The organism is Streptomyces sp. NPDC054794 (genome assembly GCF_053611585.1).
This window is the reverse complement of sequence record NZ_JBSHAQ010000003.1, coordinates 1-57,671: the sequence shown is the minus strand read 5'-3', so window position 1 is coordinate 57,671 and position 57,671 is coordinate 1. Positions and strand designations below refer to the sequence as shown.

Genomic DNA, 57,671 nt, shown 5'->3' with positions numbered 1-57,671 from the left:
CCAGGCGCAGCGAATGCTCGGCGTGCGGCTCAACCCGACCATCACCCGCTCCGACACGCACCTGCAGGCGGTCGCAGAGACTATGGGTGTGGGTGACAGCTTCCACATGACGCCGGTCGGCGTCTTCTTCGGCGACGGCAACGACGCGGACGGCTGCCGCCGGGCTCAGCCGGGCGACGAGGCCCAGGACCCCTACTTCGGCGGTGCGGGGCCCGCCCGCCGGGCCTGCATCGAGTGCGGCGAGTGCATGACCGGCTGCCGCCACGGGGCCAAGAACATGCTCACCGAGAACTACCTGCACCTCGCCGAACGCAACGGCGTGGAGATCCACCCGCTCACCACCGTCACCCGCATCAGCGAACAGGACGCCGGCCACCTCATCGAGACCCGCCGCTCCGGCTCCCGCAGACGGGGCAAGCGCAGCCTCACCGCCCGCCACGTGGTCGTCGCCGCCGGCACCTACGGCACCCAGAGGCTCCTGCACACCCTCAAGGCCCGGGGAGACCTGCCGCACCTCTCCGACCGGCTGGGCCACCTCACCCGCACCAACTCCGAGGCCGTGGTCACCGCACAGACCACCGACCGCCGCTACGGGCAGCGTGCCGACTTCACCAAGGGGGTGGCGATCACTTCGTCCATCCACCCGGACGAGCACACCCACATCGAGCCGGTCCGCTACGGCAAGGGCTCCAACGCCATGGGCCTGCTGGCAGTGCTACAGGCGCCCGGGGGCGGCCGCGGCCCGCGCTGGCTGCGCTTCCTCACCACCTGCACCCGGCACCCCGTTCTCCTCGCCCGCTCGCTGAGCAAGCGCCGCTGGTCGGAGCGGACCATCATCGCCCTGGTCATGCAGTCCCTGGACAACTCCCTCACCGTCTCCCCGAAGAAGATGCGCCGGGGCACGGCCAAGCTGACCTCCCGCCAGGGACACGGGGCCCCCAACCCGAACTGGATCCCCGCCGCCGAAGAGGCGGCCCGCCTGCTCGCCCGCGAGATCAACGGCTTCCCGGGCAGCTCGGTCGGCGAGATCTTCGACGTCCCGCTGACCGCGCACTTCATCGGCGGCTGCCCCATTGGTGGCAGTCCCGACACCGGCGTCATCGACCCCTACCAGCGTCTCTACGGGCACCCCGGCATCAGCGTCGTCGACGGCTCTGCCATCTCCGCCAACCTGGGGGTCAACCCCTCCCTGACGATCACCGCCCAGGCCGAACGGGCCATGTCCCTGTGGCCCAACAAGGGCGAGGCCGACCCGCGTCCCGCCCAGGGCGAGCCGTACCGGCCCACCCCGCCGGTCAAACCGATTCGTCCCGCCGTGCCCGAGTCCGCCTTCGCGGCCCTGCGCCTTCCGTTCCTGCCTGTTCCCACCGTCCGGCCGAAGGCGGCAAAGGCCCGGGGCGCGGAGGAGGCCACGCGGTGACTCGGCGGTGTGGACAACGTCCTGAGGTGACCCGGTGCCGAGGTTGTCCCGGAGGCGATGTGGTGACTCATCGGGGCTCAGTCTCAGGCTTCCCGGTTCCGATCCGCAGGCCCGTCGGACGGGCGAGGACCGGGGGACCGTATCCTCGATCCGTGGTCGGCATGCAGGCGCGGAAGGCTGGGCGCGGGCCGGGACGGCCGCGCGACGAGCGGGTGACGGGCGCTGCCCTGGGGGCGGTGATCGAGCTGGTGACGGAGCAGGGCATCGCGGCCGTCACGATGGACGCCGTCGCCGCGCGTGCCGGGGTGAGCAAGCCGGCCATCTACCGGCGCTGGCCGACGAAGCAGGCGCTGATCATCGCCGCTGCCGAGATGCGCATAGGTGAGCTGTCGGTGGCGGATCTGGGGGATGTGCGGGCGGAGTTGCGAGAGGTGCTCACCGCACGGCTGGCGGCCTACCGGCAGCCGGGTACCGATCGGTTGCTGGCGGAGTTGATCGGTGCGGCCGCGGAGGCCGGCGGTGCGCGGGGGGCGTACGCCGAGTTCGTCGACCGGATGATGGGCGAGACGCGCAAGATCCTGGAGCGCGGGATCGTCCGTGGCGAGGTCAGCCCCGACATTGACGTTCGCTCCGCGGCCACGCTGGTGGCGGCGCCGCTGGTCTACCGCCTCCTTGCGGAGCGCGAACTGCCCGATGAGCACCTGGTGGACGACCTGGTCGACCTCGTCGTCCGTGCTGTGGGCCGCCCGGCCTGATTCCGGGCCCCTTCGAAAAAGTTGCCGACAGGCCCTTGTTCACCCACACCCCAATATCGATACTGCCCGTAACGATTTTTCGATGCGCCCGCCATGGAGGCCCGCATGTCTGCCCCTGCCACACCCCGACCCACCGTCGACAAGCCGCTGATGCACTACGGCCCGCGCACGCTCGAGCGCACCGCGCCGGGCATGCCCGCACGCGCATACCAGCGGCTGCGGATCTCCCCGCTCACCCCGCACATCGGCGCGGAGATCGGCGGTGTCGACCTGTCGCAGCCGATCGGCGAGGAGCTCGCAGAGGAGCTCAAGCAGGCCCTGCTGGAATGGAAGGTGATCTTCTTCCGCGACCAGCACGCCTTCGACCCGGACGCGCAGCACGCCCTCGCCGGGATCTGGGGCGAGCCGGAGCCGAACCCGTTCTTCCCGAAGGGCGACACCGTCGGCGTATCCCGTCTGGCCAAGGACGCCATGACCGTCGGCGGCGAGAACATCTGGCACAGCGACCACTCCTTCATGGCCGCCCCTGCGCTCGGCTCCGTCCTGCGAGGGGTGGAGATCCCGCCTGCCGGCGGCGACACGATGTGGGCGGACATGGGAGCCGCGTACGACAACCTCAGCGACGCCATGAAGGAGCGCATCGAGGGCCTCACCGCGGTGCACGACTGGGTGCCCAGCTGGGGTGCGCTGATGACGCCGGATCAGGTGGAGGCGCTGCGTGTCTCTCTGCCGCCGGTCGAGCACCCGGTGGTCGTCCGGCACCCGCGCACGGGACGCCGACTGCTGTACGTCAACGAGCCGTTCACCGTGCGGATCGTAGGTCTGTCCGAGGAGGAGAGCCGCGAGCTGCTCGACGAGCTGGTGCTGCAGGCCCGCGTTCCCGAGTACCAGGTCCGCTTCCGCTGGCAGGCCGACTCGGTCGCGATCTGGGACAACATCGCCACCCAACACTACGCGATCAACGACTACTTCCCGCAGCGCCGGGTGATGGAGCGCATCGCGATCGCCGGCGTCCCGCTCTCCTGACCTCCCATCAACGACCCTCCCTGCTCTCCAGCAGCATTCACCGCGGAGCCAGCATGACCGACACCGATGTCGCACCCGTCCAGCCCGTCCGGAAGAGACCGGGTGAGTCCAAGCGCCGTGCGTGGACTGTCACCTTGCTCCTCGTGGTCTTCATGATGGTCAATTTCGCCGACAAGTCCGTCCTCGGACTGGCGGCCGACCCGATCCGTCACGACCTCGGACTGTCGGCCACCGACTTCGGGCTGGCGAACAGCGCCTTCTTCCTGCTGTTCTCCATCTCTGGCGCAGCGGTGGGGCTGTTGGCCGACCACGTCCCGCCCCGATGGCTCCTGCTGATCATGGCCCTCCTGTGGTCGGTCGCGCAGACGCCGATGGCGCTGGGAGGCGGCATGGCCATGCTGGTCGCTTCACGGATCGTCCTGGGAGCAGCGGAGGGACCGGCCTTCCCGGTCGCCCAACACAGTGCCCTGGCCTGGTTCCCCGACCATCGCCGCAACCTCCCCGGTGCCCTGATCACCGTCGGCACCGCTTCGGGTGTCGTGATCGCGGCACCGGGACTGACGTGGGTGATCCATCACCACGGCTGGCGTTCGGCCTTCGGTGTGGTTGCGGCGGTCGGCGTGCTGTGGGCAGTGGTGTGGGCCTTCGTCGGCCGGGAAGGCAACCACGCGAGCCACGGCCCGGGCAGTACTGCGGGCGTCCTTCCCTGCTCCGGCGCCGTCGTCCCCTACCGCCGCATCCTGCGTACCCGTACCTGGATCGGTACAACGGTGGCCTACTTCGGGACCTACTGGTGCCTGGCCCTGCTGCTGGTGTGGGTGCCCTCGTACCTGCACGACAGCCTGGGGTACCCCACCACTACCGCGGCCAGCTTGATCGCCATGCTCTGGGCGGTCGGCGCGGCCGCTGTCCTCGGGCAGGCCGGGCTGACCGGCTGGCTGCTGCGGCGCGGTGTGAGCAGCCGGTGGGCCCGCGCCCGCGTCGGCGGTATCACCCTGATCGGCGGGGCGCTGAGCTGCCTGGCCCTGCCGGTGGCCCAGCCCGGGCCCGTCACCGTACTGCTGCTGGTCATCACCTTCGGCCTGTGCGGCGTGATGACGAACATCGCGGTCACCTCAATCGCCGAGCTTGCCCCGGAACAGCGTCGCGGCGGCGCCCTGGGAGTGATGAACGCCGTGGTGACCACGGCAGGTCTCATCGCTCCCGTCCTGACCGGCCACCTGGTCGACACCCAGGGGGCGGACGGCTACCGGCATGCCTTGCTGCTGTCGGGTGTCCTGCTCCTGCTTAGTGGCGTGGCCGCCGTGGCCCTCGTCGACCCCGTTCGGGACGCGCGCCGACTGGCCGCATGACCCCGTTCCCCCATCCGTCCGCCCGCCAAGGAGTCACGTGAAGAGCACCGCCCTCGACACCACCGCCCTCGATCGAGCCGTCAGTGAACTGCGCCGTAACGCCGCATCCTGGTCCGCCACCCCGCTCACCGAGCGCATAGGCCTGCTGGAACGGCTCATGCCGCTGATCCGGGACGTCGCCGCCGACATGGTCGAGGCCGCCGCCCGGGCCAAGGGGTACGCTCCCGACTCCCCCTGGGCGGCGGAGGACTGGGCCGGCGGACCCTGGGCCCTGGCCCAGAACACCAGCGCCCAGTTGCATGTCCTTCGCCGGATCGCCGCAGGCAAGGACCCGGTCCCGGCACGGGCCGTACGGCAGGGGGGCGGCCGTACCGTGGTCGGCGTCTTCCCCGCCACCGGGTGGGACCGGGTGCTGCTCAGCGGATACTGCGCCGAGGTGTGGATGCGTGACGGCATCACGCCCGAGCAGGCCCTGACCCAGGCGGCAGGGGAGTACCGGGGCGCAACGCGCCGGCCCGGTGTCGCGCTGGTGCTCGGGGCCGGGAACGTTGCCTCCATCACCGCGCTCGACATCCTGCACAAGCTGTACGCCGAGGGCCAGGTCGTCGTCGCCAAGATGAACCCGGTCAACGCCTATCTGCGCCCCTGCTTCGAGCAGGTCTTCGCCGAGTTCGTCGCACGCGGCTGGGTCCGTTTCGTCGACGGCGGCGCCGCCGAGGGCGCCTACCTCACCGGCCACGACGGCGTGGACTCCCTGCATGTGACCGGCAGTGACCGCACCCACGACGCCATCGTGTGGGGCACCGACGAACACGCCGAGCAGCGCCGCCGTGACGACAGGCCGCTCGTCGACAAGCCGTTCACCAGCGAACTGGGCGGCGTCAGCCCGTGCATCGTGGTCCCCGGACCGTGGAGCGACGCGGACTTCCGCTTCCAGGCGGAGCACATCGTCACCAGCAAGATGAACAACTCGGGCCACAACTGCATCGCCAGCCAGGTCCTGGTGCTGCCGCGCGACTGGGCCGGCGCCGAACGGCTGCTGGACGAGATCCGCACCGTGCTGCGCGCCCTGCCCTCGCGCACCGACTACTACCCCGGAGCCGAGCAGCGCCTTGCGGCCGTCCGCACCGCACATCCCGCCGCAGAGGTCCTCGGGGACGACAGCCGGATCCTGGTGCCGGACATCACCCGCTACGACGGCACGCTCGTCACCGACGAGGTGTTCGCCAGCGCCCTCGGCGTGGTCCGGTTGCCCGGCGACACCCCGGCCGAATTCCTCCGCGAGGCGGTCGACTTCGCCAACGACCGCCTTCCCGGCACGCTAGGCGCCACCCTCCTCGTCCACCCCGCGACCGAGCGGTCGGCGGCGGTCGCGGTACGGGCAGCTGTCGCGGCGTTGCGCTACGGGACCCTGGGCGTCAACTGCTGGTCCGGGGTGGGCTTCCTGCTCGGCTACACGCCCTGGGGTGCGTTCCCCGGACACACCCGCCAGGACATCGGCAGCGGCACCGGCTTCGTCCACAACGCCTTCATGCTCGAGGGCGTCGAGAAGACCGTGGTACGCGCACCGTTCGCCCCCGCCCCGCGTGGTCTGCTCACCGGCTCCCCGTCGCTGTCCCCGCGTCCGCCCTACTTCGTCACGAACCGTACCGGCCGCACCACGCTCGAGCGCGTCACCGGCTTCACCACCGCCCCCCGCATCGCCCAGCTGCCCGCCATCTTCGCCTCCGCGCTCCGCGGCTGATCAGGAACGAATGCCCTCATGAACCTCAATGACTTCCTTGCCCGTGCCGCCGACGACCACGGCGACCGCCTCGCGGTCGAGCTCGGCGACCGGGGGCTCACCTACGCAGAGCTCAACGCCCTCGCCGGCCGTACCGCCGCATTCCTCGTCGCCCACGGTGTCGCCCCCGGTGACCGGGTGGGGCTGATGCTGCCCAACCTGCCGGAGTTTCCCGTCCTCTACTACGGGATCGTGCGCGCCGGTGGGGTCGTCGTGCCGATGAACCCGTTGCTCAAGCCGCGCGAGATCGCGCACTACGTACGCGACTCCGGCATGGCGCTGTTCCTCGCCTGGGACAGCGTGGCGGACCAGGCCCGGGCCGGCGCCGAGGGCACCGGGACCCCGGTCGTGCCGATCGTGCCCAGCGCACTGGAGGACCTGATCGAGGCGCATCCGGACCCGGCCCCGTCCACACCCAGGCAGGACGACGACCTCGCCGTCATCCTCTACACCTCCGGCACCACAGGTGTGCCCAAGGGCGCGATGCTCACCCACGCCAACCTGGCACGCAACGCCGAGATCACCGCGCGCACCCTGGCCCGTTTCACCCCCGACGACGTCGTGATGGGCTGCCTGCCGCTGTTCCACGCCTTCGGCCAGGCGTGCGCCATGAACGCCGCCGTGGTGGCGGGCGCCAGGCTCACCCTGCTCGCCCGCTTCGACGCCGCCGAGGCACTGCGCACCATCGAGGAGCAAGGGGTCACGGTCTTCGAGGGCGTACCGACCATGTACTCCGCCATGCTCGCCGAGCGCCTGACCGACCCCCACGAGCACGACATGAGCTCACTGCGCCTGTGCGTCTCCGGCGGCGCTTCCCTCCCGGTCGAGGTCCTGCACGTCTTCGAGACCGTCTTCGCATGCACCGTCCTGGAGGGCTTCGGCATGTCCGAGACCTCCCCGGTGGCCTCGTTCAACCACCCGGACCGGCCCCGCAAGCCCGGCTCCGTCGGCACCCCCATCGAGGGCGTCGAGATGTGCGTCCTCAACCCGCAGGACGGCGTCGGCGAACTGTGCGTACGCGGCCACAACGTGATGGCCGGCTACTGGGGGCGCCCCGACGCGACCGCGGAGACCGTCGTGGACGGCTGGCTGCGCACGGGAGACCTGGCCCGCGTCGACGACGACGGCTACTACTACATCGTCGACCGCAAGAAGGACCTGATCATCCGCGGTGGCTTCAACGTCTACCCGCGCGAGATCGAGGAGGTCCTCTACGAGCACCCAGGCGTGGCCGAAGCCGCCGTGATCGGCGTCCCGCACGCCACCCTCGGCGAGGAGGTCGCCGCGGTGGTCGCCCTGCGACCCGGCACCGAGTCGTGCGGCAACGAACTGCGGGAGTTCGTCCGCCAGCGCGTCGCGCCGTACAAGTACCCCCGCGAGATCAGGGTCGTCGACGCCCTGCCCAAGGGACCCACCGGCAAGATCCTCAAGAGGCAGATCACCCTCCCGGAAACCCACTGATCCCCAGCCGCACCGCCACGTCCTCTCGCATGTGATCCCCCACGCCCGACCTTCCTGCGCCGCCCAACACCGTACGGAGATCGCCATGACCCACCTGCACTCCGCCCGCCTTCATCATCGTCGACGGCCTTACCGCCCAGGTGTGTCCTTCGCCCTGGTCAACGGATCGGCGTTCGCCGTGCACGTGCTGCTGGCCTGCTCCGCAGCCGAGTTGTTGGGCACCCGCGTCTGGCGAGAGACCAGCATCGGCGAGCTGGCCCTGCTCCTCCAGGGCTCCCTGCTGGTGTGGACGGCGGCGCGGTACGACCGCCGCGCGGACCGAGGCCCGGCCCCCCACGCGGACGGGGAGGAAAGCAGATGAGTCCGCAGATCCTGCTCGCCGCGCCCGGCGCCCTGGACAGTCACACGCAGAGGTTCGTCCTGGTGGGCTTTCTGACGTTCATCGTCCCCATCCTGCTGATCTGCACCCTCAGCGGCCCCGAGAGGGACCGGATCAACGACTTCTACACAGGAGGACGCGGGCTGAAGCCCCTGCGCGGGGCCCTCGTCCTTACCGGCGTCTATCTGCCCACCGCCGCGGTGCTCGGCACCACGGGAAGCGTCGCCCTGTTCGGCTACGACGGTCTCTTCATCACCCTGTGCACCGTACTGTCGCTCGGCGTGCTCCTCCTGCTGGCACGCCCCCTGCGCGAGCACGCCGGCTACACCCTGGGCGACACGTTCGCCCTGCGGGCTCCAGGGCCGGGGGCGAGGATCGCAACCGCCGTCGTGACCTTGAGCGTGTGCGTCCCCGTTCTGGTGGTGCAGCTCTCCGGCGCGGGCGTGACCACCACGGCGCTGCTGGGAATGACCGGGCCCGGCGCCGAGAAGACCGCCATCGTCATGATCGGCGCACTGGTCGTCTGCGCCACGGCGTTCAGCGGCATGCGGGGCACGATCGTCATTCAGGTGATCAAAACGGTGGTGCTGCTCGGCGCGGCCCTGACGGTGCAGAGAGCTCCGTGAATGATCAACGTCGTTCCCCTCCCCGAGCTGGCGACCAGCGTCGCATCGCGGCCTCCTGAAGAATCCGGGTGCGGCCACTTCAGCCAGCCCCGCACCGTCTCACGACCCGAAGATCACTTGCAGAACGATGCCGACGAGGGCCAGCCCGGGGAGCGCGGCGATTGCCAGACACAAGCAGGATGCCGCCTTCGCAAGCCGCGTTCCGTGCTCCCGCAAGACCGCGAAAGCTGTCAACGCGACGCCCACCACGACAGCGGAATAGAAAAGCGCGGCCATGGCTCACCTCCCCAATCCGCGAGCGAGACTCTATCCCGTCTATTACTCCTCCGCGCCAGCCCCTGCTCTCCGTCGGCCAGGCGGTGTCTGCGCGTGGACATCGGCCGAACACCCGCGACAGCATGCCCGTTCGGGAGGCACGCCACGGGAAGCGCCGGCAGCGCTCAGCAAACACGCGATCTAAGATCAGGCCACCGGTACGAAGGGGGCGGCGATGAACAGCCGAGCATGGAAGTGGGCGCTCATTTCGGCCCCTATGGCGCTGTCGGTCTCCGCGTGCATGGGATGGGGCGGGTATCCGCACGCGAAGGACGTCCACGGCTCTCAGCTCATAGGCACCTGGCGCGCCCGGAAATGCGACACCACGTTGACCTTGAGGCCGGACGGATCGGCCTCCGCCACCGGCATCCCTACCGACATGGACCTGAACGGCAAGATCACGCAGCGGCACAGCGGGGATGGCACCTGGGGGATCTACGAGTCCGGTGCTGAGCAAGAACTCGATGTGACCATAGGGGACGAAGAAACCCCGTTCGATCTCTACCAGGACAAGAGGCGCTTGGTGGTGGGGCTGACCGTAGGGGACCCCGACAATATGAACTGGTGCATCCTGACCAGGCACTCACAAAAGGCAGCCGATACCCCAACCGCTGTACAGCAATGAGGTACAGCAACCAGCACAACTTGGTGACCGTTACCGGCCCCTGCTCCTCGGCTGGCCAGGCGGGCAGACCTCGGCAATCGTGCCACCTTTGGTTCTCATCGAGGGGCGAGCAACGTGCCGGACTTCAGGTCGTCCCTGAGCCGCGCGAGGACACTCGTTCAGCATGATGGGCAGTGGTGGTCAGCCCGGCACCCTGGGAGCCGCCTTTGGGCCACGTTTCTCGTCCAGCAGTGGCCTCTTGGCTGCATCAGTGCGCCCGCTATGTCCTCAAGCACCGATGACCACAGAGCTACGGATCAGAAGGTGCCCGTGCCCCTGCCGTGCCCAATCGACCGGTATCTGACGGGGAACCACGGTGGTTGACGGACAGTGCACACGAGAACGGCCCCCGACCGATTTACCTGGTCAGGGGCCGTTCACCTGCGGTGGGTGTGGGATTTGAACCCACGGTGACTCGCGCCACGACGGTTTTCAAGACCGCCTACCGGGTTGACTCGCCCATTGAAACTCACGCCCAAAGCCGTTACGCCGACCTACGTTGTTGCCCTGTCCCTTTTCACCTTCCAAAACGGCTTCGTCGCAGGCGTGTGCCAGTCGTCGGGATCGAGCAGCCGCAACCCGTTGACGCCGTCGGGGGTTCCGATGCCGGTGGGGGCGTCGTAGCCCGGGCCTGCGGAGAAGGAACCCGCACTGCCGGTGGTGATGTCATGGAAGTCCTGCGGGTGGGCGTAGGGGTAGCTGTTGGGGAATGTGCCGGGTGTGGGGTTGCCGGCCAGGGCGTACATGCCGGCGACCAGGGGGGCGGCGATGCTGGTGCCGTCGGCGACGAGCCAGCCGGTGGAGCCGTCAAGGGGGACTGTGTCGTACACAGCGAAGCCTGCGGCGACTGCGGAGACGTCGGCGATGGTGCGGCTGTTGGGGCAGATGGTGTCGTGCTGGAAGGGCGGCTTGGGCTCGTACAGAGAGCATCCGCACCCGGTACCTGGCCAGGCACTCTCCGTCCAGCCGCGCTGGTTGTTCGCTCGGGTCAGCGTGGTACCGCCCACGGCGGTGACATAGGGGGATGCGGGCGGATACTGCGTGACGCCTCCGTTGTCGCCCGAGCCGAAGGTGAAGGCAATGCCGGGGTGGTTGAAGTGGAAGTCGAAGTTCGTCTCGAACGAGGCTTCGGGGAAGACCCAGCTGTTGGAGATGAACTTCGCGCCCTGTGCGACGGCCTGGTCGACCCCCGCGAACATGTCGGAGGCGAAGGCGCTGTCGTTCTCGACGACCAGGATGCGGCAGTTCGGGCACGCGGCGCTCACCGCGTCCACGTCGATGGACTCCTCGAACGCCCAGCCGGGGTCGGTGGTGGATGGCGGGGTGGTTCCGCCGCTCTGGTTGATCACACGGAGGCAGCCGTTGGTCTTGGTGCACACCGGCAGGTGGAACTGGCGGCGGTAGACGCCCAGGTCGCTCTCCAGATTGGGATCATGGTGGGCGATGGTGATCGCCACGGTACGTTGCTGACCGCGTAGGCCGAGCAGCTCGTAGGCGCTGCGGATGTCATCGGCGCCGAGGCCGGGTGGCTTGGCGCCTGGTGGGAGGGACGGGAGAAATTGCAGCCCTGTGCGGAGCCTCGCCAGGCAGGCTGCCTGACTGAAAGTAGAAGTCTGAGGGCAGACGCGCTGGGAAGCCGGCTGGGGATCCCTGGCCGACGGACGGGCGTGTGCGGTCGCCGGCGCGGCCGCTAGGCCCGTCAGAGTCAGCACCGCGGCCGCCAGCGCCCGGATCGCACGGACACCGTGCATGGCACTCCTCCGGGGCGGACGGAACCCCTTCCTGTGGCAGCGTGTCGCCGCCGGACATTCGAGGCCGCGGCGCTACCCGTCCCGTCGCGGTGTCACCACCGGTCCGCGTATCCCGTCACGGCTTCTGCCGCGGGATCCACTGTCGTGGGGCGGGCACCGCAAAGGGTTCGAACGACACTTGACGGCCCGGCGAATGACGCATTGATCCACCCGTACGGCAGATGGCGATACACGCACGTCCGGCAGGCGTCTGCGGCGGCGGGAGGTGAAGGTCGAAGGCCACGACCCGGCAGCTTCCGGGGCCGTCTCTGGGCCGTACGCGGGCAGCCAACGACGACAGACGATGACAGATGGCGACGGCTTTCGCCCTGACCGGAGGCGGCGCGTCGGGCACCAGCTCAGGCGTTCATCCCCGAAGCCATGTTGAGGAACATCAGTTGATACCCGTGCCACACCCGTGCCAGATCCAGCGGGGAGCCACGGGGAACGGCGGTGGCCGACGGATGGCTGGCCGTTGGTCCGCCCAGGTGGACAGTTCGCAGGTCAGAGCGGCACTCGCCTCACCACGCTCCTAAAGCGGGTGTCGCAGGTTCGAATCCTGCCGGGGGCACCATGCCTGACCAGGCACGATGCGCCAGAAAGGGCCCTCGGGAGTGATCTCCGAGGGGCTTTTTGGCCTTGCATGGGAACGAATAGGAACGCGCCGTCAGGCAAGAGCCTCCCTGGGCGCTGGGCGTCTCGCCCGGTTTCGTCCCCCCTCGGCCGCCGCTGGCACACCCCGTCCACGACGCGCCATCGAGCCCGACAAGAACCCCCGCGGTCGCGAGCTCCGACTTGGGGTTTCCCTACCGCTCGCGACTGCCCCCTCCGGCGCCCCTCACAGCCCGCTCAGCCGAAGCGCCCGTTGACATAGTCCGCAGTGCGCTGGTCCTGCGGGTTGTGGAACATCGCGTCGGTGGGGCCGTGTTCGACGATGCCGCCCGGGACTCCCTGCTCGGCGAGGAAGAACGCGCACTCGTCGGAGACGCGCGCGGCCTGCTGCATGTTGTGGGTCACGATGACGACGGTGACCTCCTGCGACAGGCTCCGGATCGTCTCCTCCACGCGCCGCGTGGATGTCGGGTCCAGTGCAGAGCAGGGCTCGTCCATCAGCAGCACGCGCGGGCGTACGGCGAGGGCGCGTGCGATGCACAGGCGCTGCTGCTGGCCGCCCGAGAGCGCGCCACCGGGCCGGCGGAGGCGGTCGCGGACCTCCTTCCACAGGCCCGCGCGGGTCAGGGACTCCTCGACCAGGGCGTCTTTGGCCGAGCGGCCGGCCTTGAGGCCCGTCAGTCTGAGTCCCGCCAGCACGTTGTCGTAGATCGACATCGCCGGGAAGGGGTTGGGTTTCTGGAACACCATGCCGATGTCCCGGCGGGCCGCGGTGAGTCTGCGCCCAGGGGCGTAGATGTCGGTGCCGTCCAGGAGCACCTCGCCGGCGAAGGCGGCGCCGCTCACCAGCTCGTGCATCCGGTTGAGGGTGCGCAGGAAGGTGGACTTGCCGCAGCCGGACGGGCCGATCAGGGCCGTGACCTGGCCGGCCCGCATGGTCAGGGAGACCCGGTCGAGCACCTTGTGGCTGCCGAACCAGGCGGACACGTGGCGGGCGTCCAGTTCGGCCGGGCCCGCGCCGGGCGTCGGGCCGTGGGTCTGGACGGTGGGCAACTCGGCGGCGGCGTCCTCGGCGGCGGCGTCCTCGACGGTGGTGCCCTCGCTCGTGACGACGGGCAGGGGCCTGGTCTTCTCGGCCTCTTCGGTGGTGGCGGTAGTGGCGGTAGTGGTGTCGGTCATGTTCCAAACCTCGGTCCTGGAGGGGTCAGAGCAGATTGGGGAGGAGCCGGGTGACCTGTTCCGCCACCTCGAGGCCGATGGCGCCGACCGGTCCGGTGAACGCGATCCAGGTATGGCGGCGACCCCAGCGGAACCAGGCCCAGACCGCTGCCAGGGAGGAGGAGGCCAGCGCCTGGAGCCAGAGCACCAACTGCCACCAGATGACGGAGCCGCCGCGGAGCGGGAGTTCACTCGGCGGCAGGGACTCCGGGGCGATCTTCAGGGCCGGGGTGTCGGCCGCCTTGCCGACCAGGTCGGCGTCCAGCCGCAACACGCCCGTGGGGAGGTAGGGCGTGCCGGTCGCGGTCATCAGCACGACACGGCCCTTCCCCGCGGCCGGCCAGGCGGGGGCGCGGTCGCCCGCACGCCGAATGCCGAGGACCCGGAAGGTGAAGCGGCCCTGGCCCGTGGTGATGCGGAAGGTGTCGCCGGGGGCCAGTTCGTCCAGGTGCCCGAACGGTCCACCGTAGGCGGCTGCCCGGCCCATGAGCACGGCGGTGCCGGCCTGGCCGGGCAGCGGGGTGTCCCGGCGGTGGCCGGGGCCCTTGGCCAGTACGTCGGAGTCGGTGCCCTCGAAGACCACCTCGTGGACGTGCAACCCGGGGATCTCCAGCAGCATCAGCGGTGTGCCGGGGGCGAGCAACCGCCCGCTCTGGTCGGTCTGCGACACGGCCACCGTGCCGGCGGCCAGCTCGCCGCGCAGCCGGTCGAAGCCGGCCGACTGGGCCGCGCGGTGCTGCAGTGGGCTGAGCAGGACCAGCTGCGCGCAGATGCCGAGCAGCAGCACGCTCAGCGTGAGCAACGCACCGGCGGTCACATGGGACAGCGCCGGGCGGCGCTTCCCAGCCTTGGTGCCAGTGCTGCCGGTGCTGGTGTTACCGGTGCCTTTGCTGCCCTTGCCTGCGGAGGCCGGACGCGTGCCGGAGGCCGGACGGGCCGTCCCGTTGTCGATCGTGGCGGTCACCTGCGGAACCTCCCGCCCAGTCGGCGAGTCGTACGTCGCACGAAGGCCGGCGCCGCGGAGAGTGCGGTGGCCGCGCCCCGGGGACGCCAGCCCGCCGCGAACGGCGCGATCAGCCCGGTGAGCGCACCGGCTCCCGCGCCGATGGGAAGAGCGAGGCGCAGCGGGACCGGCGGGTCGGCCGGGGTGCGGCCACCGGCGGTGGCGATCAGGTCGGGCGCGGTGGAGCCGTGCCCGGCGGTGGAGCCGCGCTTGGAGGACGCATTGGTGCCCGTCGCGGTCCCAGTGGTGGAACCCGTGCCGCTGCCCGCTTCGCCGGAACCCGCTCCACCCGTACCACCCGTGCCGCCTGCCCCACCGCCGGTCCTGGACGTGGGCGAACCGTCGTCCGCCGGGCCGCCCTTGTAGGTCTCCAGCCGCTTCGCCGCCGCGAGCGTCCTGCCCCGCATCGCGCTGTTCAACGGCGCGTAGCCGAGCGGCAGGTCGCCGGGCTCGATGCCGGGCCGCTGGCCCTTGTCCGCGGCGTAGCGCAGCAGCGCGGCGTAGCTCTTTCGCTCGGCCGCCTCGAGCTGACCAGGCCGGGCCACGGCGTTGACCAGCATGGACAGGGGGTACGCGGTCGCCCCGGACGCGGTGACCGGGGCGACGGCAGGGCTGCCGGTGGCGGAGGCAGCCGCGGCAGTCAGTGAGTCAGAGGTCGGTGCGACGTACCTGCCCGCGGAGTTGAGCAGGGCAGCGGTCTGCAGGCCGTAACGGGCCGCCGCTGCCGTGTCGGTGACGACGAGCTGGAAGCGCTGGCCGACGTTCTGCGGGCCGGGGGACTTCCACAGCGGGGGGTTGGCGGTCGCGTCCCAGCTGGACTTCCACAGCCGGTCGCCGCGGCGCGCATGCACGGCAGCCAGGAGCATGTCGTCCACGTAGGGGTGGAAGTCGTTCATGCCCTGCTGGATGGTGGCCTGGGCGGAACCTGGCGGAATGGTGGTCCACGGGTCGGACTTGGGGTAGTCGTCCCGCGTGGCGTCGAAGGCGGTGCCGACGGGGTTCAGGTCGGCGTTGGTGCCGTAGTACGGGTTGACCCGCATGCCGTCCTCGTCGGGCACGCCCGCCAGGAACCGCCGGGCGTCCTTGTCGGCGAGCACGTAGTTCCACAGCTGCCGGGCCGCGTCGGTGTGGCCGAGCGCGACCTCGAGGTCCGTATCGGTGCTCGGGTTCTCGGCGATGGCCTGGTTCGCGTAGCCCGGGTTGAGCGCCAGGAACTCCGGGTCGGACAGCAGGCCGGGCGGGTTGTGCAGGGCCCAGCCGTAGCCCTTGGCGGCGGTCAGTGTCTCGGTGCCGTTCGAGTAGACGGTCTTGACCGCGCCCCAGGGGGAGTTGCGGTAGGACTCGGTGAGCAGCTTGGCGATCAGTCGGGGGTTGAGCCTCATCGAGGTGAACCTGGTTCCGGCCAGCGCCTGCTGGGCGTCGGTGGCCTTGGAGCTCGGTTGCCGTTCGATGTTGAAGCCGATGGCCACGCCGGAGAGCGCGACCGGGGCGTACGTCACCGTGCCCGGGGGCGCGGTGGTGCCGTCGTCCGAGCCGAGGGGCTGGGTGACGAAGCCGAGGGTGCGCGCGCCGGAGGTGATCCGGGCGCGGGTGTCGGCGTCACCGAGCTGGGTGAAGCCGTAGACGGTGCCGTTGCCGTTGCCGCAGAGCGTGGCCTGCCAGCTGGTCATCGCCTCGGCGACGAGCTCGCTGCCGGTGGTGTCCTGCTCCTTGGCGCCGATCGTGCAGGAGGCGCCGACGGGGTTGAAGTCGAGCTTGACGGCGATGCGGTTCTTCCAGTTGGTCGAGGACACCGGGGAGCCGGCGTTGACCTGGGTCTGGTCCTCGTAGGGCCTGCCGTCGAGGTCGAGGTGGCCCTGCGGGACGATCACCAGCCAGCAGGGGCGGCCGGTGACGGTGCCGTCGGCGTGGGTGATGGGGGCCCCGCAGCCCAGCTGCGGCGCCTCGTTCACGGTCTGGGTCTCGAAGATCTCCGAGCCGGTGCCGTCCGCCCCGGTGCGGGCGAAGTCGATCTCGTTGGTGGTGTTGTGGTTGAAGAACCTGTTGTTCTGCGTGCCGCTGGTGACGACGGTGCCGTCGACCGCCTTGAACGGCACCTCGCCGAGGCCGTACGGCATCGTGGAGCCGAAGGTGTCGTCCTGCCCGTAGTTGCCGGGCTTGGCGCGGTAGACGACGGCGCGGGTGTCGTCGTAGCCGTTGCCGGGCCAGTTGGCGCGTTCGGTGGTGGGCGAGGCCCCGAACTCGCACTGGGTGCGCGGGGGGCCTGGGTTCTCCGAAACGACGTTGTCGGCGTCGCCCCAGCACTGCATGATCTGGACGAAGTCGGTCTTGAAGTCGGTGCCCGCGAACGTGGTGGGCGTGCCCCTGGTCCAGGAGACGGTGACGGCCCGGTCGGTCAGTCCCTCGGTCTGGCTCACGGTGAACTTCATGTCCGCGAACTCGCCGCGCCCGGAGACGGTCACGGCGGAGCCGGTGGCCGCGGACGGGTCGGACGGGGCCGCGGCGCCCGCGGCAGGCGCCACCGCCACGGAGAGCAGCGCGCCCGCGAGGGCGCCCGCGGTCGCGCCCACGGCCGCGCGGATGAGCTGACGTGTCCTCACTTCCGCTCCCCCCTGGTGTTGCGGGCCGAGAGCACGTGCGCGGTCACGGCGGGGACCAGGACCACGACGAGGAGGGTGAGAGCGGCCAGCGTCATCAGGGTCTGTCTGCCGCTCCAGCCGTCGTCGGCGGCCAGGGAGACGGGTGAGGCCAGCACCGTGGTGCCGGTGCCGCCCGTGGCGGCGGAGCCGACGACCTGACCGGTGTCGGGGTCGATGGTGGTGCCCGCCTTTCCGGCGGTGCCGGCGCCCCCGGCAGTGCCGGCACCGCCTGCGGTGTCCGCTCCCCCGCTGGTGCCTGCTCCCCCGGTGGCTCCGCCGGAGCCGCCGACGGACTGGCCGGTCGAGTCCGTGGAGCCGGCGCCCCCGGACCGCTTCCTGGCACCGCCGGAGCCGGTGGCGCACTGCCGGCTCGCGCCCTTTTTGTCGCAGGCCGGCGGCATGGGGGCGGTGGTGGCCAGACGGTTGGTGCCGTCCGGGCTGAAGGTCGGGTTGTGGCAGCCATTGATGTTGATGCTCTTGGTGACCACGCCGGGAATCTTGCGGATCTGGTCGAACCCGGCCTTCACCAGGTTGATCGGCAGCGGGGAGTAGCCCAGGTCGGGCGCCTGCTGCTGGCCCTGGCACATGAAGTAGTACGAGTACGCGCCGAGCGTCGTCCCCTTGGCCTTGGTGAAGGTCCCCTGCACCTTGAGCGGCAGGATCATGTAGGCGTAGCTGGAGAGCACGTAGGAGCGCGGATCGGTGTCGGTGTAGACGCCGTCCAGGTTCTGGGTGAGGTAGTCCGCGGAGCTCTTGTTCGTGTTGATCTTCGCCTTGAGCAGGGACACCGCGACGTTCGGCGCCGTCGGCTCCGTGTAGTACCCGGCCCTGTTCAGCAACTTGGCGACGGGGAAATGCGCGTTGAGGGCGTAGGAGTAGTTGACGTACCCGATGGAGCCCTCGCCGTAGCCCTGGGAGACGTAGCCGGCCACGCCGAGGTCGCCGGACTGGGCGATCATGCCGGTGACGGTCGGATAGTACGAGGTCTCCCCGCAGGCGTTGCTGCGGCCGACCCTGGCGCAATACGCCTTCCACAGCGCGCTCTGCCGTTTCGACAGCCAGAGCGTGAACTGCGCCGAGGCGCCCGAGCCGTCCGAGCGGACGACGGGCACGATGGCCCGGTGCGGCAGCTTCAGATTCGGGTTGTCCGCCTTGATCGAAGGGTCGTCCCAGTACCGCACGGTCGCGGTGAAGATCTTGGCCAGGGTGTCCTGGCCGAGGCGGAGGTTGTTGACCCGCTGCCCGTTGATGGTCAGGTGGTACATGAACGCGGTGCCGCCCGCCACGATAGGCATGTACGCGTACGATCCGGCCACCGGCCGCTCCGGAGCGGAGCCGTCCGTCGGATGGGTCTGGAAGGGGATGTCCGAGACCGCGAAGTCCGTGGTGCCGGCCAGGAACTGCTGGCGGCCGTAGGAGGAGCCCTGCGGGTTGTAGGAAACCTGCATGCCGTACTGCTTGACGTCGCGGCGCCACTGGTCGACAGCGTTGAAGGCCCAGCTGGAGCCGGCCCCGCTGATGGGGGTGTAGCTCGCGGCGGCCGCGGGCGCGGCGGCGCCCAGCAGCAGCGCCGGAGCCAGCACGAGGGCCGCGGCGGCGAACCGCAGCCGTGAACGTATCCGACGGAGCATCAGTCCACCTCGGTGGGAGCGGGGTTCGGGGGAGTCTTGTCGGTGGCGTCCGCAAGGTCGGCCGACGGGGCGGGTGCCGTCCCGGCACTCTCGAAACGGTCCAGGTCGCGCTGCGAGCGGCGGTCCGCGCGGCGGGCCTGGCGGGGGCTCAGCCGGCCGGGTCCGCGTCCGCCGAGCGTGCGGGCGAGCGTGAAGAGGAGCAGGACGAGCGTCAACAGCACCAGCGCGGTGCCGAAGGCGCGCGTGACCATGGCCGACTGGGGCGACCTGACGAAGGTGAACACCGCGAGCGGCAGGGACATCATCGGGCCGTGCGTGGGGTTGACGTTGAGCGCGGCCGTCGCGCCGGCCGTGAGCAGGACCGGGGAGGTCTCGCCGATGCCGCGCGCGGTGCCGAGGATGACGGCGGTGGCCAGGCCGGGGCGCGCGGACGGCAGGATCACGTGCCACACCGTGCGCCAGCGCGGCGCGCCCAGGGCCTCCGCGGCCTCCGTCAGCGTGCCCGGCACCAGGCGCAGCACCACGTCCGAAGCCCGGATGACGATCGGGAGCATCATCACGCTCAGCGCCAGCCCCGCCGCCAGGCCCGACTTCTCGAAGCCGAGCATCAGGATCCAGCTCGCGTAGATGAACAGTCCGGCCACGATCGAGGGCAGCGCGGTCATCGCCTCGACGATGGTGCGCACGAACCGGGAGAACTTGCCGGGCACCTGGCCTAGGTAGACGGCGCAGGCGATGCCCAGCGGAATGCTCACCGCGAGCGCGATGGCGATCTGGATCAGGGTGCCGGCGACGGCGTGCTGGACGCCGCCGACGGTGATCGGGTCCAGCGGCCCCGCCGCCTGCATGTCCTGCGCGTAGAAGCTGCCGTGCGGCAACGCGTGCCAGCCGCGGAGCACGGTGAAGCCGACGACCAGCACCAGCGCGCAGAACAGCAGGACAGCAACAGAGCTCAGGACGACGGTCAGCAGCCGGTCGCGCACGACGGGCCCGGCCTTGGACCCGTCGGCAGAGGCATCCATCCACACCAGGATCGCGTAGACCAGCAGGAAGATCAGATGGGCTACGACGACGAAGCCGAGCGCCCCCGACAGGGGCGCCAGCCGGCCGAAGAGCAGGAAGGCCAGGCTGAGGCCGGTCGCGGCGGCGCCGCCGAGGGCGAGTGCGTCCTCCCGGCGCAGTCGGCCCACGCGACGGTGCTCCTCCGGCTCCTCCAGCGGCTCGGGGCGCGGCACGAGGGTGGTGGTTCCGGTCGCCGGAGCCGAGGGCTTGTCGGCCGGGGGTTCGTCGAGAGTGGTCGTCATGGGCTCATGCCTCGCTCTGCGCACCGGACCGCGACCGGGCCACGATCGACGATGCGGTGAAGTTGACCACCAGGGTCATCAGGAACAGGGCCAGCCCGACCGCCATCAGGGCGGAGACGCCGAACTCGGAGGAGTCGCCGTAGTGCAGGGCGATCAGGGAGGAGACCGAGTTCGCACCGGTCTGCAGGATGTGCGGCTGGATCTCGAAGACGGGGGAGATGACCAGGTACACCGCGATGGTCTCGCCCAGGGCGCGGCCCAGCCCGAGCATGGTGCCGCCGATGATGCCGCCGGCCCCGTACGGCAGGACCACGGTGCGGATCACGCCCGCCCGGGTCGAGCCGAGCGCGTAGGCGCCCTCCCGTTCGCCCACCGGCGCACGGCTGAACACCTCGCACATCACCGAGCACTGGATCGGCGCCACCATCAGCGCGACCACGATGCCCGCGATGAAGGTCGAGGCGGTGTACACGCTGGCGGACGCCAGCGGGTCGTCCTGCCGTACCCCGTCCACGTGCAGGAACGGAATCCAGCCGCACCAGGTGGACAGCCAGCGGGACAGGCCGATCGCCCTGCTCTGCAGGAAGAACAGGCCCCACAGGCCGTAGACCACCGACGGCACCGCGGCCATCAGGTCCACCAGCGCGATGAGCGTGCGCCGCAGCCGCTCGGGCGCGATCTCCGAGATGTACAGCGCGGTGCCGAGCGCCAGCGGCACCGACAGCACGACAGCGACGGCTGCGATCAGCACGGTGCCGGTGAGCACGGCGGCGATGCCGAAATTGTGCGCGTCCGGTTCCCACCGCTCGGTGGTCAAGAAGGAGAAACCGGCGACGCGCAGCGCCTGGAGAGCGCGCAGCAGCTGGAACAGGCCGACGGCCGCCATGATGGCGAGCACGGCCAGCCCGGAGGTGCGCAGCACGCCCCGGAAGAGACGGTCACCGATGCCCGGTGCGGCGGACAGCCGCCGTGGGGTGTCCTCACCCGGTGCGGTCGACGGGAGGCCCAAGGTCCCCGTACTCCTCTCTGTGCTGCGGTACGCGCCCGGGGCTGGAGCCGGCATGACGTCGGCTCCAGCCCTTTCAGGCACTGTGGTGATGGTTCGTCAGTTTCACTGGCTGACAGTTCAGTAGCTGGAGATGGTGATGCTCTTGGACTTGGCGTTCACGTAGCTGCTGCCGCCGTAGCGGACACTGAGCGTGTGCTTGCCCTTGGAGAGCGTGGCGATGGTGATCGAGACCTTGCCGCCCGAGAGGGTGCCGTTGCCGACCAGGGTCGTGCCGTTGTAGATCTTGACCTTGCCGGTCGGGACGATGCCGGTGGCGCTCACCTTGACGCCGATCACAGCGTGCTTGGTGTGGCTGATCTGGGCCGGGGCGGTGACGGTCAGGGTCGGGGTGGCCTTGACGACGGTGAACGAGGCATTGTGGCGGGAGGAGGCGTGAGTGCTGTCACCGCCGTAGCGGATGTTCAGCGTCTTGTCGCCCACCGCGCCGAGCTTGGTGGTGGCGACCTTGACGGTGGCCTTGCCGAGCGAGTTCAGGGTGGCGTAACTCACCTTGGTGGTGCCGTAGTAGGCGGAGACGGTGCCGGTCGGCACGCCGCCGGTGTGGTTGACGGTCACCGCGATCGACTCGGTGGTGCCGTAAGCGGGCTTCGCCACCGCGGGCGTCGCGGTCACGGTCGTCGCCGAGCGCACGATCACGGTTTTCGTGGTGGCGGCGCTGTCGCCGTTGATGTTGGAGGCGTAGACGGTGACGGTGTACGAGCCGGGCGTCAGGCCGGTCAGGCTCGCGCTGGTGGTGGAGGCGGGCCCGTCCTTGTACGCGTAGCCGCCCACGGCCGTGCCGTTGCTGTCCTGCACGGTGACGCGGTAGTCGCTCACCTCGGCACTCACGGCGGCCGGGGCCCAGGACAGCTTCAGCGCACCGGCGGCGCCACCCGTCGCGGTCACGGACGGGGCTGCCGGGACCGCCAGGGAGAGGTGGCTGTCCTCCAGACCGCCCCGCTTGACGTGCTTGTTGGTCGGATCGGCGACACCGTTGTAGCTGACGTTCAGGAAGCCGAACTTCGCGATCACGGCCTGGGCCGTGTCGGAGGCCAGCGCCGCCTTGTGATCGCCGTCGGTCACGAAGACGTCGTAGAGGGGCTTGTTGAAGAAGACGCTGGTCGGGTCGATGGCCCGGGTGGCGACCACGTTGGAGACGTCACGGCCGAAGGTGGTGTCGGCGAAGAAGTCGGGGTTGGAGGAAAGGGTGCCGTCGGCGTTCTTGATGACCGGCGGGGTGTAGGTGCCCGTGTTCTCCTCGTCCAACGCGCCGACGAACGCGCCTCCCTCGACGGCGGTCGCGCTGCGGTCCTCTCCGACACCGTTGCGCTGGGCGACGAAGCTGGCGATGGAGAGCGGGACGAGATCACCGTCGTTCTTGATGACGTCGTTCAGGCGGTTCTGCTGGACCGGCGTGCCGTTGTAGTCCAGCGTGTCGACGTTGCTGCCCAGCTGGTCGTCGGTGACACCGATGGCCTTCTGGAAGAAGGTGCGGGTGCCGGCACCCGAGTTGGGGATGAACGGGTGGATCTTCACCCCGTCTATCTCCGTCAGCGCGCCGGTGTAGATGTCGTGCAGCTGCTGCTTCGTCAGCTGGGCGAGCGCAGTGCCCTTGGCGGCGTAGCCCACCGCGTCACGGGCGTACGGGATCGCGGTCAGCGCGTTGCCGGCGACGGCGGGCGTGCTGGTGTTGCGGGCGAAATCGATCTGGTCCTTGATGTTGACCGTGCCGTCGTTCGTGCTGGCGGAGACGGCGTAGTTGCCGCCCGCGACCGAGTCGCTGACGGCGACGCGGCCGGCGTTGGCGCCGTTGGGACGCAGGAACTTCGGCCCGGTCGTCCGGGTCTGGATCTGTGAGGTCGTGGAGCCGGTGCCCGGCTCGGTCGCGTTGTAGGAGGCGATCGAGTAGCCGTCCGCGGTGACGGCGGTCGAGGCGTAGCTGGTGCCGTTGACGCTCTCACCCGCGAGCGCGTTGAAGACGTCCTGGGTGACGTCCGAGCCGACACCGACCAGCTGGTGCGCGACGATACCGGCGCCGGGATCGGCGTACGCGGCGCCGGAGGTCAGGGTGAGACCCGAGGCGAGAGTGGCGACTACGACAGCGGTCGCGACGGCGGAGGTGCGCTTCATGCGCATGGTTGAACTCCTCGTGAGGCGGCCCACGCTCATGCGGCATCCGCGCAGGGGACAGCGCGCGGGTGCGTTGGACGCGGGTACGGGAAAGCGAATTACCGCAGGGCTGAATGACCGGGAGCCGAACGACCGCGGGCAGCAGGTCCGTGGGCCGAACGTCCGGAAGAAGGAATCGCCTGGGCGCGCCCGCGCGCGTGGGGGTCACGGCCGGGAGGAGTGAGCGCGCGTGTGAGAGTCGGTCAGACTCAGCGGCACGCCAGGGCGCAGCCGGGGCAACAGGCCGCGCTGCGTACACGCATCAGGTCTACGGCGCGACGTCGCGTCAACGCCGGAGTAGATGTCCGAATCACGGCGGGAACAGTATCAGCGACCTTCACGGGATCAATACAAGTCGGGCATCGTCTCATCTACTGATACGGAGTTGGGCAGTAATGATGAACTTATCCAGATTCATCCTGGACATTTTTGAGACAGGTCCTTCTCCACGGCCGCCCCCGAGAGCAGCCGCCGCGCCCGCCCCTTCCTACGCCGCTCCGAGAAGAAGCACACGAAGGTCACCGACCGGAGAGGAGACCGAGATACTCACAGCCCAGTTCCACGCCGTAATCCCTGTCCCACCCGAGGTCGGAGCAGTGTCCGCCAAGACTCCAGGAGATGGCGCGCCCCCCGGCCCGTAGAACTTTGTCGCCCCCAAAAGGTCTGCGGTGCGATGCTCGCTGCTTCGCCTTCGGTAGCTGGCATCAGACGACTCCCGCACCCCCGTTCTGGCTTTGTCCATGAGAACGGAGAACGGACAGCAGACGTTCACGGCTACGGGAGGCGTCAGAGCACACCGAGGATTCGAACGCGGCTTGAGTTTCGACCCGAGAGGCGGCCACCGGGGCTTGGCAGCCGGTGTGGCCCGGCCGACACCCGTCCGAACATGGTCGCGACGTTCCCGCCAACCAGGTCGCCCGTTCCGGGTCCGCCACTGGCGACGGGGCACCGTCCGCCACGGACGGCGCCCCGTCGTCGCAGGTCTCGCTCCGGCGTCCTGCTCCTAGTGGTCGGAGCGGCGGTCGTCCCGTTCGTGCTCACGCCCCGGGCACAGGTCGAGCGTGGTGCACAGCATGATCTCCTGGCAGGGGCCTGCTGCCGGCTCCGCGTCCGCCTCGCCGTCGGCATGGGGCACGAACCGCCACTGTGACGCCTTGGCGTGCCGTGTCCCGTCCGCCCTCTCGACGTGGGCGTGCAGCGTGCGGGCCTCGGGGTCGTTCGTCTCCACCAGCACTTCGTCCGCGCGGAGCGGGAAGTGGTCGTGCAGCAGGCACAGGCCGAAACGGTTCAGATTCCCGTGCTTGGCCAGTACCGCGACCAGGTCCTCGACGAACTCGGCGTCCTGGGGTCCCAGCCCTTCGGCCTCCTCGAACCGAGGAAGCGGCTTGCGCGGAACGCCCACCTGGGTGTCGGTCATGAGTCCTCCGTCAATCGGCTGACGGTCACCAGCTTCCATTGTCGGGCGCCGAACCAGGCTCTGCAAATGCCACTGGCACGCCCAAGGGGGTATGTGTCAGGGGTTCGACGTGTGTCTGTGCATGACAGATACGACGTTTTGTCTAGATTCGCCGGGGACAGGGAGAGGTGTCGGCCCTATGGCGATGACTCGATGGTGGCGGCTGCTGTTACTCGTGGTTCTGGTGTCATGCGTGTGGACGTGCGATCCGGCGTCGGCGCAACAGCGGCGGGACCCCGGTGCCGGCTGCCAGTCAGAACGCCTCAAGGACAGCAGCGTCGAGGCCACCTTGCGATTGCGGCACCACAAGCAGTCGCACCCCTGGGTCGTTTCCGACATGACGGTGCGGGTGCCGAGAAGTTGGCCGCTCGCCAAGCAGCTGACGTTCAGCGTGCATTCCCTGCAGTACCGCCTGGCCATGCGGTGCCTGCTGCTCGGCGACGAGACTCCCGGGTCGCGCAACGAATGGCATCCCCGCGATCCCGTGGTGAGGGCCACCGACTCCTCGGTCGAGGTGCGCTACGTCGCGTACAACTGGATCACCACGGACAAGCCCTTCCCCGTGGGCCCCTGGGAAATCGTCCCCACAGGGAGAACGTGGATGGTCTACCTGTGGCCGCCGACACTTCAGACCGTCCGGTGGAAGCGGATCGAGGCCGATCTGGGCGACCTCGGCTTCAGCGACCTCGTGGAACGGGCATCGTCCTCCACGGAGAACGGGCTGGTGTGGAAGAACAGGCTGCCCCAAGAGGTCCAGGTGGAGGTCGATCCGCCCTGGCAGCGCCGACTGTCGGCGACGCTCACCCAGTCGCTCTGGCCCACCGCGGGCATCGCCTCGTGGTGGGTGTGCGCCTCGATCCTGATCGCCGTGGCCGCGCTCCGTGCCCGGCGCACCGGAACAGCCGCCGCGCACGGGACGCCGCCCCAACCACCGGTGGGGGACGTGGCCCAGCACCCGGCGGCGGATGTCCCCGACACCGGCACCGACACCGAGCCCGGCACCGGACACAGCACGAGCTTCACGCGAACGCTGCTGGAGTGGGCCGTACTCAGCGGGGCGGTCGCCCTGGCGCTGCTGCTGCTCACACAGCAGGGAGTCACACCCCGGTCGTACGCCGTCCTCTGCATCTACGCGGGCCTGGCCCTGGTGCTCGTCGCCCGCCCCTGGGTCCTCGGCGCGCCACCGACCGCACCTGGCGCCGGCCGTGACGAGCCGGCCCGGTCCGGCGGCGTCCGCGGCAGCCGGCGTCGTCAGGCTCGCGCCGTCACGGCAACCACGTGTGCGGTCGCGGGGATCGGCCTGCTGGTGATCGTGGCCCACAGTGTCTTCGATCTTCCGGAGAACCTGAAGCCGGGGACGACAACCGCCCTGGGCCGCACCGGGCTTGTCCTGGTCGGCCTGGCGACCGTGTGGCTGTGGCTGGCCGCGATGCTCGCCTGGGCCTGGCGATTCGCGCACGAAGGAGGATTGCTGCGCGAGCGCTGGACCCGGCAGTGGGACAGGGTCCCGGCGCAGTGCGTGGCCGTCGTCGGATGTCTACTGGCGGCCGTCGCCGGGATTCTGCTCGCGTTCGCGTGGAAGGCGAACGCGAAACAATGGGAGCGCGTCAACTGGCTCGCCGAGCAGTACGACCCTGCCGAGTACAACGCGTACCAGAGCAAGCTGCTGGGGAACTTCTTCTTCAGCGACCTGAAATGGATCTTCGCCTACAGCTGGGTACTGACCGGCATCGCCCTGCTGGCGCTGCTGGGTTACCGCAACAGGCCGGCCCGGACACAGGACCGCCGTCGATTCGAGCGGTTCTCCCCCGGGCCGAGCAAGCTGGATATCCTGCTGACCGTCTCCTTTTTCGCCTTCTTCGTCGGACAGCGGGCGGCGAAGTTCGCGGGTACCAGCGCCCTGTACGGCGTCTGGCTGGTGCTGAACATCGCCGCCGTGTACGTCGTCCTCGGCGTCGGGCGCCGCTGGTCCGTGTTGAGCCGGATGGGCGAGAGTTTCTATACGAAGAGGCTGGGCACCGAGCCGCACCGGCACGAACTGCTGGAGAAAGCCCGCCACTACCTCAACGTCAACCACCAGATGCGCCTGCTGGACCACGGTCATGCCGGCGGGGTGACCTACGAGGGGCTGGAAAAAGAGCTGGAAGACCTGCGCAATTGGCTGGTCACCGCGTGCGATGGAGCCGATCCGCCGGAGCAGATCTCGGTGCTGGACATCGCCCTGGCCTGGGGACCGGACGGGCGCTGGTGGTCCAATGCGGTCCGCGCGGCGCGTCTGGCATTCCGGTTCGGACTCCCGGCCACCGGGCTGCTGCTCTACTACCAGGCACAGGAGCCCTACGGGCGAGCGCAGATTCTGTTCACCCCCGTCGGCATTCCTGAACTCGTCGCCGACCTGATCCTCTATCAGATGGCATGGGCGGCGGCCGGCTTCACGCTCGGGGCTCTGTGGCGTCTGCTGCCGGGACGCCGGAGCCAGGCACGGACGTGGCTCCTCACCGCCGCCTACGGCGCCCCCGTAGTACTGGCCGCCGCGTTCCTCCATGTCATCGACACGGATCCCCGCCAGCTGCTCCTGTACGCCGCGCTCCTCCTGTGCGTCCTGACGCTCACCAGCATCTGGATGGACCTGGCGACCTTCCGCAAGGACTGGCAGTACCTGCCCAGCCGTTTCGCCCTGCTGCTGTTCGTCTACCAGCTGCGCGGCCTGTCCGTTCAGATCGCCTGGGTCCTCGTCCAGGCGGGGGCCATCGCGGCGATCTGGGCCAATCTGACGCACTGAGGGGTCCAACCACCGACAGGGCCCAGGAGTCAGCGCACCCGGGCCCGGCAGGTCAGGCGTAGGCGGCGATGTCCTTGACCACGGCGAATCCCAGACCGTACGCGCTCATCCCGCGCCCGTACGCCCCAGGTGCACGCCGGCCTCCGTCGTGCCGGCCTCGTGTTGTAGCGGGTAGGTTCTCCGTTTCGGAGCGCGCCGGGTGACGGGGGCAACCACGTGAACGAGGACGAGATCAGGCGTGCCGTGGCGCGGGGGCTGACATCCAGCACTGACATCAACGGCTGTGAACAGCCGCAGCCCCAGGCAGGCAACGGCAACTGTCCGAACGCCCGATACTGCCCAGCAGCCCTGCCCCTTTCAGCACCTGCATCGAATTCCCAAAGCGCGTGCCGCAAGTTCGAATCCTGCCCAGGGCGCAAGCGTGACCAGGGGAAACGCCTCGGGCCGGGACGGTCCGGGGCGTGTAGGCGGCTCCAGCGGTTCCCGTGGCGACGTGTCGTCCGAGTGTCGTCAGCCCGAGGACCCGTGCGGAGCGCCCGAGTTGGGCAGGAGTCGCGCGCCGAGACGGTCCGAGTTCGGCCGGCGCACGTCGTGGGCCCAGCGGAGCCTCTCGAACACCCAGATGAGGCGGGCCGCCGGGTCGAGTTGGCCCGGCAGCACGCCGTGGCGCGCGGCTGTGGGGTCGGCGTGATGCGAGTTGTGCCAGCTCTCGCCGAAGGACAGCAGTGCGAGTGGCCAGAAGTTGGTGGCCTTGTCCCGGCTGGCGAAGGGACGCCTGCCTGCGACGTGGCAGATCGAGTTCACCGACCAGGTGACATGGTGCAGCAGCGCCATCCGGATCACGCCGGCCCAGAAGAACCCGGTCAGCGCACCCGTCCAAGTGCCGGTGCCGAACCCGCCGACCAACGCCGGGGCCAGGAGCGAGATGGCGGTCAGTGGTCCGAAGAGTTGGCCGATGAGCCGTAGATCGGGATCGGCGGCGATGTCGGGAGCGAACCTGGCCCGGTTGCTCAGTTCACGCTTCAGCATCCACCCGATGTGCGCGTGGAGAAGTCCCTTGAGCAGCGCGCGTGTGTCGGTGCCATAGCGCCAGGGCGAGTGCGGGTCACCCTCGCGGTCGGCGAAGGCGTGGTGGCGCCGGTGGTTCGCCACCCACTGGACCGGCGAGCCCTCGACCCCCAGCGAACCCGCGACGGCCAGGGCGATCCGCAGGCCCCGCCGTGCCTTGAACGAGCGGTGCGTGAAGAGACGGTGATAGCCGACCGTGAGACCGGCCAGGGAAACGAGGTAGGAAACCACGGCCATGCCGAGGTCCAGCGCGGACAGGCCCCATCCCCACGCGAACGGCACCACGGCGATCAGGGAGATCGGCGGGGCGACGACGAAGATCCACATCGCCACTCCCGCCGCGGCCGTCTGGGGGGCGTCGAGCAGCGGCTTGACCCCGGCATCGGCTTGATGTTCGGCAGTGGTGTGTTCGGTACGGTCGACGTCACTCGGGTTCATCGGTTCCTCACCATCGCTCAGCCTTTTCGGAGCCGGTGCCGGACCGACCTGGATCACGCGCCCGTGTGCTTTCGAGCGCGTTCGGCGGTCCGGGGCCCACGATCGCACTGGGCGGCATCCGCGCAGGTCGTCGCCGATGTCCAGGGCATGAACGTCGCGGAACTGGAACTCTGTGGGCTTCTGGCAGGCGCCTTGGCCTCGTAGGGGGAAGACCGGGTGTGGGTAGTCGGGGGACAGGGAATCCCGGTGAGACGAGTGCTGCGGTCCCTGCGTCACACGCCCGGACTGCCCGAGACTCCACCGGCACGAGCGGACCGCAGCCGGCACCGTTACAGGAGCCTCGCCCTGAGTGTGGGTCAGATCGTCGCCCGCCTGCGCCGTCGCCCCAAGCGGGGCCGCAGGCTCACCAGGACGGCGGCGATCGCCGCCCACAGTGCGAGGGTGGTCAACGGCTGCACCGCCTGGGCGCCGTGGAAGTAGCTCAGGTCGGTCACGGCGCGGACGGCCGCGCCCGGGGGCAGCAGGGCGGAGACGGCACGGGCGGCGGAGGGCAGGAGGTCCGGGCCGATGGCCGCTCCGCTGGTGGAGTTGCCGACCGTGAGCAGCAAGAGGGTGGCGACGGGTACGCCGACCGGGCCGAGGTAGGTGCCCAGCAGCTTGGTCGTGAACGCGGCCGCCGCGGCGAGCAGGGACAGGGCGAAGGCCAGCGGCATCACCGGCGCGGGCACCGCCCCGAGGACGGGTCCGGCGATGACGGTGGCGATGATGCCGATGGCCACGGAGACGCCGGACAGCAGCCAGAACCGGTGGCGCAGGTGCAGATGGTTCGCGAGGCCCAGGGCGTTCTGGGCGAGGACGAAGCCGGCCAGCGTGACACCGAACGCCACGTAGAACCCGGCCAGTCCACGGGCGTCGAAACGGGCGAGCGGGACGACGTCCACCGTGGTCAGGCGCTGGCCCGACCCGTGGGCATAGGCACCGATCAGGCTCTTCACGGCCGTCGTCGTCGACTGCCCGTTGGCCCCGCCGACCTGCAGGCGCAACCGGTCGGAGGCCGGGCCGCGGCTGAGCGCGGCCACGACGTCGCGGCGCTCCACCTCGGCGCGCCCGGTGGCGGCGTCGGCGACACGATGGACATCGACGGTGTCACCGAGGACCTGGCGTATCTCGCCCGAAAGCTTCTGCCCGGAGACAGCCACCGGCACCCGGTGCGGCTGGGGGTTGCGCTGCAGACCGACGTAGCAGCCGACGAAGGCCGCCACGACGACCAGGGCGATCACGGCCGGCTGGAGCCAGAGCCGGACCGGTGGCGCGGTGATAGTGGCGGAGGTGGCGGTTGTGCTTGCGCTTGCGGGGGTGGTAGCGGTGGCGGTGGTGGTCAGGTCGGCTTCGGCGGCCGGGCCGAGGCGAGTGGCCATGAAGTGTCTCCCGTGGGGGCGCGCCCTTGGAGAAGGGGAGAAGGGCGCCCGAAATAGATGATGTAGGTAATCTAAATAGCACCGTACGATAGATGTCGTCCGACATCCAAAAGGGAGGTGCCCAATGGGTCGCGTCTCACAGGCGCAGGCGCAGGCGAACCGTCGGCGGGTCGTGGAGCGGGCCTCGCGGCTGTTCCGCGAGCAGGGCACGGGCGTGAGCGTCGCGGATCTGATGAAGGCGGCCGGCCTGACGCACGGCGGCTTCTACAAGCAGTTCGACTCCAAGGAGGCGCTGATCGACGAGGCGGTCACCCACGCGTTCGGCGAACTGGCCGAGTTCCACGCCATCACACTCGAAGAGCACCATGGGCACAGCGCCGAGGCCCAGCAGTCCCTGATCGACGGGTACTTGTCCGTCCGGCACCGGGACGACCCCGCCTCGGGCTGCCCCGTCGCCGCGCTCGCCACCGACATGGCCCGGGACAGCGGCGACGACGGGGCGCACCGCACCTACGCCGAAGGGGTACGGGACTTCACCCGGTGGCTCGCCACCGACGACGAGGACGGCATCGCCCGGCTGTGCACCATGCTCGGCGCCCTTCTCCTGGCCCGCGCCACCAAGGACTCCCCGCTGTCCGAGCAGGTCCTCTCCGCCGCCCGCGCCGCACTGTCCGCCGCCCCGCAACAGGTGTCCGACATCCACTAGAGAAGGGCCGGCTCGGGAGGGTCCGGGGGCGCCGTCGGCCCCGTGTGTCCCGGTGACGCGGGCAGGGCCCTCCCGCCCGTTGGGTCCCGGCCTGACTGGGTCTATCGTCGGAATCATGGGGCCAGGAAGAGGAGGACGGCCGGTGATGCCGCAGGACGAGGCCGTGATCGGCTGCACGGGGAAGGTACTCATCGGAACGCGCGGTTCCACGGGCCCCGGCGAAGTCCTGGTGCGCGTCAGAGGCGGTTCCGAGACCTTCCTCGCCTGGTCGGAAGCCCCCCTGCCCGTGGGCACGACAGTGCTCGTGATCGAATCACGTGGATGCCGCGAGGTCGGCGTCATCGAGTGGGTGGACCCATTGGACGCGCTGGGCGGAGACCCCGCCGGCGCCGACTGAGGAGTACAGGCATGTTCGGATACCGCGTCCCCGCTCCCGACGAGGCGATGTTGATCTCGGGGGGCAGGCGGGGACTGGGGGGCGCGCCATTCCGAGTGGTCACGGGGCACGGGAAGTTCGTGCTGCCCGTGTTCCGCAAGGTCCGGTTCCTCACCCTCTCCATGTGTGAGTCCGAGGTCACCGAGACCTGTGTGACCAGGCAGGGCATCGCGTTGCACGTCCGTGCGGTCATCGCCTTCAAGGTCGGCAACGACCACGAGAGCATCATCAACGCGGGCCAGCGGTTCCTCTCCGACCAGGAGCAGATGTCGGTGCTCACCGGCCGGATCTTCGCCGGTCACCTGCGGGCCATCATCGGCTCGATGACGGTCGAGGAGATCGTCACCGAGCGGCAGAAGCTCGCCGCGGAGGTCCTGGACACCTCCAAGACCGAGATGGCGAAGATCGGTCTGATCGTCGACTCGCTGCAGATCCAGTCGATCGACGACGGCGACACCGGTTACATCGACGCGATGTCCGCACCGCACAAGGCGGCCATCCAGCGGCAGGCGCAGATCGCCCAGGCGCAGGCCACCCAGGCCTCGGTCGAGGCGGAGCAGGTCGCCGCCCGCAACCAGGCCGAGTACGCCCGGCAGACCGCCATCGTCAAGGCCGAGTACTCGGCCGAGGTGGACCGCGCCCAGGCGCAGGCAGCGCAGGCCGGACCGCTGGCGCAGGCGCACGCCCAGCAGGAGGTGCTCGCCGCCCAGACGGAGCTGGCCCAGCGCCAGGCCAAGCTGCGCCAGCAGCAGCTGGTGGCCGAGGTGGTGAAGCCCGCCGAGGCCGAGGCCGAGCGGGTCCGGATCCTCGCGGCCGCCGAGGCGCAGCGGATGAAGATCCAGGCGGAGGCGGCCGCCTCGTACGACCGGGTCGCGCTCGACCGGATGCTGATCGACCAGCTCCCGCAGATCGTCAAGGAGGCCGCGGGCGGCCTCGCGGGCGCCAACGTCAACGTCCTCAACGGTGCGGACGGCCTCGGCGAGATCGCCGCCGGTCTGGTGTCCCAGGGTCTGACGATCCTCGACTCGGTCCGGCAGAACCTGAACGGCGGCCAGGACACCGACGGCCACCGCCCCGGGGAGAGCGAGGGCAACGGCCTGCTCCAGCTGCCCACCAGCAAGGGCAGGAAGTCGAACGACGGTCCGGTGGACATCGAATAGTCGACATCGCCCAGGGGCGGCGACCAGGTGCACTCACTTGGTCGACACCGCGCCTGACCAGGCACGGAGCATCAGAAGGGCCCCTCGGAGTTGATCTCCGAGGGGCCCTTTCCCAGCGGGCGAACGGACGGCGCGTCCTGACGGGCCGGACGCCGACTACGCGCCGGCCGCGTAGACGGCGCCGATCACGATCATCATGACCGTCCCCGAGATGGCGATCCACGCCATCGCACCCTTGCCGGCCTTCGTCGTCGGGTCCTCGACCCACCGGTAGTAGTCCCGGGTGATCGTGCCGCGCACCGGAGCCAGCATCAGTGGGAACATGACCAGGACCGCCGCGTAGAGATAGAGGGTCTCGGGCAGCGTGTTGTGCTGAGCCAGGCCCCGCACGCCCAGACCGACCATGCCGATGACCGGCATCCAGAACTGCTTCTTCCGGTATTTCGGAATCTGGATGATCCACTGCATCGCGGCGAGGTTGACGATCGTCGCACCCGCCGCGACGAGGATCCAGACGCTGGTGGACAGCGACAAGAACATGGGCAGTCCTAGAAGAGTGAGTCCCAACCGTCGGAAATGGCGTCTCCGATGCCTGACACGGCGTCACCGGCCGAGTCCCACGCCGTCGTTGCGTAGGTGACCGCCGGACCCACCATCTCATGGCCGATCCGCGTGGCGATCACTGTGCCGCTCTTCAGGCCCTCCGCACCCCACTCGATGACATGGGACAGGCCCTTGACCTTGATCTTGCCCAGGACGAAGCCGCCGGTGAGGGCACCGAGCGCCAGACCCGCCACGGAGCCGAAGAACGCGTCGGAGGTGAATCCGTCGGTGAAGCCGGTGATGACGGCCGAGCCGATACCGGTGACCCATGAGATGGTTCCGAACACGCCGGCGGCCGCCTCGCCGAAGGGCGGCGGAATGAGCAGGCTGAACGCGGCCGCGGTTCCGGAGACGGCACTGACCGCGTTCAGCAGCTGCGCGAAGTCCCGCCAGTCGTCCTTGCTGCCCCAGCCGTCGGCGCTGTCGACCTTGTCGTTGTCGCTGCTGTCGGCGGGGTCGACGCCGTTCTGCTTGTTCTGCTTCGCCGTCTCCGCCGCCTTGCGCGCGGCCTCGGCGAGCTCCTGCTGACGCTTCGCCACCGCCGTCGCGCGGGCCTCGGTGGCGGCCTTGGCGGCGGCCGCGGCGTCCTTGCCCGCCGCGTCGGCGGAGGCGCGCGCCGCGTTCGCCGACGCCTGCGCCTGGCCGGCGGACGCCACAGCGGCAGCGGCGGAGGCCACGGCCTGGTTCGCCGAGTAGTTCGCCTGCCGTGCCGCGGTGCGCGCGGACGCTGCGGCGGTCTTCGCCTTGTCCGCGGACGCCTGCGCGTCCTTGGCGGACTGCTCGGCGTCGGCCGCGTTGGCGTCGGCCTGCTTGGCGTAGATGTCGGCCTGCTTGGAGGACGCCTTCGCCTTGTCGGCCCACTTCGCCGCCTCCGTCGACGCCTTGCGCGCGTCGGCCGCGGCCTTCGACGCCTCGTAGGCGTCCTTCTGCGCGTCCTGGGCGATCTTCGCGGCGCGTGCGATGGACGCCCGGACGGCCGCGACGTGCGTGGCGGCGTCGTAGTCGAGCTGCGCCGTGCGGTGGCACACGGTGGTGACGAAGTCGCGGCGCATCCACGTCGGGCCCTCCAGGGCCACCTGGGCGGCGGCCTTGGTGTAGGGGCCGGCCGTGTTGAGGATGGCGAAGGCGGCGACTTCGTCGTCCTGCTTGATGTTGTCGGCGTACGTGGTGAAGAAGCCGTGCAGGGCCTGGGGCGAGCCGTCGTCCAGCGCGGCCTGCGCCGACGCCGAGACCGCCTTGCCGGGGTTGCCGTTGAGGATCTTCAGGAGGGCGACGCGGTTGTCCTCCGCGGCGGCCGCCTTGATCCCGGTGGTCAGGAAGGTGCCGACGGCGCCCTCGTCGGTGGCGGCCAGTGCCTCCTGGGCGGCGTTCGCGACGAGCTCGGTGGACACCTTCGCCACCGCCAGGACCGTTTCCCGGTCGTCCTGGTTCTGCGCGATCTGCCGGTCGGCGGCGACCCAGGCCAGGACGTCCTCGTCGGCTCCGGCCAGGGCATGGTCGGCGGCGTCCCGGCTCCAGGTGCCGATCGTGGTGGAGATCAGGTTCATCGCGGCCTGGCGCCCGACGGAGACGGCCTGCGCGCTGTCCCCGGCGGCGTAGGCCTTCTCGGCCTTGGCGATGAGGTCCTTGGTCGCGGTGTCCAGGGCGTCGGACTGGGTGGTGGCCCGGCGGGCCTTCTCCCGGTCCTCCGCCTCCGCGCGGGCCATCTCCCGGGCCTCGACGAGGGACTGCTCGGTGTCCTCGGCCAGCTTCTGCGCCTCGGAGTCGCGGGCGGCCTTCTCTACGGCCTCGGCGTCCTGGACGGCCTTCACCGCTGCCTCGGCGGCCGTGACCGACTCGCTCGCCCACTTGGTGGCCGTGGCGGCGAACTCGGCCGCCTTGACGGCGCCGTCCGCCGCGGCCTTGGCCGCCTTCGCCGCGTTCTCGGCATGGGTGGCGGCGGAGTTGGCCGCGTCGCGGGCGGCACGGGCCGCCGTCGCGGCGGTGTTGGCCAGGGACTGGGCGGTGTTCGCGGCGCTGGTGGCGCGGGCCGCCTGCGCGTCGGCCTCGGCGGCGGCGGCCTTGGCCTCGGCCGCCTCGGACTGGGCGGCACCCGAGGCCGCGGCGGCGGTGGCGGCGGCCTGGGCCGCGGCGGCGGAGTCGCGGGCGGCGCCGGCGGCGGCCGAACCGGCCGCCGCCGCCTGGTTGGAGGCGGTCGCCGCCGCGTCGGCGGCCTTGGCGGCCGTACGGGCCTTGGCCGCGGCCTTGTTCGCCCCTTCGGCGGCCAGGCGGGCAGCCTTGGCCTTGGAGGCGTCCTTCGCCGCGTCGAGGGCGGCCGAGTAGGCGGCGGACGCGGCCCGTCCGGCGGTCGCCGCGGCCTGGGCCGCGGCGGTGGCGGCGTACGAGGCGCGGCGGGCGGCGGAGTGCGCGGCCGCGGACGCCTGGATGGCGGTGCGGGACGCGGCGGCGGCGCCCTGCGCGGCGGACGCGGCCTTGCGGGCCGCCTTGCCGGACTTGGCGACGTCGTCGCGGGCCGCGTCGGCCTCCGCGGCGGCCTTCAGGGCCGCTTCCTTCGCCTTGGCGGCGGCCTCCTTCGCCTTGCCGGAGGCGGCGACGGCCCGGTCGGAGGTGAGCTGGGCCCGCTTGCCCTCGCGTTCCACGATCGCCACCAGCTGCTCGATGGTGGCGGTCTCCCGGTCCCGGGCGCGCGCGATGTACTGACCGGTGTTCAGGAACCAGTGGATCGCGGAGGGGCTGCCGTCGTCCAGGGCGCGCTGGGCGTACTTCTTCACCTCCGGGGAGGCGGTGGCGAGAATGGTGAAGACCTCGGCCCGCTCGTCCTCGCGCCGGGCGCTGATCTGGCTGTTCAGCAGGAAGTCGGTCAGGGCGTCGTCGGTGCCGGAGTCGAGGGCCTTCTGCGCCTCGCGCTTCACCCCGGTCCCGCCGCTGTTCATGACGGTCAGGGTGGTGACGCGGAGGTCCTCCAGCTGGGCGGCCCGGTAGCCGCCGGTCAGGAAGGCGTGGACGGCGTCGTCACCGGCGTCGAGCGCCGCGGCGGCGTCCCGGGCCGTGCCCTTGCCGGTGGCGGGCAGCGCCTTGAGGAGGGCGAAGCGGTTGTCCTCGGCGGTGGCGCTCGCCAGACCCTCGGCCAGGAAGCGGTCGATGTCGGCGGCGGAGCCGGTCAGTGCCTGGGTCGCCGCGCTCTTGACGGACCGTCCGCCGATCTTCCACGCGGTGACGACCTTCGCGCGGGCGGTGTCCGGGAGTTGAGGAAGCCGCGGCAGGTCCGAGGACCCGGCGGTGGCGGAGGCGGAGCCGACGGCGGCCAGGGCACGGGAGGGAGCTGCGAGCGAGACCGCGGTCGCCGCGGTGGCGGCGCCGGCGACGGTGAGAACGCGGCGCCGGCTCCAGTACGTGGTGTTCAAGAATCCCCCATGGATCTGCACCCGACGGCGGCACGCCCTGGTCAGTGGCGGGCCATCGGGTGCGTCAGCTGAACATGCGCGGATCGAGGCCGGTGCGAGGCGGGCTGGTCAGGCCCTGGAGCACGCGGCGGACGCTGCCGCACGGATCGGCGACAGGTGATGACGCGGTGTCGAACTTAAGTTACTCACGTGAAAATTGACCAGTCATCAGGTGCTGATGAGGCCCGTGAGAAACGACACATGACCCTTTTGCCCTGATCCACCCGGGCAGGGGTGGACATTTCAGTGGCGCGGGACAAGTGCGCCTGTTTGAATGCACCGTCCTCTGTGGCCGTCTGACCCACGGTCACACGCCGGATGCCCTCCCGGCATCCCTCAGGCGTCTCACGGACTCAACCCGCCCTGTTTCTCAAGGGAATTCAGGGAATTCAGGGAACTCTCTCAGGGGGAACATCCATGAATCTCGCACGGCGAATCATCGCCACAGGTGCGGTCGCCGCGGCCTGCGCCGGCGCGGTCGCCCTCGCGTCCGTCTCCTCGCCCTCCTCCGCCACCGCCCACCACGCCGGCAATCGCCACGCCTCCGCCGACCGCGCGACCACGGTCGTCGACGGCGCACCCGGTTACGCGGTCGAGGACTACAACTACCCCGGCGCGGACGCCATCAAGGCGCAGAAGGGCATCGTGCTCAAGCGCGGCGACGGGCACATCACGCTCGTCGACTGCGCCTCCGGCACCGGCCTGATGGAGGTGTACTCCCGCAAGAGCGAGAAGAGCTGCTTCCGCGCCACGGGCCCCTCCGGCTACCTCAGCCTCGAAATCCCCTCCGTCTACGGCGTCAAGGGCGAGGCGGACCACGAGGCGGACGTGAAGCTCACCACCGACGGCGCGACCCAGAGCATCGACGTCGGCAAGGGCGAGTGGAAGGCGGCCGGTGAGGCCGCCGACCCGGACGGACGTGCCTTCGTCCTGGTCGAGATCCGCACCAGCAAGTAGCCGACACACGGGGAAGACGACACACCACCATGACCACAACCCGCAGGCGCGGCACCGCGCTCGCAGCCCTCGTGACCGCCGCCGTCATCGGCGCTCCCGCCCTCGGCGCGCACGCCGTGACCGGCAAGCCCGAGACCGACACCGCTCACGCCTTCACCGCCCGCCTCGACATCGGCGCCGGCACCAAGGCGTGTTCCGCGACCCTGATCGCCCCCCAGTGGCTGGCCACCGCCGCCTCCTGCTTCGCGGACGACCCCGCCGCCTCGGTCAAGATCCCGGCCGGGGCACCGAAGCTGAGGACGACGGCCACCATCGGCCGCACCGACCTGACCACCACTGCCGGCGTCGTCCGCGACGTGGTGCAGCTCGTCCCCCGGGACGACCGCGACCTGGTCCTGGCCCGGCTCTCCGCCCCCGTCGCCGACATCGGCCTGCCCGGCATCGCCACCGCGGCGCCCGCCAAGGACGCGGCCGTCTCGGTCACCGGCTACGGCCGCACCAAGGACGAGTGGGTGCCGCTGAAGCTCCACGGCGAGTCGTTCCAGGTCGACCAGGTCAACAGCACCGACTTCGCCGTCCACGGCACCTCCGGCGCGGCCATCTGTGCCGGCGACTCGGGCGCGCCCGTGTTCACCTCCGCCGGCCTGCTCGGCATCGCCTCCCGCTCCGACCAGGGCGGCTGCCTCGGCACCGACCCGGCGCAGACCTCCACCAACGGTGTCGTCACCCGTACCGACGACATCGCCGCCTGGGTCAAGTCCACCGTCGAGTCGGCCCCGTTCGCCGACTTCAACGGCGACGGCGTCGAGGACACCGCCGTGGGTGACCCCAAGGCCACCGTCGGCCAGTACACCGAGGCCGGTGCCGTCCACGTCGTCTACGGCGGCGGCAAGGGCACCGCCCAGCTCGACCAGAGCCTGGACTCCGTGCCCGGCGACGCGGAGACGGGCGACCGCTTCGGCTACGCCCTGGCCACCGTCGACTACAACAAGGACGGCTACACCGACCTCGCCGTCTCCAGCCCGTACGACGACGCCGGCTCCATCGCGGACGTCGGCATGGTCTCCGTCATCTACGGCTCCCCGGCCGGCCTGGGCAAGGGGCGCGCACCCGACAACTACGCGCAGGGCGAGGGCACCGGCGCCCTGAAGGACGCCGGGAAGGAGAAGGGCGACCTGCTCGGCTATGCCCTCGCCGCCGGGGTCACCCGCGACAACGAGCCGTACCTCGTGATCGGCGACCCGGGCGAGGACGTCGGCTCCGTCACCGACGCGGGCTCGGTGGTGTACGTGCACGGCAGCACCAACCTCTTCCTCTCCCAGGGCGCAGGCCTGCCCGGCTCCCCCGAGGCCGGGGACAAGGTGGGCACCGCGGTGGCGGCGGACAAGACCAACATCGTCGTCGGTATGCCGGGCGCGAACATCGGCGGCAAGCCCGGCGCGGGCTCCGTCGCCGTCCTGACCCACAACCTGGGCCCGAACTTCAAGCCGGTCGTGCGCGCGCACCTGGACCAGGACAGCGACAAGATCACCGGCGGCGCGGAGAAGGGAGACGCGTTCGGCCAGTCCGTCGCGATCATCCCGAAGGGCACGAACAACGACTCGGTCATCGCCGTGGGCGTGCCGGGTGAGTCGATCGTCGCGGCCAACGGCACGACGAACGTGGCCAACGCGGGCGCCGTCTACACGTTCGACTTCCCGGCCAGGAGCGACTGGTCGCAGCTGAAGGTCATCCACCAGGACCAGCCGAACGTGGACGGCTCGATCGAGACCGGTGACCGCTTCGGGGAGACCGTCGCCGCCATCAACCTCGCCCCCGAAAAGGCCTCGCCGTCCTGGGCAGACATGCAGCTCGCGGTCGGCGTTCCGGGCGAGTCCCAGGGCACCGCGGCCGGCGCGGGCGCCGTGCAGACCTTCTCCCTGCTGACCGCACCCGGCGACCACAGCGACGTCCTGCGCGCCGGCTACAACAAGGTGCCGGGCGCACCGGGCGCGAACCAGCACATGGGCCAGGTGATCGCCCTGTCGCCGACGCACGTCTACATCGGCATGCCGAACGGGCCGCAGGCCGGCGGCGCGGTCTACGAGGTGCCGTGGAACAACCTCGCCTCGTACACCACGAACGCCGACACGGACGGGGACGTCACGGTGCTCCGGCCGGGCACGGGCGGCATCCCGACCGGCGGCAAGGCCTTCGGATCGGCCGTCCGGTGACCCGCTGACCCGCACGACGACGGGTCGTACGATCTCCCCGCTCACGCGCGTGCCGCGTGAGCGGGGAAGTCCCGCCGAGCGGAGAAGGCGTGGGTCTTCCGGTCGAAGATCCACGCCGTGCGCGTGCCACCGGTCGCGCCGCGGCGAGTTCTCTTGATCACACAGGGGGCCGTTGCTAAGCCTTGGGCACTCGACTCCAGGGAGCACGTTGTGCATCAAGAGCCCCCGCTTCCCATTCCCCCACGTTCACGAGTCCGGGCATTCGTCTGCGGCGTCGCGGCCGTCGCCCTCGTGACACTCACCGCCGCGGCAAGTCCCCCCGACCCGGCCCCCCGGACCGCCGTGGACCCGGCAGCCGTGGTCCGCCAGTGGAACGCCATCGCCACCGACACGATCAAGACCAGCCTCGGCCCACGCCCCTCCGGGCAGGCGGTGATCTGGGAGGGATTCGTCTCCGTCGCCGTGTACAACGCCGTGGTGGGGATCGAGGGCGGCTACGCCCTGTACAAGTGGAACGAGCACGGTCCGGCCACGGCATCCTCCGCGGCGGCCGCCGCCACCGCGGCCCATGACGTGCTGGTCGCCTACTTCCCCGCCTTCCAGCAGCAGCTCGACACCGCCTACGCCGACTCGCTCGCCGCTCTTCCGGCCGGTCAGGCCACGGACCAAGGCGTGGACTACGGAAAGCGCGCCGCCGCCCGCATCATCGAACTCAGGGAAGGGGACGGCCGGTTCGCGAACCTTCCGTTCACCGCTTCCCCGGCACCGGGAGTCTGGCGGCCCACCCCGCCCGCGTTCCAGCCCTTCATCGACACCTGGCTCGCCACGCTCCGCCCGCTCCTGCTCACCTCCCCGCAGCAGTTCCGCCCCGGCGGGCCACGCGCCCTCTCCTCGGCCGCTTACGCCAAGGACTTCCTGGAACTGAAGACCATGGGCGCGAAGACCGGCTCGGGCAGGAGCCCGCAGCAGACCGAGACCGCCCTCTTCTTCAGCGGCAACCTGGTCGCACAGGTCCAGGCAGCCGTACGGGACCACGCCGCCCGCCACCAGCTCGGCACCGCCGAGACGGCCCGGCTGTTCGCCGCGGTGAACGCGTCGGCGACCGACGCCGTCGTCGCCGCGTGGGACGCCAAGTTCCACTACGGCTCCTGGCGGCCGATCACCGCCATCCGCCTGGCCGACACCGACGGCAACCCCGCGACCACGGCGGACCCGGCCTGGGAGCCGCTGCTCGTCACCCCACCGCACCCCGACTACATCGCCGGCCACACGACCGTCGCCGCCGCCGTGGCACGTGCCCTGACCGACGTCCTCGGCACCTCGCACATCGATCTCAACGTCCCCTCCGAGGTCACCGGCACCACGCGGTACTACGATTCCGCCGACGCCCTCAACCGGGACATGGTCGACGCCCGTGTGTGGGGCGGCGTCCACTCCCGCACGGCGGACGTGGACGGCTGCCGGGCCGGCGCCCGCGTGGCCGCCTGGGCGCTGGACCACTACTTCCAGCCGGTCGGCGACGACGACACCCAGCGGTCACTGCCGGCACGAACGGCCCAGGGCGGGCGCGCCGAGCCATTGTGCGACGAAGACACCGACTGAGCCACAGAGCCGATGAAAGGGACGTCGATACGGGTGGCGTCCCCGAAGACCTGCGACGGCCCCGGACCGATCTCGGTCCGGGGCCGTCGAGGCGGGCGGGAGTGCCGGCGGGGGTGGCCTGGGCAGCGGGTCGACGAACTTCTCCAGCGGAGGGGTGTTCGGCGTCCCCGCGGGGTCCTCGCACCCTGCCGGCGGGTACGCCGTCGCCGCGTACGCCCGCGTTTCCGGACCGCCCTGCGGAAGCAGGCCGCGGCCCCCGCGGCACCGGCCCCGAGGAATTTCCTTCGCTCCATCATCGTCTCCAGCCTCCCGTCGCCTCACATAACGTGAAAGGGATACAGGGCTGGTTCAGAACGCTGCCGCAGCGCGCCGGTCCGGTCCGGGAAAGCCGCCCCGGGCCGCCGACTAGCGGACGTCGACGAAGTCGCCCGTGGCCTTTACGGCGTTGGTCGTCATGGTGGGCCTGAACTCGTACCGCCAGTAGCGGTCGGCGGTCGCGGTGACCTTGGCGGTGGCGACGCCGTGGGTGTCGGTGAGGGTGTAGCCCATGGACTCGTAGTAGCTGACGCCCGGCGTGCGGAACTCCAGGTAGGCGCGCTGGTTCGTGTAACCGCGGTAGTCGTGGGTGTCCCAGTTGGCGCGGGTGAGCTTGCCCGTGACGGTGAGCGTCCTGCCCTTGGCGACCGGCTCGGGAGAGGCGTTGGCTGTCAGCTTGGCGTTGCGCTTCATGAAGAAGGAGGTGTAGCCGTCCGTCTGCACGTAGTCCCCGTCGTTGGCCTTGACGTCGATCGCGACCTTCCAGATGCCGGCCAGCGCGTTCTTCAGGTCACGGCGGGGGTCGATCGTGTAGTGCTTGGTGCAGACCGTGGTGGTCCCGTTGGCGGTGCACACCGGCGCGGCCTCGCTGGGCTTGAGCACCGCGTCGGCCTTGCTGAGGCTGCTCCCGTGGTAGAGCGTGAAGTCCGCGACCTTGACGCCCGAGTCGTCACCGGCCATCAGCTGGACGGTGATCTTCCTTGAGTCGGTGGTGCCCAGCACGACGTCGTTTCCCGCGCCGCCCCCGCCGGTGATCCGGAAGGTGCCGACATCGATGTTGCCCACCACTTCGGTCGCCTGCGCACCCGGTGCGAGGAGTGCGGCTACGGCAAGGGAACCGAGCAGGGCGGAGCCGATCGTCAATGTGCGCATGGAGCCCCCCAGGGCGTTTCGGACCCGCCCCCCGACGGGCCGCCGATGAATGGACGCAGTGTACGCACCGGTGATCGCTCGGGAATGGGGGGCCATATCCGTGAGTGCGTGAAATAGGACAAGCGTTGTAAAGTGATCATGGCGTCCGAGGCCCTGACCAGGCCGGCGGAACGCGCGTCACCGCGGAGCGTGGTGACAGCTCACGGGGGAGTAATTATTGTGCCGGTTTCCCGGTATTTCTTGCGCATCGTCATGCATGAGCACAGCGACAAGCGTCGGATCCCTCTTCGGAAATTCTGACCCGAGGTCACTCAGCGGACGCCCCGGAATTCTTCGCGGGCGCTCTTGGGATACCTGTCCGAGAAAGGGCAAGGGAATGTTTGCCGCTGTCTTCGGTGATGACACGGGGTTCCTCGTCGGACTCACCGTCGTCGCTGTCCTCGTAGGAGTGATCGCGTGGGACGTCGCCCGGCGGCGCCGGGTCGCCCACGCGTTCTGGTGGTTGCCGCTGGCGTTCTGCCTGACCGGCGTGCTCGGGGCGACCCTCGCCCTGCGCGGGGGTGAGTCGGGGCGGGCCGAGTGTGTGATCAACCATGAGATCACCGACGCCGGCACCGGTGAGGTCTACGCCGATGAGAGCGGCCGCTGTTCGGCGGCGATGGCGTCGGCCACGAGTTCGGGTTCGTCGACCTGGACGAAGTGGCCGGCGTCGATGAGCAGGCGCAGTTCGCTGTTCGGGAACAGGTCGGCGAACTCCCGCGCCACCCGGGCGTTGAGGTAGCGGTCCCGGGCCCCGAAGACGACGCGCACGGGCGGTTCGAACGCGCGCAGTTCGGGCAGGCGCCGTCTGCGGCTCAGTACCGCCGCGAGGAGCTCGTCGTTCAGCCGCCAGAACGCCGGCCGCGCGGCGGGAAACTGTGCGTAGAGCCGCGCCACGTACGGCTCGCGCACGCTGGAGTCCCTGATGAACCGGCCCACCTGCCAGGTGTACAGGCGCCGGTCCAGAGCCGGTCGGCGCCGCACGACGGCCCGCGCCGCCGTGCGCACCAGCGGTGTGGAGTAGAGGGCGATGGCGGGCGGGCGCCGCAGTGCCGGGGTCCAGTGGTAGTAGGTGTTCAGCAGGACGAGCCGCTCCACACGGTCCGGGTGGGCCAGCGCCCAGTCGATCGCGGGCGGGCCGGAGGCATCGTGCGCCACCAGCACCAGCCGGTGGGCGCCCAGCTGTTCCGTCACCGCTTCCACCACGGCGGACAGGTCGCCCACCTGGTTGGCCACCGTGTAGGGGTGGTCGCGCGGCTTGTCCGACTCCCCCCAGCCCAGGAAGTCGAACCGCACCGCGGGCACCCGGCCCGCCAGGTGCGGCAGCAGCCGGTCGTAGAGGTGGGTGCTGTCGGGGAAGCCGTGCATCAGGACCGCGGGTGTGCCGGTTCCCGGCAGGACTTCGGCGTGCAGGCGGTAGGGGCCGCGCGCCACCGCCAGGGGCTTGACGATCGGGTCCATGACACCCTCCCTCGTCCGCCTCGTCACACCACTCATTCAAGTCCTGCCGCCGCCGTCCCGCGACCGTCGAGACGGTGAGCACCTCCAGCACGGCCGAACTCCACGGTCACCGTCAGGTTCCCGAGTCACCGAAAAGTGCGTTCTTCCATGTCATCGCACGCTCTCCTACGGTTTCCGAGTAACCGCTGGAGAGCGACCGCCCCCGCATCACGCGGAAGCGAGGCGCGGGCTCTCGTGACGAGGAGGCAGGCCTCATGGCCATCACCCTGGTGAACCCCGAAGGACTTCCGAAGGTCGACATCTACCGGCAGGTGTCGATCGCGACCGGGTCGAGGCTGGTCCACATCGCCGGCCAGGTCGCCCGCGACGCCGACGGCGGCCACGTCGGCGAGGGCGACCTGGCCGCCCAGACCGAGCGGTGCTACCTCAACATCGGCACCGCCCTGGCCGGGATCGGCGGCTCCTTCGACGACGTGGCGAAGCTGACCGCCTACATCGTCGACTGGACCCCCGACAAGATGCCCCTGCTCATGGAGGGCGTCGCCCGCGCCTGCGCGCAGCTGGGGGTCACCCCGGTACCGCCGCTCACCGGTGTGGGCGTATCCGCGCTGGCCGAGCCCGACCTGCTGGTGGAGGTCGAGGCCACCGCGGTCCTCGACTGAACCACCGCGGTCCCCGGCCCGTCAGCCGTCGAAGCGGCGGCGGGAGTCCTCGATGTGGCCGAGGTACCGGTGGGTCCAGTCGCACATCCCGTCGATGGTCACGCGCAGGGCCCGGCCCGGCTCGGTGAGGGTGTACTCGACCCTCGGCGGCACGGTGGGGTACACGGTCCGCTCGACGAGGCCGTTGCGCTCCAGCATGCGCAGGTTCTGGGTCAGCATCTTGTGGCTGATGCCCTCCACCTCGTTCCGCAACTCGCTGAAGCGCAGGGTGCGTTCACCGAGGAACTCGATGATCAGGAGCGCCCACTTGTTGGCGACGTCCGAGAAGATCTCCCGTCCCAGCGAGTCCGCACGCGCGAGGTCCGCGTCGTCGGGCAAGCCCGTGAGCTGCCTGGTCCCCATGAGGCTCCCTCATCGCCGAAGAGCGTACGTCCCTGTCCGCGGCCACTCTCCATCGGTTCCCGAGTAACCGCAAGAGAGTCAGGCCCGGCACCGATCGTCGCCGCCTACCCCTGGCTGTTGCGGAACCCGATGACCACGGCACCCCACCAGCACACCTGGGACACCAGGGCCGTGGCCGTCCCCCAGCCGAGGAACCGCGGCGCGAGCACGGCGGCGGTGGCCCGTTGCGCCATACGCCTGTTCAGCAGCCCGGCCTGCAGGCCGTTGAGGGTGAGGACGAGCACCAGCACCGACTTCACGCGTGTGAGAGGGGAGTCGAGGTCCGGCTGGAGCATCACGCCGCTGGCCACGAGGCCGGCGAGGCCGGTCCAGATCGGGACGTGGAGGTGCGCCGTGCTGCCGAGGGCGTCACGCAGGGCGCACCGGCCCGTCAGGAACAGGAGCGCGTAGTAGTCCGCCATCAGGACGGCTCCGAAGCCGAGCACGAGCGAGGCCAGGTGGACGAAGAGCGCCACGGTGTGCAGGGCGGGGTCCACCCGCAGGTGCAGGGATATCCAGGCGCAGGCGGAGAGTCCCAGGCAGGCGGCGAGCGCGGCGGCGGCGACCGTCCACCACGTGTCGAACAGGCCCAGCCGCCGGACGGGCCCTGCCTGAGGGGACACGGAGGGCTCCGAGGGCAGCACGGACACGGACGACTCCTAGAACAGGCTCAGCAAGACTTAGGTAAGGCTCACCTAAACATCGGTTTTCAGTCAAGGCCGAAATCGCTCGGATATTTACCGAACTCACGTACAACCCTTACCTGTCGCAAGGTGTCTCTTGATCGACTCCCGTACGACGTCATCGATTCACCGGAGCCCGCTTTGCGCAAGCGCACCCTTCTGCTGGCCGCCACGCTCACCACCGGCTTGCTCACCGCCCTGCCCGCCACGTCGGCCACCGCCGCCCCCTCCGGCCTGTCCGGTGACTTCAACGGGGACGGCTACCGTGACGTCGCGATCGGTGCCATGAACGCCGACGTCGGCTCGGTCCCCAGCGCCGGTGCCGTGGTCGTGCTGTACGGCTCGGCCTCCGGGGTCTCCTCGGCCAAGAAGACCGTCATCACCCAGAACTCCGCCGGGATCCCGGGTACCGCCGAGACCGGCGACAGCTTCGGCAGCAGCCTCGCCACCGGTGACCTGAACGGCGACCGCTACGCGGACCTGGTGGTCGGCGCCCAGTACGAGGGCATCGGCGGCCGCGAAGGCATCGGCAACGTCACCGTCGTCTGGGGCGGAGCCTCCGGCCTGTCCGGCGGCGCCAACCTGCCCGAGCCGCCCTTGTCCTCACTGAGCACGTGGGGCGGCTACTCCTCCGGCGTCGCCACCGGCGACTTCGACGGCGACGGCAAGACGGACGTGACTGTCACAGGCCAGAGCCACACGCACCTCTACCGCGGGCCGTTCAGCCGCACCGGCGCCCCGCTGGGCCACTACGGCGTCGGGGAGCTGGGCTCGACGTACGAGGTGGCGGCGGGCGACCTGACCGGCGACGGCAGGGCCGAGCGGGTCTACCCGTACGCCGTCGACGGCGACGCCGGCGGCGCGATCGCGTACTTCCGCCACGACCCCGGCGGCGCGGACCACCCCGAGACGGATTACGCCCTCGTGAACCTGCCGAAGGCCGACGGGCAGATCGCCACGGTCGCCGACGTCAACGGCGACAAGTACGGGGACCTCGTGCTCGGCGACTACCAGGACCCGCACGCCGGCCGCACCGGCGCCCACAAGGGCGGCCAGATCGCGGTCTGGTACGGCGGCCCGAACGGCCCCGACCCGGAGCAGACGCCCACCGTCATCCACCAGGACACCGCCGGCGTGCCCGGCACCGGCGAAACCGACGACCTCTTCGGCTCCGCGATCGGCGCGGGCGACGTCAACGGCGACGGCTACGCCGACGTCGCCGTCGGCGCCTGGGGCGAGGACCTCGGCACGGTGAAGGACGCCGGCTCCGTCACCCTCCTGTTCGGCTCGGCCTCCGGTCTGACCGGCAAGGGCGCCAAGTCCTACTCGCAGGACACCGCGGGCGTCCCCGGCTCCTCGGAGACCCGGGACGCCTTCGGCATGACGGTCCGTCTGATCGACCTCGACAAGAACGGCAAGGCCGACCTCGTCACCGGCGCCGGCTACGAGAACGGCTACGGCGCGGTCACCGTCCTGCGCGGCACCGCCTCCGGCCTGACCGGCACGGGCGCGAAGTTCCTCTCCGCCCGCGACGTCTCCCTCAAGGGCGGTGCCAACTTCGGCTGGGCCATCGCGCATTGACGCGTACCGCGATCGCCCCCTCCAACTCGCCCACAGCCGCACCGACATGACCCGGGGCCGTCTTTCTTTACGCACTCCTGACGCCGCCGGGCGCATCCACGCGCCGCCGCGCGGTGTCCTCTCCGTTGTCTCAGTAGCACCGGAGAATGGAGTGCCATGGAGGGCACCGTCGTAGCAGTCGTGCTCGTGGCCGTACTGGCCCTGCTCGTACTGCGCAGTGGGATGCGGGTGGTCAACCAGATCGAGCGCGGCGTCGTGTTCCGGTGGGGCAAGGCGCTGCCGTCGTACCGGCACCCTGGCATCACGTTCCTCATCCCGTTCGCCGACCGGATGCGGAAGGTGAACGTGCAGGTGGTCACCATGCCGGTGCCCACCCAGGAGGGCATCACCAAGGACAACGTGTCCGTGAAGGTCGACGCCGTCGTCTACTTCCGGGTGACCGACCCGGTGCGGGCCGCCATCGAGGTGCAGGACTACCACTTCGCCGTCGGACAGGTCGCCCAGTCCTCGCTGCGGTCCATCATCGGCAAGAGCGACCTCGACGACCTGCTCACCGACCGGGAGCGGCTGCACGAGGGCCTGGCGCTGATGATCGACAGCCCGGCCACCGAGTGGGGCATCCACATCGACCGCGTCGAGATCAAGGACGTACAGCTCCCGGAGTCCCTGAAGCGGTCCATGTCCCGGCAGGCCGAGGCGGAGCGCGAGCGGCGGGCCCGGGTCATCACCGCGGACGGCGAGTTCCAGGCCGCCCAGCAGCTCGCCAACGCCTCCCGGATCATGTCGGACACCCCGGAGGCCATGCAGCTGCGTCTGCTCCAGACGGTGGTGGAGGTCGCCGCCGAGAAGAACTCCACCCTCGTGATGCCGTTCCCGGTGGAGCTGCTGCGCTACTTCGACCGGGCGACCAAGCGGATCGACCAGGAGGTCGAAAAGAACGAGCGGGAGATGGGCGGGCCGGACGGGCTCAAGGCCGGGATCGAGCAGATCGCAGCCGTCGCCGACAAATTCGGGCCGGCCGCGGAGCTCAGCGCCCCGAGGGAGCCGGCACCGGAGCCGTCCGCTCCCGTCGAGCAGCAGTAGCCAGCGTCAGCGTCACGGCGAGTGACGCGAGCGCCATGAACGCCATCGCACGGGCGGGCGAGGTGGCCTGGGCCACCGAACCCGCCAGCGCGGCGCTCACGCCCTGCAGGGTCAGCATGCCCGCCGAGTGCAGGCCCAGGGCGTGGCCGCCGAGTCCGTCCGGCGTCAGGGCCATCAGCCGCTCCTGCTGGACCAGGCTCGCGCCGAAGCCGACGGAGGCGAGGGCGGCGCAGGCCGCGGCGACCGGGACCGCGGGGTGCAGGACGAACAGGAGATACGGCGCGGCCAGCAGCACGAGCAGCGGCGTCGCCAGCCGGGCGCGCACCGCGACCGGCACCAGCCGGCCGACGGTCAGGTCACCGGCCAGCATGCCCAGGGCCGCGCAGGCGAACAGCGTGCCGGCGGCGCCGGGGTCGTACGACACGAACAGGGACTCGCAGCCGACGACCAGGCCGTTGGGGATCCACAGGCCCAGGTAGGTGAGTCGGCGCGGGCGGGCGGACCACAGGAGGGCGTTGGTGCGCCAGGTCACCGCGACCGAGGGGCGGCCGGAGGCCCGCGGCGGGCGGGCGGTGAGTCCGAGGCGCAGGACGAGGGCGGCGGCCAGGTACAGCGCGGCGGCCGGCAGCAGCGAGGCGCGCGGGGACAGGAGCGCGACCAGGACACCGCCCGTCGCGTACCCGGTGATCTGGGCGATCCCGCTCATCATGTTGAACACCGAACGCCCCAGCAGATAGCCGTCCTTGGCGAGGATCTCGTTCAGCAGCCCCCAGCGGACCCCGCCGCCCAGCGAGGCCACGAGCCCCAGGACGAGCACCACGCCGAACACCGCCCCGATCGGCAGGCCGGGCAGGGCCATGACGGCCGTGCCGGCGGCGAAGGCCAGGGAGATCCCGGTCAGCGCCGTACGCGGCGGGAGCCGGTCGGCGCCCGACAGGAGCAGGGTCGCGCCCAGCATCTGGACCAGCGAGGGGCCGAACATGCTCACCGCCGACAGCAGCGGCGAGTCGGTCGCCCGGAACACGAGGGTGCCGAGGGCGAGCCCGCCGACGGTCTGGGCGGCGGTGTGGGCGGCGGAAGCGGCGAAGAGCGGTGTGAACTCGGGGGTTCGGAAGAGGACTTGGTAACTGCGCATGCGCCGGAGTCTGAGGCGGCCGCGGAGTCGGCCGTTATTGTTTCGCGCAGGCGCGAAACGTCTTTCGCCCGGCCATGAACGTCAGGGGGCTCGCCGATGGGCTGGTGGCAGGTCAACGCCGACACGCTCGCCCGCAGCCGGTTCGTGCTCTCCCCGCTCGCCGAGACCTTCGCGTGCCTGAAGCTGCTGCACGCCGGCGAGGGCGCGCATCCCGGGGAGCTGGAGTGGCTGCGGACGCATCTGCCCGGCTACCGGGCACGGCTGGCGTCCGACCCCGTCACCGCGCTGCTGGTGCGCGCCGGGCTCGGACCGGACTGGATCGCCGACTTCCTCACGCCCACGCCCCGGGACGGCGAGTCCTTCGAACAGGGCGTGGCCCGGGTCCGCGCGAGCGCCGCCGCGGACGCCCGCGCCCATCTGCGGCTGTCCCTCGCCGGGCCGCTTCCGGCCGAGCTGGACCGGGACGACCTGCCCGAGCGGGCGGCCGCGCTGCTGGAGTACGTCTGGGCCGAGACCGTACGGCCGTACTGGGCCCGGCGCCGACGCGTTCTGGAGGCCGATGTGGTCGCGCGGACGGCGCAGGTGAGCCGGGGCGGCTGGGTGGAGGCGCTGGACTCGCTGCGGCCGGGGCGGACGCGCTGGCTCGGGGAGAACAGGCTGCAGGTGAACCGGCACGAGTACCCGCCGCGCGAGATCTCCGGAGCCGAACTGGTGTTCGTGCCGATTACGCCACAGCGCCACGGGTGGGTCTCCTGGGAGGACGGGGACCGGTACGCGGTGATCTACCCCTGCGCGGGCGTGCTGGCCGACGCCCACGGCAGGGCCGTACCGGCGAGCCTGGGGGCCCTGCTCGGAGCGGCGCGGGCCGGGGTGCTGGTGCTGCTCGACTCCCCCATGAGCACGACCCAGTTGACGGCGGTGACCGGGCAGGGGCTCGGGTCGGTCGGGCGGCATCTGAAGGTGCTGCTGGAGTCGGGACTGGTCGAGCGGCAGCGGGCGGGCCGTTCGGTGCTGTACACGCGGACGGCGGCGGGCGAGGTCCTGCTGGACGCCGGCAGGCGCGGGCACTCCGGTCACCCTCGCGACACTTACCGGAGCTAGCATCCGCTTATGACGACTACTGACAACACCGGCTCCGTACTCGACGTCGAGATCGGCGCCCTCACCGGCGGCTCCGCGGACCTGACGCAGTACGCGGGCAAGGCCGTCCTCATCGTGAACGTGGCCTCCAAGTGCGGCCTGACCCCGCAGTACACCGGCCTGGAGCGGCTGCAGGAGCGGTACGCCGCGCAGGGCTTCACCGTGCTGGGCGTGCCCTGCAACCAGTTCCTCGGCCAGGAGCCCGGCAGCGCCGAGGAGATCGCCGAGTTCTGCTCCGCGACCTACGGCGTGACCTTCCCGCTGACCGAGAAGGTCGAGGTCAACGGCGAGGGCCGGCACACGCTGTACGACCGCCTGGTCGGCTTCGCCGACGCCGAGGGCCACACCGGGGACATCCGCTGGAACTTCGAGAAGTTCCTGATCGGGCGGGACGGCAAGGTCGCCGCCCGCTTCTCGCCGCAGACCGAGCCGGAGTCGGCGGAGCTCGTGGCGGCGGTGGAGGCCCAGCTGGCCTAGGACCCGTCGACCTGGCCGGCTGTTGACCTTGCCCCTGGGGCAGGGCCGAGCGTCCTTGTCACCGGGCGGACGGCGCCCGGTGACGGAGGATGTGAGAGTGGACGAGGACCTGCTCACCATCGGCGCGTTCGCGGCACGGGCCCGGCTCTCGGCGAAGGCCCTGCGCCTGTACGACCGCCTGGGACTGCTGTCCCCGGCGCGCGTCGACGAGGCCAGCGGCTACCGCTACTACCGCGCCGATCAGGCGGAGCGGCCCCGTCTGGTGGCGCTGCTGCGGCAGCTGGACATGCCGCTCGCCCGGATCGCCGAGGTGGTCGGGACGGACGGCGGCGAGGCCGCCGACCTGCTCGCCGCGTACTGGGCGGACGTCGAGACCCGCGTGGCGGGGCAGCGCACACTCGCCGAGTACCTCCGTGGACGACTGTCGGGGAGGAGCTCCGAGATGTACGGCAAGTTCGTGGTCGAGACGGTCGAGGTACCCGAGCAGGTGGTGATCACCGAGACACGGCACACGCTGGCGGACGAGCTGCCGGCGTGGATCGGGGCGTCACTGGAACGGCTGGAGGAGGCGGCGCGCGAGTGCGGGGGCGTCACGGCGGCGCCGTTCGTGCTCTACCACGCCGAGGTGTCGATGGAGAGCGACGGCCCGGCGGAGTCCTGTGTGCCGGTCGCCGACGAGAAGGCGGCCCGGGACTGGGCGGCCCGGCACGGCCGGGCCTGGGAGACGAAGGTCCGCACCGAGCCGGCCGGGCGCCTGGCGTACACCCGGATCACCAAGGCCCAGGTCGCCCACCCACAGATCCTGGCCGCCTTCGAGGCGGTGGAGCAGTGGATGACCGAACAGGGCCTGGAGATGGCGGGCCCGTGCCGGGAGGTCTACTTCGCGGACTGGGAGGCGTCCGGCCCTGAGGACCCGGTGTGCGACGTGGCGTTCCCTGTGAAGTAGCGCCGGACCCGGATTCGCCGGGAGGGCGAACGCGGAGGCCCGAGGGGCTGTGCACGATCGCCCTCCCGACACCGGCTTTGTCGCCCCGGAGGCGAACCGAGCCCCCGAAAAAACGGGCCCTCTCGGCAAGGACGGCGGGCTGGTCGAGAGGGCACTGGGGTGGTGCGTGTGCAGTTGTTGTGTGGTTGTCCGGTCTCTGTCGGCGAGGGTCAGGGAGCCCCCTAGGCCTTGACCGATGCCACGAAGGCGTTCCACGCGTCGGCGGGGAAGGCCAGGACGGGACCGTCGGCGACCTTGGAGTCGCGGACGGCGAGTTCCACGGTGGCGGGCGACTTGACCTCCACACACGCTCCGTTACCGGCGGAATAGGAGGACTTCGTCCACGTCTCCGTGACGCCCTGAAGCAGTGCCATGTCCACTCCTGTTGCGAGTTGCTGTAGTGCGTTTCACGCCAACCTTGTCGACCGGTTGGCGTGATCGACGCTACTCGGCAACATCCCTTCCTGGAGCGGCCGTTCACTCAACCGGATGGCATATTCCAGGTGAGCCTTCCGGTGGAGCGTTCCTGCGGTGTAAGATCCGGCGCCTCACTCGCCGACCGCTCAGCGCGCGTACTCTTTGGCCGCATCGGCGATGAATTGACGGGATTGGTCCACATTGAGGGACTGTGCCCGCAAGTGCTCGTACATCACCGCGTACTTCTGGACGTCATGCGCCTTCTCCAGATAGAGGTCGCTGGTGACGCCCTCCAGGTACACCACGCTGGAGTCGGCCGCGTCGGCGAACTCCAGGATCGCGTACTGCCCGTTGAGCCCGGGATGCGCGCCCACCTCGAACGGCAGCACCTGCACGGTGACATGGGGCAGCTGGGACATCTCGATCAGATGCTCGAGTTGCTCACGCATGACCAGCCTGCTGCCCACCATCCGGCGCAGCGCGGCCTCGTCCAGCACCACCCACAGCCGGAGCGGGTTGTGCTCGGCGGTGATACGTTCCTGTCGCCGCATCCGCACCTGGACGCGCTTGTCGATGTCGTTCGTCGAGGTCTCCGGCAACGCGCCCTGCACCAGGGCCTCCGCGTACGCCCGGGTCTGCAACAGACCGGTGACGAGTTGGGGTTCGTACACGCGCAGCGACTCCGCGTCCGTCTCCAGGCCGATGTAGACGCTGTAGGGGATGTCCCCGAAGGCGTGCCACCAGCCCTGCTGCCGCGAGTCCCGGGCCATCTCCATCAGCGACTCGACGACCCGCTGGTCCTCGACCTCGTACACCCCGCACAGGTCGCGCACGTCGCGCTGGCTGATGCTCCTGCGGCCGTTCTCCAGACGACTGATCTTCGACTGCGAGACCAGCAGTCGTTCCGCCACTTCCTCGGCCGTCATGCCCTTGAGCTCGCGGAGCCTGCGCAGCTCCTGGCCCAGGCGGCGTCGCCTGACGGTGGGATTGACATTGGACGCCACGGGACGTGCACCTCCGGCTGCCTGCCTGTACTGGCACTTTGCGTATCTGCTGCTGAGCAGATTGCCACCAAGGTGCTTACTACCGCTGGGAAACAGTGGATATGCGGCGCGTACGCGTCAGTTCGGGCACAAGCAGCCGAGCGGGGCGGTGAGACGTTCGGTCTCACCACCCCGCTCGGACCAGCGGCTCCCGTACCGGGTCTGGGGACTGAGGGTGCGGCTGTCGTGCGTGTGCGCTGCCGTGGAACCGCGGCTCAGTGGACCACGGCACGCGCCATGGAGCTGCGGCGCGGCTGCATCGGAACGCCACGAGCGGGTTCCGGTGCGGGCCTGGCCGCCGGTCCGGCCGGGCGGCCGGCGGTGGCCGGGGTACGGCGCGGCTGGGCCGCCACACCGTTCTGGACGTCCATGACGGCGTGCGCCACGAGACCGCCCATCGGGTCGTGCCGGATCAGATCCCGCAACCGGGACCGTGAGGAGCGACCCTCATTGCCCGGGTACAGGTGCTTGCCGAGGCCGACCGCGTGCGCCAGGGCGGCGAGCGCCGCGGTCCGCGGGTCCGGCGGTACGCCGGTGCGGATCGCGGAATCCAGCCGGGCACGGATCTCCCGGCTGATCTCGGTGTCCGTCGCCTGGTAGCGAGTCGTCGGCAATACCCCGCACATCTGACCCGGCACGGCGGCGACCATGCCGCACCGCTCCAGATGCGAGAGGTAGGTCTGGCGGAGCCCGAGACGCGGCCCGCCGATCCAGTGGACAGCACGCACCGGAGCGCCGCGCCTTCGCAGCAACTCCAACGCGCAGTCCAGCGTCGGATCTCCTGTCGGCCGTGGCGCCACCACGGCGATACGATCCCCATCTGGGGCTATCCGTCCGGCCAGCGCCAGCTCCACTAGCTGTGCTCCGGCCAGACCGAGGTCGAGCGACTGCGGCTGTGCAGTGGTACCCGTGGCCGGGTCCAGTGCCAGCAGCAGAAGCTCCTCCGGAATTGTTCTGCGGCTCCTGCCCATCCATGCCTCCCCGCGTGGATGAATGACAGGGTGACCCCTCTCACATTCATCTGTCGAGGGTGCGTGACCGGTTCGTAAGGGAACCAGTAGGTATGTCGTTCTCGTCTACCCGGTTGGGTCAGGTCCGCACACAGGACACTGGTACATGGTTCGGACAGCGCCGGAACGACGTTTGTGCGAACGGCGGGTTCACGTTTCGATTGGGCGCACGAGTGGGCGTGTGGCGCACGGAGGAGGCATCGGTGGCGGGCGAGTCCCCCGACAGGTCGAAGCAGCGCGAGTCGTCGGCAGAACCGACGTCGGGGAGCGCGGGTTCGGTTCCCGAAGCACGCGACCCGCGTCTCGCGGTGGCCCGTGAGTCCGACTCCGGCGGCACCACGGACACGGCGACGAAGGTCCTCTCGGTACGGGAGGTGACGGCCGCCGCCGACACCGACTCCCCCGACCCGAAGGACGACGCCCGCCTGCGCGCCGCGGTGGCGGCGTGGGTGCGATCGGGCGAAGGCGGCGAGGAGTCCGACACGGACGAGGCGGGCGAGGCGGCCTCCAACGCCGAGGACGACACCGTCGATTCGAAGGCCGACGCAGAAGCAAACGGCACCTCGGAATCCACCGCTTCCCCGAAGTCGGCCGCAGAGCCGGAGGCCGACGCGAAGGCCGACGCCGCCCCGGAGACGGAAGAGAAGGACGACGCCGAGACGGCGGACGACGACTCCGCGAAGGCCGATGCGGACGCGAAGACCGACGCGGCCGACGACCCGGAGCCGAAGGCTGACGCCGCTCCAGACACGGACGCTGCGGCGAAGACTGACGCGACGGCAGACGAGGCCGCCACCCAAAAGACTGAAGCTGCCGAGGCCGAGGACGAGAACGGGCCCGAGGACCAGGCCCCGAACGCCGAAGCCGCCCCGGCCGACACCGACGAGGGCAGGGACGAGGCCGAGGCTGAGGCCGAGGACCCGGCCCCGAAGGCCGACGCCACCGCCGACGCGGACTCGACCTCGAAGGCCGAAGCCGCCCCGGCCGACGAGGGCAGGGGCGAGGCCGAGGCTGAGGCCGAGGACCAGGCCTCGAAGGCCGACGCCACCGCCGACGCGCCCCCCTCTTCGGAGAAGCGCGCCGAACCGAAGGACACCGCGACCCGCAAGCCGGCCGCGGACCCCCGTGCCGCCGACGGCGAGGACGACCCGCAGGGGCCGCCCGCGGCCGACGACGAGGCCCGCACGGGTGGTTCGGGTGGGAACACGGCGGCCGATGGCGGAGCCAAGGCCGTCGACCAGCCGACCGCCGTCTTCAAGGCCGTACGCCCCAAGCCCCAGGTCGACCAGCCGACGACCATGCTCAAGCTCGGCGACACCAAGAAGCCCCCGGCGCCGAAGCCCCCCGCGTCCACGCCGAAGGCACCCCCGTCCGACCCCGAGCGCACCAGCAAGTTCGTCGCCCTCAAGCCTCTTGACGACCAGGCGATCCGGAACAGGCCCGCCCCGGCCGCCGCCGACGCCACCGCCGCCATCCCCCAGGTCGGCCCCGAGCGCACCACCCAGCAGCCCCTGCCGCCCAAGCCGCCGCTGGACCTGCTGGCCGAGCTGACGAACACGCCCCCGCCGCCGGAGACCCCGGTCCGCACGCTCGTCCGCCGGGTCAAGATCTGGACCCCGGTGGCCGTGCTCCTGGCGATCGTCTTTGCGGTCGTACAGAACCTGCGCCCGCTCCCCGAGCCCACCCTCGACCTGACCGCGAAGGACAGCTTCACCTTCGACGGCGGCAAGGTCGACATCCCGTGGCCGGCCAAGGGCCAGGCCGCCCTCGACGTCCAGGGCATCGGCACGTTCGGCTCCTCCGGCGACCAGAAGCCCGTACCGATCGCGAGCGTCGCGAAGGTCATGACGGCGTATCTGATCCTGCGCGACCACCCGCTCAAGAGCGGCGAGGACGGTCCGAAGATCAAGATCGACAAGCCCGCCGAGGAGCAGTCCGACGCCGGCCAGGAGTCCACCGTCCCGGTCACCGCCGGCGACAGCATCTCCGAGCGCGAGGCCCTGCAGGCGATCCTGTTGCCCTCCGCCAACAACGTGGCCCGGCTGCTCGCCCGCTGGGACTCGGGTTCGGAGAAGGGGTTCGTGACGAAGATGAACGCCACCGCCAAGAAGCTCGGCATGACCAACACCACGTACACCGACCCCTCGGGTCTGACGGACTCGACGGTCAGCACGGCCGTGGACCAGGTCAAGCTGGCCAAGAAGGCGATGGAGCAGCCCGCGTTCCGCGAGGTCGCCGCGATGATGTCGTACGTCGACTACAAGGGCCACAAGCGCAACAACTACAACCGGCTGGTCGGCTACAACAACGTCGTCGGCATCAAGACCGGCACCACCACCTCCGCCCTCGGCAACCTCGTCTTCGCGGCGAAGCAGACGGTCGACGGCGAGACGCGCACCATCATCGGTGCCGCGATGCGCCAGCCCGCCGGCGGCTCCGACAACACCATCATCAGCGGTGTCCTGGAGGCGGGCGACAAGCTGATCCGGGCCGCGCAGGGCTCGCTGAAGTCGGCGAAGATCCTGAAGAAGGGCGATGTCGTCGGGTACGTGGACGACGGGCTCGGCGGCCGCACCCCGGTGGTCCTCACCAAGGACCTGCCGGCCGTCGGCTGGGCCGGGCTGAAGGTGACGCTCTCCTTCACCGCCGACAAGGTGCCGCACACCGCGAAGGCCGGCACCAAGGTGGGCACGCTCACCGTGGGTGACGGTTCGAGCGGTGCCGTGGGGGTTCCGGTGGCTCTGCAGAAGGACCTCGCCGAGCCCGGCTTCGCCGCGAAGCTGACCCGCATCACCTGACCCGGGGCGCATGGCATGTCACCGCACCCCGCCGCGGAGCCCCCACCCGGG

Annotated in this window: 45 protein-coding genes and 1 tRNA gene (1 of these 46 running past the window's edge); 23 read left to right on the top strand and 23 right to left on the bottom strand. The window is 70.5% G+C overall.

The window, feature by feature from the left end:
- From ACWGKT_RS03950 to ACWGKT_RS03915, 8 genes are all read left to right on the top strand, one after another.
- Positions 1-1,420, top strand: partial view of a GMC oxidoreductase gene (locus tag ACWGKT_RS03950; RefSeq protein WP_453272359.1) — the 3' portion only. 410 nt of this gene lie to the left of the window's left edge; the window shows 1,420 of its 1,830 coding nt (coding positions 411-1,830); the start codon falls outside the window, past its left edge; the stop codon is at positions 1,418-1,420.
- 161 nt (positions 1,421-1,581) lie between these two features.
- Positions 1,582-2,175 carry a TetR/AcrR family transcriptional regulator gene (locus ACWGKT_RS03945; protein WP_453272487.1) on the top strand — a complete coding sequence of 198 codons (594 nt, stop codon included), beginning with the start codon at positions 1,582-1,584 and terminating at the stop codon, positions 2,173-2,175.
- Between the two features lie 105 nt (positions 2,176-2,280).
- The gene (locus ACWGKT_RS03940; protein WP_453272358.1) at positions 2,281-3,201 is read left to right on the top strand and encodes a TauD/TfdA dioxygenase family protein; all 921 of its coding nucleotides are present in this window, start codon (positions 2,281-2,283) and stop codon (positions 3,199-3,201) included.
- Between the two features lie 53 nt (positions 3,202-3,254).
- The gene (locus ACWGKT_RS03935; RefSeq protein ID WP_453272357.1) at positions 3,255-4,553 is read left to right on the top strand and encodes an MFS transporter; all 1,299 of its coding nucleotides are present in this window, start codon (positions 3,255-3,257) and stop codon (positions 4,551-4,553) included.
- A gap of 37 nt (positions 4,554-4,590) precedes the next feature.
- The gene (locus ACWGKT_RS03930) at positions 4,591-6,297 is read left to right on the top strand and encodes an aldehyde dehydrogenase family protein (RefSeq protein WP_453272356.1); all 1,707 of its coding nucleotides are present in this window, start codon (positions 4,591-4,593) and stop codon (positions 6,295-6,297) included.
- Between the two features lie 18 nt (positions 6,298-6,315).
- Positions 6,316-7,797 (top strand): long-chain-fatty-acid--CoA ligase, encoded by a 1,482-nt coding sequence (locus tag ACWGKT_RS03925; RefSeq protein WP_453272355.1) that lies wholly within the window; start codon positions 6,316-6,318, stop codon positions 7,795-7,797.
- 142 nt (positions 7,798-7,939) lie between these two features.
- Positions 7,940-8,158 (top strand): hypothetical protein, encoded by a 219-nt coding sequence (locus tag ACWGKT_RS03920; RefSeq protein WP_453272354.1) that lies wholly within the window; start codon positions 7,940-7,942, stop codon positions 8,156-8,158.
- Complete coding sequence (locus ACWGKT_RS03915) at positions 8,155-8,802, top strand: sodium:solute symporter family transporter (RefSeq protein ID WP_453272353.1); 648 nt, start codon at positions 8,155-8,157, stop codon at positions 8,800-8,802. The genes ACWGKT_RS03920 and ACWGKT_RS03915 overlap by 4 nt, the downstream gene beginning before the upstream one ends.
- A gap of 99 nt (positions 8,803-8,901) precedes the next feature.
- On the opposite strand, the gene ACWGKT_RS03910 is transcribed toward ACWGKT_RS03915, so the two are convergent.
- Complete coding sequence (locus ACWGKT_RS03910; protein WP_453272352.1) at positions 8,902-9,078, bottom strand: hypothetical protein; 177 nt, start codon at positions 9,076-9,078, stop codon at positions 8,902-8,904.
- 214 nt (positions 9,079-9,292) lie between these two features.
- Here ACWGKT_RS03910 and ACWGKT_RS03905 point away from each other — a divergent pair, with 214 nt between their 5' ends.
- A complete protein-coding gene (locus ACWGKT_RS03905) occupies positions 9,293-9,742 on the top strand; it encodes a hypothetical protein (protein WP_453272351.1) in 450 nt (149 codons plus the stop codon).
- 423 nt (positions 9,743-10,165) lie between these two features.
- Here the strand turns inward: ACWGKT_RS03905 and ACWGKT_RS03900 are convergent.
- The 10 genes from ACWGKT_RS03900 to ACWGKT_RS03855 all read right to left on the bottom strand — a co-directional run bounded on the left by ACWGKT_RS03900 (position 10,166) and on the right by ACWGKT_RS03855 (position 24,612).
- Positions 10,166-10,254 (bottom strand) — tRNA-Ser (locus tag ACWGKT_RS03900).
- A gap of 21 nt (positions 10,255-10,275) precedes the next feature.
- Positions 10,276-11,238 carry a S53 family peptidase gene (locus tag ACWGKT_RS03895; RefSeq protein WP_453272350.1) on the bottom strand — a complete coding sequence of 321 codons (963 nt, stop codon included), beginning with the start codon at positions 11,236-11,238 and terminating at the stop codon, positions 10,276-10,278.
- A gap of 1,182 nt (positions 11,239-12,420) precedes the next feature.
- On the bottom strand, positions 12,421-13,362 hold the full coding sequence (locus ACWGKT_RS03890) for a phosphate ABC transporter ATP-binding protein (RefSeq protein ID WP_453272349.1): 942 nt from the start codon (positions 13,360-13,362) through the stop codon (positions 12,421-12,423).
- A gap of 25 nt (positions 13,363-13,387) precedes the next feature.
- Complete coding sequence (locus ACWGKT_RS03885; RefSeq protein ID WP_453272348.1) at positions 13,388-14,365, bottom strand: sortase; 978 nt, start codon at positions 14,363-14,365, stop codon at positions 13,388-13,390.
- On the bottom strand, positions 14,362-17,004 hold the full coding sequence (locus ACWGKT_RS03880) for a hypothetical protein (RefSeq protein ID WP_453272347.1): 2,643 nt from the start codon (positions 17,002-17,004) through the stop codon (positions 14,362-14,364). Before ACWGKT_RS03880 ends, ACWGKT_RS03885 begins: the two co-directional genes overlap by 4 nt.
- A complete protein-coding gene (locus ACWGKT_RS03875) occupies positions 17,001-18,674 on the bottom strand; it encodes a substrate-binding domain-containing protein (RefSeq protein WP_453272346.1) in 1,674 nt (557 codons plus the stop codon). The genes ACWGKT_RS03880 and ACWGKT_RS03875 overlap by 4 nt, the downstream gene beginning before the upstream one ends.
- Positions 18,674-19,978, bottom strand: a complete 1,305-nt coding sequence (pstA, locus tag ACWGKT_RS03870; protein WP_453272345.1) for a phosphate ABC transporter permease PstA — start codon at positions 19,976-19,978, stop codon at positions 18,674-18,676. Before pstA ends, ACWGKT_RS03875 begins: the two co-directional genes overlap by 1 nt.
- A gap of 4 nt (positions 19,979-19,982) precedes the next feature.
- Positions 19,983-20,987 carry a phosphate ABC transporter permease subunit PstC gene (gene pstC / locus ACWGKT_RS03865; protein ID WP_453272344.1) on the bottom strand — a complete coding sequence of 335 codons (1,005 nt, stop codon included), beginning with the start codon at positions 20,985-20,987 and terminating at the stop codon, positions 19,983-19,985.
- Between the two features lie 117 nt (positions 20,988-21,104).
- Positions 21,105-23,162, bottom strand: a complete 2,058-nt coding sequence (locus ACWGKT_RS03860; protein ID WP_453272343.1) for an Ig-like domain repeat protein — start codon at positions 23,160-23,162, stop codon at positions 21,105-21,107.
- 1,036 nt (positions 23,163-24,198) lie between these two features.
- Positions 24,199-24,612, bottom strand: a complete 414-nt coding sequence (locus tag ACWGKT_RS03855) for a hypothetical protein (RefSeq protein WP_356151889.1) — start codon at positions 24,610-24,612, stop codon at positions 24,199-24,201.
- Positions 24,613-24,790: 178 nt separating this feature from the next.
- On the opposite strand from ACWGKT_RS03855, the gene ACWGKT_RS03850 reads away from it, so the two are divergent.
- Positions 24,791-27,433, top strand: coding sequence for a DUF6185 family protein (locus ACWGKT_RS03850; RefSeq protein ID WP_453272342.1), 2,643 nt, complete (start codon positions 24,791-24,793; stop codon positions 27,431-27,433).
- Between the two features lie 510 nt (positions 27,434-27,943).
- Here the strand turns inward: ACWGKT_RS03850 and ACWGKT_RS03845 are convergent.
- Positions 27,944-28,939, bottom strand: coding sequence for an acyl-CoA desaturase (locus ACWGKT_RS03845; protein ID WP_453272341.1), 996 nt, complete (start codon positions 28,937-28,939; stop codon positions 27,944-27,946).
- Positions 28,940-29,295: 356 nt separating this feature from the next.
- Positions 29,296-30,357: a hypothetical protein gene (locus ACWGKT_RS03840; protein ID WP_453272340.1), complete on the bottom strand. Its 1,062-nt coding sequence runs from the start codon at positions 30,355-30,357 to the stop codon at positions 29,296-29,298.
- Between the two features lie 124 nt (positions 30,358-30,481).
- Here ACWGKT_RS03840 and ACWGKT_RS03835 point away from each other — a divergent pair, with 124 nt between their 5' ends.
- The 3 genes from ACWGKT_RS03835 to ACWGKT_RS03825 all read left to right on the top strand — a co-directional run bounded on the left by ACWGKT_RS03835 (position 30,482) and on the right by ACWGKT_RS03825 (position 32,659).
- On the top strand, positions 30,482-31,063 hold the full coding sequence (locus ACWGKT_RS03835) for a TetR/AcrR family transcriptional regulator (protein ID WP_453272339.1): 582 nt from the start codon (positions 30,482-30,484) through the stop codon (positions 31,061-31,063).
- Positions 31,064-31,208: 145 nt separating this feature from the next.
- Positions 31,209-31,460, top strand: coding sequence for a hypothetical protein (locus ACWGKT_RS03830; RefSeq protein WP_356151877.1), 252 nt, complete (start codon positions 31,209-31,211; stop codon positions 31,458-31,460).
- An 11-nt stretch (positions 31,461-31,471) separates the two neighbouring features.
- Positions 31,472-32,659: an SPFH domain-containing protein gene (locus tag ACWGKT_RS03825; protein ID WP_356151875.1), complete on the top strand. Its 1,188-nt coding sequence runs from the start codon at positions 31,472-31,474 to the stop codon at positions 32,657-32,659.
- 156 nt (positions 32,660-32,815) lie between these two features.
- Here ACWGKT_RS03825 and ACWGKT_RS03820 read toward each other — a convergent pair whose 3' ends face one another.
- Positions 32,816-33,199 (bottom strand): hypothetical protein, encoded by a 384-nt coding sequence (locus ACWGKT_RS03820; RefSeq protein ID WP_356151873.1) that lies wholly within the window; start codon positions 33,197-33,199, stop codon positions 32,816-32,818.
- Between the two features lie 8 nt (positions 33,200-33,207).
- The gene (locus tag ACWGKT_RS03815) at positions 33,208-36,666 is read right to left on the bottom strand and encodes an ALF repeat-containing protein (protein ID WP_453272338.1); all 3,459 of its coding nucleotides are present in this window, start codon (positions 36,664-36,666) and stop codon (positions 33,208-33,210) included.
- A gap of 456 nt (positions 36,667-37,122) precedes the next feature.
- On the opposite strand from ACWGKT_RS03815, the gene ACWGKT_RS03810 reads away from it, so the two are divergent.
- The 3 genes from ACWGKT_RS03810 (at position 37,123) to ACWGKT_RS03800 (ending at position 41,477) form a co-directional block, all read left to right on the top strand.
- Complete coding sequence (locus ACWGKT_RS03810; protein WP_453272337.1) at positions 37,123-37,662, top strand: hypothetical protein; 540 nt, start codon at positions 37,123-37,125, stop codon at positions 37,660-37,662.
- Between the two features lie 29 nt (positions 37,663-37,691).
- Positions 37,692-39,875 (top strand): trypsin-like serine protease, encoded by a 2,184-nt coding sequence (locus ACWGKT_RS03805; protein ID WP_453272336.1) that lies wholly within the window; start codon positions 37,692-37,694, stop codon positions 39,873-39,875.
- A 291-nt stretch (positions 39,876-40,166) separates the two neighbouring features.
- The gene (locus tag ACWGKT_RS03800) at positions 40,167-41,477 is read left to right on the top strand and encodes a vanadium-dependent haloperoxidase (protein ID WP_453272335.1); all 1,311 of its coding nucleotides are present in this window, start codon (positions 40,167-40,169) and stop codon (positions 41,475-41,477) included.
- 405 nt (positions 41,478-41,882) lie between these two features.
- Here ACWGKT_RS03800 and ACWGKT_RS03795 read toward each other — a convergent pair whose 3' ends face one another.
- Together ACWGKT_RS03795 and ACWGKT_RS03790 are read right to left on the bottom strand one after the other, a co-directional pair.
- Entirely contained in the window at positions 41,883-42,665 is a 783-nt protein-coding gene (locus ACWGKT_RS03795; protein WP_453272334.1) for a calcium-binding protein, read from the bottom strand.
- A gap of 624 nt (positions 42,666-43,289) precedes the next feature.
- On the bottom strand, positions 43,290-44,165 hold the full coding sequence (locus ACWGKT_RS03790) for an alpha/beta fold hydrolase (protein ID WP_453272333.1): 876 nt from the start codon (positions 44,163-44,165) through the stop codon (positions 43,290-43,292).
- A gap of 254 nt (positions 44,166-44,419) precedes the next feature.
- Here ACWGKT_RS03790 and ACWGKT_RS03785 point away from each other — a divergent pair, with 254 nt between their 5' ends.
- On the top strand, positions 44,420-44,827 hold the full coding sequence (locus ACWGKT_RS03785) for a RidA family protein (protein ID WP_453272332.1): 408 nt from the start codon (positions 44,420-44,422) through the stop codon (positions 44,825-44,827).
- Positions 44,828-44,848: 21 nt separating this feature from the next.
- On the opposite strand, the gene ACWGKT_RS03780 is transcribed toward ACWGKT_RS03785, so the two are convergent.
- Both ACWGKT_RS03780 and ACWGKT_RS03775 read right to left on the bottom strand, forming a co-directional pair.
- A complete protein-coding gene (locus ACWGKT_RS03780) occupies positions 44,849-45,229 on the bottom strand; it encodes a winged helix-turn-helix transcriptional regulator (RefSeq protein WP_453272331.1) in 381 nt (126 codons plus the stop codon).
- Positions 45,230-45,333: 104 nt separating this feature from the next.
- The gene (locus ACWGKT_RS03775; protein ID WP_453272330.1) at positions 45,334-45,918 is read right to left on the bottom strand and encodes a hypothetical protein; all 585 of its coding nucleotides are present in this window, start codon (positions 45,916-45,918) and stop codon (positions 45,334-45,336) included.
- 123 nt (positions 45,919-46,041) lie between these two features.
- On the opposite strand from ACWGKT_RS03775, the gene ACWGKT_RS03770 reads away from it, so the two are divergent.
- Both ACWGKT_RS03770 and ACWGKT_RS03765 read left to right on the top strand, forming a co-directional pair.
- Positions 46,042-47,532 carry an FG-GAP-like repeat-containing protein gene (locus ACWGKT_RS03770; RefSeq protein WP_453272329.1) on the top strand — a complete coding sequence of 497 codons (1,491 nt, stop codon included), beginning with the start codon at positions 46,042-46,044 and terminating at the stop codon, positions 47,530-47,532.
- A gap of 156 nt (positions 47,533-47,688) precedes the next feature.
- Complete coding sequence (locus ACWGKT_RS03765) at positions 47,689-48,615, top strand: slipin family protein (RefSeq protein ID WP_453272328.1); 927 nt, start codon at positions 47,689-47,691, stop codon at positions 48,613-48,615.
- On the opposite strand, the gene ACWGKT_RS03760 is transcribed toward ACWGKT_RS03765, so the two are convergent.
- Positions 48,560-49,750: an MFS transporter gene (locus ACWGKT_RS03760; protein ID WP_453272327.1), complete on the bottom strand. Its 1,191-nt coding sequence runs from the start codon at positions 49,748-49,750 to the stop codon at positions 48,560-48,562. The two genes, ACWGKT_RS03765 and ACWGKT_RS03760, sit on opposite strands and share 56 nt — an antisense overlap.
- A 96-nt stretch (positions 49,751-49,846) precedes the next feature.
- On the opposite strand from ACWGKT_RS03760, the gene ACWGKT_RS03755 reads away from it, so the two are divergent.
- From ACWGKT_RS03755 to ACWGKT_RS03745, 3 genes are all read left to right on the top strand, one after another.
- A complete protein-coding gene (locus ACWGKT_RS03755) occupies positions 49,847-50,851 on the top strand; it encodes an ArsR/SmtB family transcription factor (RefSeq protein ID WP_453272326.1) in 1,005 nt (334 codons plus the stop codon).
- Positions 50,852-50,860: 9 nt separating this feature from the next.
- Positions 50,861-51,367 (top strand): glutathione peroxidase, encoded by a 507-nt coding sequence (locus ACWGKT_RS03750; protein WP_453272325.1) that lies wholly within the window; start codon positions 50,861-50,863, stop codon positions 51,365-51,367.
- Between the two features lie 97 nt (positions 51,368-51,464).
- Complete coding sequence (locus tag ACWGKT_RS03745; RefSeq protein WP_453272324.1) at positions 51,465-52,313, top strand: MerR family transcriptional regulator; 849 nt, start codon at positions 51,465-51,467, stop codon at positions 52,311-52,313.
- 221 nt (positions 52,314-52,534) lie between these two features.
- On the opposite strand, the gene ACWGKT_RS03740 is transcribed toward ACWGKT_RS03745, so the two are convergent.
- The 3 genes from ACWGKT_RS03740 to ACWGKT_RS03730 all read right to left on the bottom strand — a co-directional run bounded on the left by ACWGKT_RS03740 (position 52,535) and on the right by ACWGKT_RS03730 (position 54,783).
- Positions 52,535-52,726 (bottom strand): DUF397 domain-containing protein, encoded by a 192-nt coding sequence (locus ACWGKT_RS03740; protein WP_235454010.1) that lies wholly within the window; start codon positions 52,724-52,726, stop codon positions 52,535-52,537.
- A 189-nt stretch (positions 52,727-52,915) separates the two neighbouring features.
- The gene (locus ACWGKT_RS03735; protein WP_356151841.1) at positions 52,916-53,773 is read right to left on the bottom strand and encodes a helix-turn-helix domain-containing protein; all 858 of its coding nucleotides are present in this window, start codon (positions 53,771-53,773) and stop codon (positions 52,916-52,918) included.
- Positions 53,774-54,027: 254 nt separating this feature from the next.
- Positions 54,028-54,783: a GOLPH3/VPS74 family protein gene (locus ACWGKT_RS03730; RefSeq protein WP_356151839.1), complete on the bottom strand. Its 756-nt coding sequence runs from the start codon at positions 54,781-54,783 to the stop codon at positions 54,028-54,030.
- A 242-nt stretch (positions 54,784-55,025) separates the two neighbouring features.
- Between ACWGKT_RS03730 and ACWGKT_RS03725 the strand changes: the two genes are divergently transcribed.
- A complete protein-coding gene (locus tag ACWGKT_RS03725) occupies positions 55,026-57,620 on the top strand; it encodes a D-alanyl-D-alanine carboxypeptidase (protein ID WP_453272323.1) in 2,595 nt (864 codons plus the stop codon).
- The last annotated feature ends 51 nt before the right edge of the window (positions 57,621-57,671 follow it).

Coding starts and splice junctions, on each gene's coding strand:
- ACWGKT_RS03915 (WP_453272353.1), top strand. CDS start 8,155: ATGAGTCCGCAGATCCTGCTCGCCGCGCCCGGCGCCCTGGACAGTCAC.
- ACWGKT_RS03940 (WP_453272358.1), top strand. CDS start 2,281: ATGTCTGCCCCTGCCACACCCCGACCCACCGTCGACAAGCCGCTGATG.
- ACWGKT_RS03830 (WP_356151877.1), top strand. CDS start 31,209: ATGCCGCAGGACGAGGCCGTGATCGGCTGCACGGGGAAGGTACTCATC.
- ACWGKT_RS03755 (WP_453272326.1), top strand. CDS start 49,847: ATGGGCTGGTGGCAGGTCAACGCCGACACGCTCGCCCGCAGCCGGTTC.
- ACWGKT_RS03850 (WP_453272342.1), top strand. CDS start 24,791: ATGGCGATGACTCGATGGTGGCGGCTGCTGTTACTCGTGGTTCTGGTG.
- ACWGKT_RS03935 (WP_453272357.1), top strand. CDS start 3,255: ATGACCGACACCGATGTCGCACCCGTCCAGCCCGTCCGGAAGAGACCG.
- ACWGKT_RS03820 (WP_356151873.1), bottom strand. CDS start 33,199: ATGTTCTTGTCGCTGTCCACCAGCGTCTGGATCCTCGTCGCGGCGGGT.
- ACWGKT_RS03795 (WP_453272334.1), bottom strand. CDS start 42,665: ATGCGCACATTGACGATCGGCTCCGCCCTGCTCGGTTCCCTTGCCGTA.
- ACWGKT_RS03835 (WP_453272339.1), top strand. CDS start 30,482: ATGGGTCGCGTCTCACAGGCGCAGGCGCAGGCGAACCGTCGGCGGGTC.
- ACWGKT_RS03785 (WP_453272332.1), top strand. CDS start 44,420: ATGGCCATCACCCTGGTGAACCCCGAAGGACTTCCGAAGGTCGACATC.
- ACWGKT_RS03945 (WP_453272487.1), top strand. CDS start 1,582: ATGCAGGCGCGGAAGGCTGGGCGCGGGCCGGGACGGCCGCGCGACGAG.
- ACWGKT_RS03790 (WP_453272333.1), bottom strand. CDS start 44,165: ATGGACCCGATCGTCAAGCCCCTGGCGGTGGCGCGCGGCCCCTACCGC.
- ACWGKT_RS03860 (WP_453272343.1), bottom strand. CDS start 23,162: ATGCGCATGAAGCGCACCTCCGCCGTCGCGACCGCTGTCGTAGTCGCC.
- ACWGKT_RS03805 (WP_453272336.1), top strand. CDS start 37,692: ATGACCACAACCCGCAGGCGCGGCACCGCGCTCGCAGCCCTCGTGACC.
- ACWGKT_RS03810 (WP_453272337.1), top strand. CDS start 37,123: ATGAATCTCGCACGGCGAATCATCGCCACAGGTGCGGTCGCCGCGGCC.
- ACWGKT_RS03890 (WP_453272349.1), bottom strand. CDS start 13,362: ATGACCGACACCACTACCGCCACTACCGCCACCACCGAAGAGGCCGAG.
- ACWGKT_RS03845 (WP_453272341.1), bottom strand. CDS start 28,939: ATGAACCCGAGTGACGTCGACCGTACCGAACACACCACTGCCGAACAT.
- ACWGKT_RS03765 (WP_453272328.1), top strand. CDS start 47,689: ATGGAGGGCACCGTCGTAGCAGTCGTGCTCGTGGCCGTACTGGCCCTG.
- ACWGKT_RS03905 (WP_453272351.1), top strand. CDS start 9,293: ATGAACAGCCGAGCATGGAAGTGGGCGCTCATTTCGGCCCCTATGGCG.
- ACWGKT_RS03875 (WP_453272346.1), bottom strand. CDS start 18,674: ATGCTCCGTCGGATACGTTCACGGCTGCGGTTCGCCGCCGCGGCCCTC.
- pstA (WP_453272345.1), bottom strand. CDS start 19,978: ATGACGACCACTCTCGACGAACCCCCGGCCGACAAGCCCTCGGCTCCG.
- ACWGKT_RS03760 (WP_453272327.1), bottom strand. CDS start 49,750: ATGCGCAGTTACCAAGTCCTCTTCCGAACCCCCGAGTTCACACCGCTC.
- ACWGKT_RS03780 (WP_453272331.1), bottom strand. CDS start 45,229: ATGGGGACCAGGCAGCTCACGGGCTTGCCCGACGACGCGGACCTCGCG.
- ACWGKT_RS03855 (WP_356151889.1), bottom strand. CDS start 24,612: ATGACCGACACCCAGGTGGGCGTTCCGCGCAAGCCGCTTCCTCGGTTC.
- ACWGKT_RS03910 (WP_453272352.1), bottom strand. CDS start 9,078: ATGGCCGCGCTTTTCTATTCCGCTGTCGTGGTGGGCGTCGCGTTGACA.
- ACWGKT_RS03825 (WP_356151875.1), top strand. CDS start 31,472: ATGTTCGGATACCGCGTCCCCGCTCCCGACGAGGCGATGTTGATCTCG.
- ACWGKT_RS03730 (WP_356151839.1), bottom strand. CDS start 54,783: ATGGGCAGGAGCCGCAGAACAATTCCGGAGGAGCTTCTGCTGCTGGCA.
- ACWGKT_RS03740 (WP_235454010.1), bottom strand. CDS start 52,726: ATGGCACTGCTTCAGGGCGTCACGGAGACGTGGACGAAGTCCTCCTAT.
- ACWGKT_RS03750 (WP_453272325.1), top strand. CDS start 50,861: ATGACGACTACTGACAACACCGGCTCCGTACTCGACGTCGAGATCGGC.
- ACWGKT_RS03840 (WP_453272340.1), bottom strand. CDS start 30,357: ATGGCCACTCGCCTCGGCCCGGCCGCCGAAGCCGACCTGACCACCACC.
- ACWGKT_RS03925 (WP_453272355.1), top strand. CDS start 6,316: ATGAACCTCAATGACTTCCTTGCCCGTGCCGCCGACGACCACGGCGAC.